General features: G+C 67.8%; 53 protein-coding genes and 1 tRNA gene (1 of these 54 cut by a window edge). 33 read left to right on the top strand and 21 right to left on the bottom strand.

Translation table 11 applies throughout. From position 1 onward, the window contains the following. The 8 genes from ABZV93_RS12225 to ABZV93_RS12190 all read left to right on the top strand — a co-directional run. On the top strand, nucleotides 1-309 hold the 3' end of the coding sequence (locus ABZV93_RS12225; RefSeq protein ID WP_354933875.1) for a hypothetical protein. 453 nt of this gene lie to the left of the window's left edge; 309 of the gene's 762 nt are visible here — the last part of the coding sequence; its start codon lies beyond the left edge, outside the window; it ends in the stop codon at nucleotides 307-309. A 240-nt stretch (nucleotides 310-549) separates the two neighbouring features. Then, on the top strand, nucleotides 550-879 hold the full coding sequence (locus ABZV93_RS12220; RefSeq protein WP_354933873.1) for a DUF2516 family protein: 330 nt from the start codon (nucleotides 550-552) through the stop codon (nucleotides 877-879). Next, nucleotides 876-1,691, top strand: coding sequence for an alpha/beta hydrolase (locus tag ABZV93_RS12215; RefSeq protein WP_354933871.1), 816 nt, complete (start codon nucleotides 876-878; stop codon nucleotides 1,689-1,691). Before ABZV93_RS12220 ends, ABZV93_RS12215 begins: the two co-directional genes overlap by 4 nt. Nucleotides 1,692-1,700: 9 nt before the next feature. After that, nucleotides 1,701-2,459, top strand: a complete 759-nt coding sequence (locus tag ABZV93_RS12210) for an alanyl-tRNA editing protein (RefSeq protein WP_354933869.1) — start codon at nucleotides 1,701-1,703, stop codon at nucleotides 2,457-2,459. An 82-nt stretch (nucleotides 2,460-2,541) separates the two neighbouring features. Beyond that, a complete protein-coding gene (locus ABZV93_RS12205) occupies nucleotides 2,542-3,006 on the top strand; it encodes a DUF6069 family protein (protein ID WP_092650138.1) in 465 nt (154 codons plus the stop codon). After that, nucleotides 3,003-3,548 (top strand): O-acetyl-ADP-ribose deacetylase, encoded by a 546-nt coding sequence (locus ABZV93_RS12200; RefSeq protein WP_354933867.1) that lies wholly within the window; start codon nucleotides 3,003-3,005, stop codon nucleotides 3,546-3,548. The genes ABZV93_RS12205 and ABZV93_RS12200 overlap by 4 nt, the downstream gene beginning before the upstream one ends. A gap of 125 nt (nucleotides 3,549-3,673) precedes the next feature. Continuing rightward, nucleotides 3,674-4,918: a D-inositol-3-phosphate glycosyltransferase gene (gene mshA, locus ABZV93_RS12195; protein WP_354933990.1), complete on the top strand. Its 1,245-nt coding sequence runs from the start codon at nucleotides 3,674-3,676 to the stop codon at nucleotides 4,916-4,918. A 56-nt stretch (nucleotides 4,919-4,974) separates the two neighbouring features. Beyond that, a complete protein-coding gene (locus ABZV93_RS12190; protein WP_354933865.1) occupies nucleotides 4,975-5,466 on the top strand; it encodes a YbjN domain-containing protein in 492 nt (163 codons plus the stop codon). A gap of 31 nt (nucleotides 5,467-5,497) precedes the next feature. Here ABZV93_RS12190 and ABZV93_RS12185 read toward each other — a convergent pair whose 3' ends face one another. Then, nucleotides 5,498-5,947, bottom strand: coding sequence for a PaaI family thioesterase (locus ABZV93_RS12185; protein ID WP_354933863.1), 450 nt, complete (start codon nucleotides 5,945-5,947; stop codon nucleotides 5,498-5,500). Between the two features lie 62 nt (nucleotides 5,948-6,009). Here ABZV93_RS12185 and ABZV93_RS12180 point away from each other — a divergent pair, with 62 nt between their 5' ends. Both ABZV93_RS12180 and ABZV93_RS12175 read left to right on the top strand, forming a co-directional pair. After that, complete coding sequence (locus ABZV93_RS12180) at nucleotides 6,010-6,768, top strand: phosphoglyceromutase (protein WP_354933861.1); 759 nt, start codon at nucleotides 6,010-6,012, stop codon at nucleotides 6,766-6,768. Nucleotides 6,769-7,692: 924 nt separating this feature from the next. Then, entirely contained in the window at nucleotides 7,693-11,394 is a 3,702-nt protein-coding gene (locus tag ABZV93_RS12175) for an ABC transporter ATP-binding protein (protein WP_354933859.1), read from the top strand. 124 nt (nucleotides 11,395-11,518) lie between these two features. Here ABZV93_RS12175 and phoU read toward each other — a convergent pair whose 3' ends face one another. Beyond that, on the bottom strand, nucleotides 11,519-12,172 hold the full coding sequence (gene phoU / locus ABZV93_RS12170) for a phosphate signaling complex protein PhoU (protein ID WP_354933857.1): 654 nt from the start codon (nucleotides 12,170-12,172) through the stop codon (nucleotides 11,519-11,521). Nucleotides 12,173-12,306: 134 nt separating this feature from the next. Between phoU and ABZV93_RS12165 the strand changes: the two genes are divergently transcribed. Both ABZV93_RS12165 and ABZV93_RS12160 read left to right on the top strand, forming a co-directional pair. Next, the gene (locus tag ABZV93_RS12165; RefSeq protein ID WP_354933855.1) at nucleotides 12,307-13,632 is read left to right on the top strand and encodes an ATP-binding protein; all 1,326 of its coding nucleotides are present in this window, start codon (nucleotides 12,307-12,309) and stop codon (nucleotides 13,630-13,632) included. Further along, on the top strand, nucleotides 13,629-14,312 hold the full coding sequence (locus ABZV93_RS12160) for a response regulator transcription factor (protein WP_354933853.1): 684 nt from the start codon (nucleotides 13,629-13,631) through the stop codon (nucleotides 14,310-14,312). Before ABZV93_RS12165 ends, ABZV93_RS12160 begins: the two co-directional genes overlap by 4 nt. Nucleotides 14,313-14,332: 20 nt before the next feature. On the opposite strand, the gene ABZV93_RS12155 is transcribed toward ABZV93_RS12160, so the two are convergent. Continuing rightward, nucleotides 14,333-14,860: a hypothetical protein gene (locus tag ABZV93_RS12155; protein WP_354933851.1), complete on the bottom strand. Its 528-nt coding sequence runs from the start codon at nucleotides 14,858-14,860 to the stop codon at nucleotides 14,333-14,335. A 90-nt stretch (nucleotides 14,861-14,950) separates the two neighbouring features. Continuing rightward, a complete protein-coding gene (locus tag ABZV93_RS12150) occupies nucleotides 14,951-15,835 on the bottom strand; it encodes an AraC family transcriptional regulator (RefSeq protein ID WP_354933849.1) in 885 nt (294 codons plus the stop codon). A gap of 121 nt (nucleotides 15,836-15,956) precedes the next feature. Here ABZV93_RS12150 and ABZV93_RS12145 point away from each other — a divergent pair, with 121 nt between their 5' ends. The 9 genes from ABZV93_RS12145 (at nucleotide 15,957) to ABZV93_RS12105 (ending at nucleotide 25,431) form a co-directional block, all read left to right on the top strand. Beyond that, entirely contained in the window at nucleotides 15,957-16,766 is an 810-nt protein-coding gene (locus tag ABZV93_RS12145) for a phytanoyl-CoA dioxygenase family protein (protein WP_354933847.1), read from the top strand. A gap of 145 nt (nucleotides 16,767-16,911) precedes the next feature. Continuing rightward, a complete protein-coding gene (locus ABZV93_RS12140) occupies nucleotides 16,912-17,397 on the top strand; it encodes a CarD family transcriptional regulator (protein ID WP_092650113.1) in 486 nt (161 codons plus the stop codon). 87 nt (nucleotides 17,398-17,484) lie between these two features. After that, on the top strand, nucleotides 17,485-18,210 hold the full coding sequence (gene ispD / locus ABZV93_RS12135) for a 2-C-methyl-D-erythritol 4-phosphate cytidylyltransferase (RefSeq protein WP_354933845.1): 726 nt from the start codon (nucleotides 17,485-17,487) through the stop codon (nucleotides 18,208-18,210). A 28-nt stretch (nucleotides 18,211-18,238) separates the two neighbouring features. Next, on the top strand, nucleotides 18,239-18,712 hold the full coding sequence (ispF, locus tag ABZV93_RS12130; protein ID WP_354933988.1) for a 2-C-methyl-D-erythritol 2,4-cyclodiphosphate synthase: 474 nt from the start codon (nucleotides 18,239-18,241) through the stop codon (nucleotides 18,710-18,712). 167 nt (nucleotides 18,713-18,879) lie between these two features. Beyond that, the gene (locus ABZV93_RS12125) at nucleotides 18,880-20,520 is read left to right on the top strand and encodes an FAD-binding protein (RefSeq protein ID WP_354933843.1); all 1,641 of its coding nucleotides are present in this window, start codon (nucleotides 18,880-18,882) and stop codon (nucleotides 20,518-20,520) included. Between the two features lie 76 nt (nucleotides 20,521-20,596). After that, complete coding sequence (cysS, locus tag ABZV93_RS12120) at nucleotides 20,597-22,039, top strand: cysteine--tRNA ligase (RefSeq protein ID WP_354933841.1); 1,443 nt, start codon at nucleotides 20,597-20,599, stop codon at nucleotides 22,037-22,039. 95 nt (nucleotides 22,040-22,134) lie between these two features. After that, on the top strand, nucleotides 22,135-23,127 hold the full coding sequence (gene rlmB / locus ABZV93_RS12115) for a 23S rRNA (guanosine(2251)-2'-O)-methyltransferase RlmB (protein WP_354933839.1): 993 nt from the start codon (nucleotides 22,135-22,137) through the stop codon (nucleotides 23,125-23,127). Then, nucleotides 23,124-24,176: a sialidase family protein gene (locus ABZV93_RS12110; RefSeq protein ID WP_354933837.1), complete on the top strand. Its 1,053-nt coding sequence runs from the start codon at nucleotides 23,124-23,126 to the stop codon at nucleotides 24,174-24,176. The genes rlmB and ABZV93_RS12110 overlap by 4 nt, the downstream gene beginning before the upstream one ends. Before the next feature lie 88 nt (nucleotides 24,177-24,264). Continuing rightward, entirely contained in the window at nucleotides 24,265-25,431 is a 1,167-nt protein-coding gene (locus tag ABZV93_RS12105) for an acyl-CoA dehydrogenase family protein (protein WP_354933835.1), read from the top strand. A gap of 267 nt (nucleotides 25,432-25,698) precedes the next feature. Here ABZV93_RS12105 and ABZV93_RS12100 read toward each other — a convergent pair whose 3' ends face one another. Together ABZV93_RS12100 and ugpC are read right to left on the bottom strand one after the other, a co-directional pair. After that, on the bottom strand, nucleotides 25,699-26,985 hold the full coding sequence (locus ABZV93_RS12100) for a DUF4032 domain-containing protein (protein WP_354933833.1): 1,287 nt from the start codon (nucleotides 26,983-26,985) through the stop codon (nucleotides 25,699-25,701). Nucleotides 26,986-27,126: 141 nt separating this feature from the next. Next, the gene (gene ugpC / locus ABZV93_RS12095) at nucleotides 27,127-28,215 is read right to left on the bottom strand and encodes a sn-glycerol-3-phosphate ABC transporter ATP-binding protein UgpC (protein WP_354933831.1); all 1,089 of its coding nucleotides are present in this window, start codon (nucleotides 28,213-28,215) and stop codon (nucleotides 27,127-27,129) included. Between the two features lie 386 nt (nucleotides 28,216-28,601). Here ugpC and ABZV93_RS12090 point away from each other — a divergent pair, with 386 nt between their 5' ends. Then, complete coding sequence (locus ABZV93_RS12090; protein ID WP_354933829.1) at nucleotides 28,602-29,636, top strand: LacI family DNA-binding transcriptional regulator; 1,035 nt, start codon at nucleotides 28,602-28,604, stop codon at nucleotides 29,634-29,636. 93 nt (nucleotides 29,637-29,729) lie between these two features. Then, nucleotides 29,730-29,802: transfer RNA gene (locus ABZV93_RS12085), tRNA-Thr, on the top strand. Between the two features lie 68 nt (nucleotides 29,803-29,870). Here the strand turns inward: ABZV93_RS12085 and ABZV93_RS12080 are convergent. From ABZV93_RS12080 to ABZV93_RS12030, 11 genes are all read right to left on the bottom strand, one after another. Continuing rightward, nucleotides 29,871-30,962: a tyrosine-type recombinase/integrase gene (locus ABZV93_RS12080; protein ID WP_354933827.1), complete on the bottom strand. Its 1,092-nt coding sequence runs from the start codon at nucleotides 30,960-30,962 to the stop codon at nucleotides 29,871-29,873. Between the two features lie 104 nt (nucleotides 30,963-31,066). Continuing rightward, nucleotides 31,067-31,249, bottom strand: a complete 183-nt coding sequence (locus tag ABZV93_RS12075) for a helix-turn-helix domain-containing protein (protein ID WP_354933825.1) — start codon at nucleotides 31,247-31,249, stop codon at nucleotides 31,067-31,069. Nucleotides 31,250-31,287: 38 nt separating this feature from the next. Further along, nucleotides 31,288-33,021 (bottom strand): replication initiator, encoded by a 1,734-nt coding sequence (locus ABZV93_RS12070; protein WP_354933823.1) that lies wholly within the window; start codon nucleotides 33,019-33,021, stop codon nucleotides 31,288-31,290. After that, nucleotides 33,018-33,254 carry a hypothetical protein gene (locus ABZV93_RS12065; protein ID WP_354933821.1) on the bottom strand — a complete coding sequence of 79 codons (237 nt, stop codon included), beginning with the start codon at nucleotides 33,252-33,254 and terminating at the stop codon, nucleotides 33,018-33,020. The genes ABZV93_RS12070 and ABZV93_RS12065 overlap by 4 nt, the downstream gene beginning before the upstream one ends. Continuing rightward, nucleotides 33,251-33,544, bottom strand: a complete 294-nt coding sequence (locus ABZV93_RS12060) for a hypothetical protein (RefSeq protein ID WP_354933819.1) — start codon at nucleotides 33,542-33,544, stop codon at nucleotides 33,251-33,253. The genes ABZV93_RS12065 and ABZV93_RS12060 overlap by 4 nt, the downstream gene beginning before the upstream one ends. Continuing rightward, nucleotides 33,541-34,005, bottom strand: coding sequence for an RRQRL motif-containing zinc-binding protein (locus ABZV93_RS12055; RefSeq protein WP_354933817.1), 465 nt, complete (start codon nucleotides 34,003-34,005; stop codon nucleotides 33,541-33,543). The genes ABZV93_RS12060 and ABZV93_RS12055 overlap by 4 nt, the downstream gene beginning before the upstream one ends. Next, nucleotides 34,002-34,241 carry a hypothetical protein gene (locus tag ABZV93_RS12050; RefSeq protein WP_354933815.1) on the bottom strand — a complete coding sequence of 80 codons (240 nt, stop codon included), beginning with the start codon at nucleotides 34,239-34,241 and terminating at the stop codon, nucleotides 34,002-34,004. Before ABZV93_RS12050 ends, ABZV93_RS12055 begins: the two co-directional genes overlap by 4 nt. Further along, nucleotides 34,238-35,032: a cell division protein FtsK gene (locus ABZV93_RS12045; protein WP_354933813.1), complete on the bottom strand. Its 795-nt coding sequence runs from the start codon at nucleotides 35,030-35,032 to the stop codon at nucleotides 34,238-34,240. The genes ABZV93_RS12050 and ABZV93_RS12045 overlap by 4 nt, the downstream gene beginning before the upstream one ends. A gap of 169 nt (nucleotides 35,033-35,201) precedes the next feature. After that, a complete protein-coding gene (locus ABZV93_RS12040) occupies nucleotides 35,202-36,122 on the bottom strand; it encodes a hypothetical protein (protein ID WP_354933811.1) in 921 nt (306 codons plus the stop codon). Then, nucleotides 36,112-36,660, bottom strand: coding sequence for a hypothetical protein (locus ABZV93_RS12035; protein ID WP_354933809.1), 549 nt, complete (start codon nucleotides 36,658-36,660; stop codon nucleotides 36,112-36,114). The genes ABZV93_RS12040 and ABZV93_RS12035 overlap by 11 nt, the downstream gene beginning before the upstream one ends. 231 nt (nucleotides 36,661-36,891) lie before the next feature. Further along, on the bottom strand, nucleotides 36,892-37,212 hold the full coding sequence (locus ABZV93_RS12030) for a hypothetical protein (protein ID WP_354933987.1): 321 nt from the start codon (nucleotides 37,210-37,212) through the stop codon (nucleotides 36,892-36,894). A gap of 214 nt (nucleotides 37,213-37,426) precedes the next feature. On the opposite strand from ABZV93_RS12030, the gene ABZV93_RS12025 reads away from it, so the two are divergent. From ABZV93_RS12025 to ABZV93_RS12015, 3 genes are all read left to right on the top strand, one after another. Next, a complete protein-coding gene (locus tag ABZV93_RS12025) occupies nucleotides 37,427-37,771 on the top strand; it encodes a GntR family transcriptional regulator (protein ID WP_354933807.1) in 345 nt (114 codons plus the stop codon). 168 nt (nucleotides 37,772-37,939) lie between these two features. Next, entirely contained in the window at nucleotides 37,940-39,109 is a 1,170-nt protein-coding gene (locus ABZV93_RS12020) for a helix-turn-helix domain-containing protein (protein ID WP_354933805.1), read from the top strand. 471 nt (nucleotides 39,110-39,580) lie between these two features. Next, entirely contained in the window at nucleotides 39,581-40,813 is a 1,233-nt protein-coding gene (locus ABZV93_RS12015) for a Shedu anti-phage system protein SduA domain-containing protein (protein ID WP_354933803.1), read from the top strand. A 1,250-nt stretch (nucleotides 40,814-42,063) separates the two neighbouring features. Here ABZV93_RS12015 and ABZV93_RS12010 read toward each other — a convergent pair. Further along, nucleotides 42,064-43,503, bottom strand: coding sequence for an AAA family ATPase (locus tag ABZV93_RS12010; RefSeq protein ID WP_354933801.1), 1,440 nt, complete (start codon nucleotides 43,501-43,503; stop codon nucleotides 42,064-42,066). Between the two features lie 428 nt (nucleotides 43,504-43,931). Here ABZV93_RS12010 and ABZV93_RS12005 point away from each other — a divergent pair, with 428 nt between their 5' ends. From ABZV93_RS12005 to ABZV93_RS11980, 6 genes are all read left to right on the top strand, one after another. Next, a complete protein-coding gene (locus tag ABZV93_RS12005; RefSeq protein ID WP_354933799.1) occupies nucleotides 43,932-45,254 on the top strand; it encodes a site-specific DNA-methyltransferase in 1,323 nt (440 codons plus the stop codon). 289 nt (nucleotides 45,255-45,543) lie between these two features. Then, entirely contained in the window at nucleotides 45,544-46,635 is a 1,092-nt protein-coding gene (locus ABZV93_RS12000) for a DUF262 domain-containing protein (RefSeq protein ID WP_354933797.1), read from the top strand. 13 nt (nucleotides 46,636-46,648) lie between these two features. Next, nucleotides 46,649-47,119, top strand: coding sequence for a HEPN domain-containing protein (locus ABZV93_RS11995; RefSeq protein WP_354933795.1), 471 nt, complete (start codon nucleotides 46,649-46,651; stop codon nucleotides 47,117-47,119). 714 nt (nucleotides 47,120-47,833) lie between these two features. Continuing rightward, complete coding sequence (locus ABZV93_RS11990; protein WP_354933793.1) at nucleotides 47,834-48,379, top strand: hypothetical protein; 546 nt, start codon at nucleotides 47,834-47,836, stop codon at nucleotides 48,377-48,379. Nucleotides 48,380-48,438: 59 nt separating this feature from the next. Next, nucleotides 48,439-48,666, top strand: a complete 228-nt coding sequence (locus tag ABZV93_RS11985; protein ID WP_354933791.1) for a hypothetical protein — start codon at nucleotides 48,439-48,441, stop codon at nucleotides 48,664-48,666. A 380-nt stretch (nucleotides 48,667-49,046) separates the two neighbouring features. Next, a complete protein-coding gene (locus tag ABZV93_RS11980) occupies nucleotides 49,047-49,484 on the top strand; it encodes a hypothetical protein (protein ID WP_354933789.1) in 438 nt (145 codons plus the stop codon). Nucleotides 49,485-49,638: 154 nt separating this feature from the next. Here the strand turns inward: ABZV93_RS11980 and ABZV93_RS11975 are convergent, their stop codons facing one another. The 3 genes from ABZV93_RS11975 to ABZV93_RS11965 all read right to left on the bottom strand — a co-directional run bounded on the left by ABZV93_RS11975 (nucleotide 49,639) and on the right by ABZV93_RS11965 (nucleotide 52,365). Further along, nucleotides 49,639-50,616, bottom strand: a complete 978-nt coding sequence (locus ABZV93_RS11975; protein WP_354933787.1) for a hypothetical protein — start codon at nucleotides 50,614-50,616, stop codon at nucleotides 49,639-49,641. 540 nt (nucleotides 50,617-51,156) lie between these two features. Continuing rightward, entirely contained in the window at nucleotides 51,157-51,702 is a 546-nt protein-coding gene (locus ABZV93_RS11970) for a hypothetical protein (protein ID WP_354933785.1), read from the bottom strand. 63 nt (nucleotides 51,703-51,765) lie between these two features. Further along, nucleotides 51,766-52,365 carry a hypothetical protein gene (locus tag ABZV93_RS11965; RefSeq protein WP_354933783.1) on the bottom strand — a complete coding sequence of 200 codons (600 nt, stop codon included), beginning with the start codon at nucleotides 52,363-52,365 and terminating at the stop codon, nucleotides 51,766-51,768. Between the two features lie 1,052 nt (nucleotides 52,366-53,417). Here ABZV93_RS11965 and ABZV93_RS11960 point away from each other — a divergent pair. Further along, nucleotides 53,418-56,691: Ig-like domain repeat protein (locus tag ABZV93_RS11960; protein ID WP_354933781.1), on the top strand; the 3,274-nt coding region annotated here is incomplete at its 3' end.

Raw genomic sequence — 56,691 nt, 5'->3', positions numbered from 1 at the left:
TCCGCCGGCACCTCGTCGACCGCGAAGAAGACGGCGAAGAAGTCGGCGAGCAAGTCGGCCGGCCGTTCGACCACGACGGCGTCGAAGTCGACGCGGACCGCGAGCAAGTCGACGACCCGCAAGCGGGCCGCGGCGAGCAAGGGCCGCGCCAACTCCTCGGGCTCTGCCGGCAACGGCCGCAAGTCCACCACCAGCGCGTCGAAGACCGCGCCGGCCGGCGCGGCCCGCCCGGCCAGCAGCAACACCACGACGGGGACGACCACGGCCAGCACGTCGTCGGCTCCCACGACCAACAGCACCAGCAGCTGAGCCCACGCGGCTCCGCCTCCCGTCCGGCGGGTCGACGCGGGTGGTGTCTCGGGGCGGACACCACCCGCGGTCACTCAGTACGCCCTCACCGGCCGCTGGTTGTGCCCCGGTTCGGCCTCTCTGACGCCTTTTCGTCCCTCGCCGGGCTTCGCTGTCCGCGGGCACGGGGAGATTCGGCAGGCCGCGGCGCGTGCGACCCGGCGGGCACGGGCCCGTGCCCGCGGCGGATACCCTCGGGGTGTGTACGCACCCACCACGATCGTCGGCTACCTCACGATCGCGCTCTGGCTCATCCTGCTGGTCATGAAGGCGTTCGCCCTCGGTGACGCCGTGATGCGGCCCGCGCAGGCCTTCCCGGCCGTCGACAAGCAGACCAAGCCGCTCTGGCTGATCCTCACCGGGCTCGCCCTGCTGATCCACCTCATCCCGCAGTTCGGGTCGCCGATCGGCCTGCTGAACATCGCCGGCACGATCGCCGCGGCGGTCTACCTCGTCGGTGTCCGCCCGGCCGTGCGCGAAGTCGGTGGCGGCAGGGGTGGACGGGGCGGCGGATCCTCCGGCGGCTGGTGACCGGTGAATCCCGCCCGGCGTACGTCCTGACCGGCTCGGGCAGCCCCACCACCGTCTTCGCGCCCGGGCTCGGCGGCTCCGTCGAACAGACCCGCCCCTTCGGCAGCGGGGTGCGGGGTACCCGGGCGTTCCTCGAGGCCAACGAGAAGTCCGGGCAGCACCTCACGTACGCCGATCTGGCCGGCGACGTACGCCGGATCGCCGACGAGCTCGGCGCGGCCCGCGCGGTCGGGGTGTCTCTCGGAGCAGGCGCGATCCTGCGGCTGCTGGCCACGGCGCCGGACCGGTTCGAACGCGTCGTCCTGCTGCTTCCGGCCGCTCTGGACCGCCCTCGCTCGGCACGGATCGCCACCCGGATGCGGGCGGCGGCCGGCGACGCCGACCGCGGTGACGTCGACGCCGTGGCCGCGGCCCTGCGTGCCCTGCAGCCCGCGTCGGCCCGTGACCGCGCCGATGTCGTGGCCTGGTCCCGGGACCGCGCGCGGGCGCTGGCGGGACCCGCGTTCGCGCGGGTACTGCGAGCATTCGCCGACCAGCAGCCGCTCGCCGACCGCGGCGTACTCACCGGCTGCACGGCCCCGGTCCTGGTGGTCGGCCAGGACGGCGACGAGGCCCATCCCGCCGACGTCGCGCGCGAGACGGCGGCGGCACTTCCGAACGCCGAGTTGGTGGTGTTCCCGCCCGGCGGCCTGCTCTGGGAACACCGGGCGGCGACCCGGGAGCGGATCAGCGCGTTCCTCAACGCCGTCGACGGCTCCGGCGGCGACAGTCCCGGCGGCGACGGACCGGGCGCTGTCGGTGGCCTCGCGTAGCGTGTGCGCATGACCACCGCCGACTTCGACCGCCACGGACGCACGCACCGGCTGGAGCTCACCGACCAGAGTGTGCGGGAGTGGGACGCCACGGTTCTCGACGCCGGTGCCGACGAGGGCATCGTGCTCGACCGGTCGGCGTTCTATCCCGGTGGCGGCGGCCAGCCACCCGACGAGGGCGTGCTGTTGTGGGGCGGCGTGCGCACCCGGATCGTCGGCGTACGCAAGGGCGACGACCTCGCGCTGCTCCCCCACGAGGACGATCCGATCCCGCCGGTGGGCACGTCCGTGCGCGGTGCGCTCGAGGACGCTCGCCGCACCGCGCTGATGCGCACCCACTCCGCCCTCCACCTGCTCGGCGGCGTGGTGTTCCGCGACTTCGGCGCCCTGATCACCGGGTCCAACATGAACCCCCTGGAGGGTCGGCTGGACTTCAACCTGGACACCCTGCCCGAGGGGTTCCGCGACCGGATCACCGAGGCGGCCAACACCGAGGTCGCCGCCGACCGGGCCATCGAGGTACGCGTGCTGCCGCGGGCGGAGGCGTTCGCGCTGCCCGACATCATCCGCACCGCGACCAACCTCGTCCCCGCCGACGTGGAGGTTGTGCGGTTGGTCGACATCACGGGTCTCGACGTGCAGGCCGACGCCGGCACCCACGTGGCGTCGACGCGCAGCATCGGCGAGATCGAGATCGCCAAGGTCGAGAACAAGGGCCGCGGCTTCCGCCGGGTGCGGGTGCGGCTGCGCCCGGAGCAGGCCGGCTGACCGCGGCGTGGTGATCGCCGAGCTGGCCGCTCACCCGTGGCCTGGCAGCATGCCGGGCAATAATGGGCCACGGGGGAACGCCATGACCGAGCATCCGAGGCCTCCGGTGCCCACGGAGGAGCGCCACCTGCCGGAGGTGGACGCGGGGCGGCTGTGGGCCGGCGGCCTGGCCACGGCCCTGGTGGCGGCGTTGATCGTGATCGTCGCCGCCTTCGTCATCCAGGCGTTCGTCACCATTCCGGTCGTACCACCCCTGGGAGCGACACACCTCGGCGACATGGTGACCCTCGCGTACGCCCTGCTGGCCGCCCTGGCCGCGATCGCCGCCACCGGACTGCTGCACGTGCTCCTGGTGGCCACTCCGCGCCCGCTGCTGTTCTTCTCCTGGATCGTGGCGCTCACCACCGTCGTCGCGGTGGTGACGCCGTTCCTGGCGGCCGCGAGCCGCAACAGCCAACTGATCACCGCCGCCATCAACCTGGTGGTCGGCATCGCCATCCTGTCGCTGCTGAACGGCGTCGGGCTCAGTGCTGTGAGGCGCCCGTGAGTCCCCGTGTCGTACTCCTCGAAGGTGACATCACCGCCCAGTCGGTCGATGTGGTGGTGAACGCCGCCAACGCCGCGATGCGCGGTGGCGGTGGAGTCGACGGGGCGATCCACCGGGCCGGCGGGCCGGCCATCCTGGCCGACTGCGTCCGGTTGTTCCCCGACGGCCTCGCCGTCGGCGGCGCCGGCGCGACGACGGCCGGCAACCTCCCCGCCCGCTGGGTGGTGCACGTCGTCGGCCCCAACTGGAACGCCGGCCAGCGCGACCGCGGCCTGCTGGCCGCCTGCTACCGCAACGCGCTCGGCGTGGCGGACGAGCTCGGCGCGGCGACGGTCGCGTTCCCGGCGATCTCGGCGGGCATCTTCGGCTGGCCCCTCGACGACGCGGCGCGGACGGCGATCCAGGTGGTCCGCGCCACCCCCACGCGGGTGGTGGAGGCGAGGTTCGTGCTGTTCACGACCGCGGCGTTCGGTGCGTTCTCCCAGGCGCTGGACGGTGGGCAGGGCGGCGGTCAGACGACCGGTTCGGACACCGGGGAATGACCCGCCGGCAGCCGGAGGTTGCAATGGATCAGGCCGACCGCGCCGTCGGCCGTGACCAGGAGCCGGGTCGTCGGCGGAGGAGGTGCGTCGGGGTGCGCTACGGATCGGTGCCCAGGCGGGTGGCCATGCTGAGCGTGCACACCTCGCCGCTGGACCAGCCGGGCACCGGCGACGCCGGGGGAATGAACGTCTACGTCGTCGAGCTCGCCCGCCGGATGGCGGCGCTGGGCATCGAGGTGGAGATCTTCACCCGGGCGACCAGCAGCGACCAGCCGCCGGTCGTCGAGGCCGAGCCCGGTGTCCGGGTGCGGCACGTGGTCGCCGGTCCGTTCGCGGGCCTGGCCAAGGACGAACTCCCCGCGCAGCTGTGCGCGTTCGCCCGCGGTGTGCTGCGCGCAGAGGCTGCCCACGACCTGGGCTGGTACGACCTGATCCACTCCCACTACTGGCTGTCCGGGCAGGTCGGCGCGCTGGCGAAGGAACGCTGGGGCGTCCCGCTGGTGCACTCCATGCACACCATGGCCAAGGTCAAGAACGCCCAGCTCGCCAAGGGCGACCGGCCCGAGCCGCGGGCCCGGGTGATCGGCGAGGAGCAGGTGGTGGAGGCGGCGGACTGGCTGGTCGCCAACACCGACGAGGAGGCCCGCCAGCTCATCGAGCTGTACGACGCAGACCCTGCAGGTGTGGTCACCGTCAACCCCGGCGTCGACCTGGAGGTCTTCGCCCCCGGCGACACCCGGTCCGCCCGGCGCGAGCTCGGCCTGCCCGACGACGCCGCGGTGCTGATGTTCGCCGGGCGGATCCAGCCGCTGAAGGCGCCGGACGTGCTGGTGCGTGCGGCCGCCGAGCTGCTGCGGACCCGGCCCGACCTGCGGCGCCGCCTGGTGGTCGCGGTCGTGGGCGGTCCGAGCGGATCGGGTACGTCCGCACCGGGCAAGCTCGCCCGGCTGACCCGCGACCTGGGCCTGGGCGACGTGGTGCGGTTCGTGCCGCCGGTCCGGCAGGCGGAGCTGGCACGGTGGTACCGCGCGGCGACCCTGGTGGCCGTTCCGTCGTACAACGAGTCCTTCGGGCTGGTGGCGCTGGAGGCGCAGGCATGCGGCACGCCCGTGGTGGCGGCCGCCACCGGCGGCCTGCTGACCGCGGTGGCCGACGACGTTTCCGGCGTGCTGGTCGGCGGCCACGATCCGCGCCGGTGGGCCCGGGTGCTGGGTGAGCTGCTCGACGACTCCGGCCGGCTCGCCCGGCTCGGCGCGGGCGGCGTACGCCACGCGCAGGGATTCGGTTGGGCGGTCACGGCGGCGCGCATGCTGGACGTCTACTCCGCGGCCCTCGCCCCGCCGGAACGCTCGGTCAGCATGCTCGGCTGATCGGTACCGTCGCGTCGGCGGGATCCCGCCCAGCCCGCCACGGCTACGGTGGGCGGGTGAGTGACGATCCCGCCGCCGTGATCCGGGCCACCCTCGCCGACGTGGGCGTCGACGCCGAGGAGCCGCGCCCCGGCTCCTTCGTGGTGCAGCTGCCCGGCGAACACAAGCTGCGCACCACGTGTGTGCTGAACGTCGGCGAGCAGGCGGTGACCGTGCACGCGTTCGTCGCCCGTCACCCGGACGAGAACCACGAGGGCGTCTACCGCTACCTGCTCGAACGTAACCTGCGGTTGTACGGCGTGGCGTTCGCCGTCGACCACCTGGGCGACATCCACCTCACCGGCAAGGTGGCCTTGACAGCGGTCACGCCGGCGGAGATCGACCGGATTCTCGGCACTGTCCTGGACGCGGCCGACTCCTCGTTCAACCAGTTGCTCGAACTCGGCTTCGCCGGCGCGATCCGCCGCGAGTGGAAATGGCGTACCTCGCGGGGTGAGTCGACAGCCAACCTGGCGGCGTTCCGCCATCTGATTCCAGACGACGAGTAGGCCCGGCGACGCGGGTCCCGGGTGCGGGGTCTCAGCTGCTCGGCCGGTCGATCGTGGCGATCGTTCCCTGGGCAACCGCGCACAGGGTCGACCTGCCGGCCTCGTCGTGGGCCGACACGTCGCAGCGCACCACCGCGAGCCGCCGCCCGCCGCTGACCACTATCGCCTCTGCGGCCAGTCGCTCGCCCTGCGCCGGTCGGAGGTAGTTGATCGAGAACCCGACGGTGGTCACCGCCGGGCCGAGCACCGAGCCACCGGCGAAGGTCATGGCGTTGTCGGCGAGGTAGCTGACCACGCCGCCGTGGGCGTGGCCGTACTGCTGCAGCAGGTGGGGACCGAGCGGAAGGGAGAGCTCGGCCAGGCCCGGCCGGAAGGCGTCCAGCCGGGCCTCCAGCAGCGAGCTGAACACCTGGGCGGCGAGCAGTTCGCGGCCCAATTGGAGGAGCGCCTCGGGGTCTTCGGGGAGTGAGAGAACGGTCACGCCGACCCAGTCAACCGTTCCGGGGTGCGGGCCGCCCAGGAAGCGTCGGTAAAGTCGGGCGCATGAGCGCAGAGCCGTACCGACTTGTCCTCCTCCGCCACGGCGAGAGCGAGTGGAACGCCAAGAACCTCTTCACCGGCTGGGTGGACGTCAACCTGTCCGCGACCGGTGAGGCGGAGGCCCGCCGCGGCGGGGAGCTCCTACGCGAGCGTGCCCTGCTGCCCGACGTCGTGCACACCTCCGTGCTGCGCCGGGCGATCCGCACCGCCGAGATCGCGCTGGACACCTGCGACCGCCACTGGCTCCCGGTCCGCCGCAGCTGGCGGCTCAACGAGCGGCACTATGGCGCGCTGCAGGGCAAGGACAAGAAGCAGACACTGGACCAGTTCGGCGAGGAGCAGTTCATGATCTGGCGGCGGTCGTACAACACGCCGCCCCCGCCGATCGAGGACGCCTCGGAGTTCTCCCAGGCAGGTGACGCCCGCTACGCCGACCTTCCGCCGGAAATCCTGCCCCGCACCGAATGTCTGGCCGACGTGGTCGAGCGGATGCTGCCGTACTGGTACGACGCGATCATCCCCGACCTGCGCCGTGGGTCGACGGTCCTGGTGGCCGCGCACGGCAACTCCATTCGTGCCCTGGTCAAGCACCTGGACGGGATGAGCGACGAGGCCGTCGTGGGGCTGAACATCCCGACCGGCGTACCGCTTCTGTACGAGCTCGACGAGCAGATGCGGCCGAGCAAGGTGGGCGGGGAGTACCTCGACCCGGCCGCGGCCGCCGCCGCGATCGAGGCGGTCAAGAACCAGGGCCGCCGCTGATCACTCGGCTCACACGCACGCCCGCGGACCGGCCGTGAAAAAAGGTACGACAAAGCTGCCGGTCCGACGTAACCGCGGACGGTACCGGGGCGTTGACAGTTCCGGGTGACCCAAGGCGTGGCGAGGTCACGTCGCGTCCATGATGTGGAAAGCGGTCGCGAGTTTCGCACGCCCCGGTTAGCCTTTTGCCATTCGCAGACGACGAAGCCTGCTTCCTTCTCTTCCTGGCCAACCCACAGCAGCAGTTGAGGTGCGTGCGCGCCATGTCAGCGTCACATCGGACGCTTCGCAAGATCCTTCCCTACCGACCCACAGTGCGGCGCTATCACCCGCACGTTCCCGCGTACTTCTTCCCGTCCATTCTCTTGTGACAGGGACCCTCGGCACGGGCGCCTGAGAGCACTCGTGTGGAGAGGGAACGCCGGACCCTGTGGCGAGCTGTAGCCACCTGAGTGGGATCGTTTCCACAACCCGGACCCGCGAGACGAGCTGACGCCTGCCGCGTTGCGGCTGGTGGCCGACCGTCGCGCCTGGCCCTGCCGTGCGCACCCGACTGGTGTGCCGTGGCGTGTCCGGGATGTGCCCTGAGGATCCCGCGCGCGGTCTGTTGCCTGCCATGGAGTCCGCGACTTCCTCTCCCGCACCTGCTCGAGATCGCGATCACCTCGCCGTCGGCGGACGAGGTGCCCGACCATGCCGGCCCTGTTGTGATGTGACTTCCGACGTTCCGCCGTCGGCGGGAAAAGACCAATCGTGTTTTCTCTTGGGTCCCGGGCCGGGGCTCGGACCAGACCTGTCCTGCCCACGCCACGTTCCGGCCGTTCGGCAGCGCTGTCCACCCCCATGCTGACCTCGTCGGTGTCGGTGGCTCGCCAGCCGGTGGTCCCGAAAACCCTTGTCCACAAGGGAGGTACGCCCGGCCCGGTGCAGCCTGATCCTGTCAAGGGCTGGTTGCGGTGGCTGGCGCCCTACCTCGGCCGTCATCGCCGCGCGCTGGTGACATCGCTGGTCGCGGCGACGGCATGGACCGCGGCGCTGGTCAGCGCGCCGCTGCTGCAGAAGATCGTGGTCGACGACGCGATCGTGGCGCGGACCAAGCCGGTGCTTCCCTGGGTGCTCGCCCTGGTCGGTGTCGTCGCACTCCGGGCCTGCGCCAGCGGTCTGTGGCGAGAGACGGGCGGCCGACTGAGCATCCACGTCCAGAACGACATCCGCGACGACCTCTACGCACACCTGCAGCATCTGGACGCCGCCGCGCACGAGCGAATGCAGAGCGGGCAGCTGGTCGCCCGGGTCAACTCCGACCTGGTGCTGATCCAACAGGCCGTCGGTCTGCTGCCGCCGGTGCTCGGCACCGTCCTGCAGGTGACCTTGGCCCTGTGCATCATGGCCACGTTGTCACCTCTGCTGGCGTTGGTGTTGTGCGGCGTTCTCGTGGTGCTGGTGACCGTCACCCGCCGGCTGCACATGCGGGTGTACGCCGCGTCCTGGGACGCCCAGCAACGTGAGGCGGACATGACCACGGTCGCCGAGGAGGCGATCACCGGCGTGCGGGTGGTGAAGGGGTTCGGCCAGGAGCGGGCCGAGCTCGGCCGGTTCGTGGAGTCGCTGACGGTCCTGTTCCGCTCGCGGGTGCGTGCGGTGCGCGAACGCTCGCCGCTGCTCGCCACGCTGCAGGCGTCGCCGCTCGCCGGCCAGGTGCTGGTGCTGCTGTTCGGTGGCTGGCTCGCCCTGAACGGCCACCTGACCGTCGGCACGTTCTTCGCGTTCCTCGCCTACCTGGCCGACCTGAACGGCTCGGCCCGGCTGCTGGCAATGGTGCTCACGCTGCTCCCGCGGGCGCGGTCGGGCACCGAGCGGATCGCCGAGGTGTTCGCCGTCCAGCCCGAGGTGCGCGACGAGGCGGCCCGTCCCGCGGCCGCCGACCCGGCCGAGGCCCGACCCGCGACGGCGCGGCCCGGGACCGACAGGACCGGCGGCAACGCCGAGCGCGGTGCGTTCGTGACCTTCGACGACGTGTCGTTCTCCTACCCCGACGGGCCGGAGGCGCTGGACGGGTTCAGCCTGGACGTCCTGCCCGGTGAGACCGTGGCGATCGTCGGGCCAACCGGGTCCGGCAAGTCCTCGGCACTGCAGCTGGTGTCCCGGCTGCGTGACGTGAGCTCGGGCCGGGTGCTGCTGGACGGTGTGGACGTACGAGAACTTCCGCTGCCGGACCTGCGCCGACGGGTCAGTGTGGTCTTCGACGAGGCGATGCTGCTGTCCGGTTCGATCCGGGACAACATCGCCTACGGCCGCGCGGACGCCACCGACGACGAGGTTGTCGCGATGGCGAAGATCGCCGCCATCCACGACTTCGTGACCAACCTCCCCGAGGGGTACGACACCGAGGTCGGGCAGGAGGGCCTAGGCCTGTCCGGCGGGCAGCGGCAGCGGATCGCGCTGGCCCGGGCGCTGGTGGCCGACGCGGACGTGCTCGTCCTGGACGACGCGACGTCGGCGGTGGACGTGCAGGTCGAGCGGCGCATCCTGGACGCGATGCGCGAGGTCGTCGACGGCCGCACCGTGATCGTCGTGGCCTACCGCGAGTCCACCGTCGCGCTGGCCGACCGGGTGGTCCTCGTGGACGGCGGGCGGGTGGTCGACCAGGGCACCCACGAGGAGTTGCTGGTCCGGTCGGAGCTGTACCAGGCGCTGATGTCGGAGCTGGCAGACACCAAGGGCGCCGAGGACGGTGAAGGCGCCGGCGACGGCGCGCAGGCCGCCTCGGCCGTGACACCCGAGGCGTGGGAGCCGTCGCAGACGGCGGTGAACCCGTTGCGGGCAAGGGTCGGCGACCCGGTGTCGCCGGAGCTGCTGTCCGCGCTGGCCGCGCTGCGTCCGGCCGCCGACGAGACCGCTGTCGACGTCGAGCGGGAGTCGAACCGGCACGAGCGGTTCAGGTTCACCAGGATGCTGCGGCCGCAGCGCTGGGGGATCCTGCTCGGTCTGGCGTTGCTGCTGGTGGACGCGCTGGCGGTGCTGGCCGGCCCGTTGCTGGTGCAGAACGGCCTGGAGCAGGCTCTGGGCAGCCGGTCGCTGGGCATGCTGCTGGTGACCTGTGCGGTGTTCGGGCTGGTGGCGCTGATCGACTGGAGCGACGTCTGGGCCACCACGTTCGTCACCGCGCGTACCACCGAGCGCATCCTGTACGCCTTGCGGATAAGGCTGTTCGCCCATCTGCAGCGGCTCGGCATGGACTACTACGACCGCACCCACGCGGGGCGGATCATGACCCGGCTCACCTCCGACGTCAACGCGGTGGCGGAGCTGATCCAGGCCGGGCTCACCAACGCCCTGGTCGCGATCGTCACGTTCACCGGCATGACGGCGGTGCTGCTGGTGCTCAACCCGACCCTCGCACTGGTGGTCCTGGCGGTCGTCCCGCCGGCGACGGTGGCCACGATCTGGTACCGCCGGGTGGTGGGTCCCGCGTACGAGGAGGCACGCGAGCTCAACTCCGCGCTGAACACCTACCTGCACGAGACCCTCGCGGTGCTGCCGGTCACCCAGGCGTTCCAGCGCGAGCACGCCAACCAGACGTACTTCCGCGGCCTTGCCGACCGGCAGTTCGTCGCCCGGCGGACGAGCAACCGCGCGACCGCGATGTACGTCGCGTTCATCGAACTGCTCGCCGGGCTCACTGTTGCCACCACGCTGCTGGTCGGCTGGCACCTGGTGGAGACGGGGCAGCTGCGGGTCGCCGAGCTGGTGCCGTTCCTGCTCTACCTCGCCCTGGCATTCGCGCCGATCCAGCAGATGGCGACGGTCTTCGACATCTACCAGCGGGCCCGCACCGGCGTCACCCGGATCGCGGCCCTGCTGGCGGAGGAGGTCAGCGTCCCCACGCCGGCCGAACCCACCGACGTCGGCACGCTGCGCGGCGACATCGAGCTGCGCGACGTCACGCTGCAGTACAACGGCACCCGCAAGCCCGCCTTGCGCGAGGCCAACCTGCGGGTCGACGCGGGTGAACGGGTGGCGTTCGTGGGGCAGACAGGTGCCGGGAAGTCCACGATCGCCAAGGTGATAACGAGGTTCTACGACGCCACCGGCGGGCAGGTCGAGATTGACGGTGCGCCGGTGACAGGGTTCGACCCGGAGAAGTTCCGGCAGTCGATCGGTTACGTCCCCCAGGAACCGTTCCTGTTCTCGCGCACGATCCGGGACAACATCGCCTACGGCATCCCGGACGTCACCGACGAGATGGTGGAGCAGGCCGCCCGCGCGGTGGGCGCGCACGACTTCATCGCCGGGCTGGACGGTGGTTACCTGCACGAGGTGCAGGAGCGCGGCCGGTCGTTGTCGGCGGGACAGCGGCAGTTGCTCTGCCTGGCAAGGGCGCTGGTGATGGACCCGCGGATCCTGGTGCTCGACGAGGCAACCTCACATCTGGACCTGCAGAGTGAGCGCCGGGTCGAGCAGGCGATGGCGAAGGTCGCTGCCGGCCGGACGACCATCGTGATCGCGCACCGGCCGCAGACGCTGCGGTGGGTGGACCGGATCGTCACCGTGCACGACGGGCAGGTGGTCGCCGACCAGACCGCCGAGCAGTTCCAGGCCGCCCGGGTCGCCTCGGCGCAGTAGCGAGGGCAACGAAGAAACCGGGGCCGGTGTCGGATTCGACACCGGCCCCGGTCACGTTCGGCGGACGCCCGGACCTGTCAGGACCCTGTCAGGCAACCCGTCAGGCCACCCGTCAGGCCACTCGTCAGGACGAACGGACCGGTACGTCTCCGGTCACGAGGTAGATCACCCGGCGGGCCATGGAGACCGCGTGGTCGGCGATGCGTTCGTAGTAGCGGCCCAGCAGGGCGATGTCGATCGCGGCCTCGACCCCGTGCGACCAGTCCTTGTCCAGCACGATGTGGAACAGCGACCGCCGCAGCCGGTCCATCTGGTCGTCCTCGGCCACCAGGTCGACCGCCTGGGTGACGTCGGAGGACGCCACGGTCTGCGCGACCTTGTGCACCATGCGCTCCGCCACCGAGCCCATCTCGGCGATCGTGTCGTGAAGCTCGGCCGGGATCGCACACTCGGGGTAGCGCATCCGGGCGATCTTGGCGACGTGCTCGGCGAGGTCGCCCATCCGCTCCAGGTCGGCCACCATCCGCAGCGCGGCCACCAGGGCGCGCAGGTCACTGGCAACCGGCTGTTGCAGGGCAAGCTGCTCGAACGTGCGTTCCTCGACCAGTGACTGCAAACGGTCGATCTGGGCATCCGCGGCGATCACCCGCTCTGCCCGCCGGGCGTCGGCCTCCAGCAGGGCGCCAGTCCCCTCCCGGACGGCGACCTCCACCAGGTTGGCCATTTCGACCATGCGGTCGGTCAGATGCTGAAGCTGCTCGTGAAACGCGTCTCGCATAGCGAACACCGTAGGTGATTCAGGTGACGAGGCGGAGTACGCGGCCAAACAACGGGTGAACTCTGGCTGTCGGCTGTGCGGATCACCGCCCCCGACGAGGGCTTTCGCTGGGAACGTCGGCTTACCATCGGGGCGTGGAAGCGACGCTCGCCGCGACCCTCAGCGGCCTGGTCGGCCTCGCCATCGGCGCGGTCGCGGTCCTCGCCTTCCGGTTGAGCGAAGGCGCCCAGACCAGGGCGCCGGACGAGCCGGAGCCGGCCGTACCCCCCGACGTGGCGAAGGTCCTCGCCGTGCTGCGCTCGGCCGCCGTGGTCGTCGGTCCCCACGACGAGGTACGCCAGGCCAGCGCCCCGGCCCGGTCGTTCGGGCTGGTCCGCGGCAGCCGGATCGTGGTCGAGGACCTCCTCGAACTCGTGCGCGAGGTGCGCCGCGACGGTGAGATCCGGCAGTGCGACCTGGAGCTTCCCCGCAGCCGCTTCGGCCAGGACACCCTGTCCGTTTTCGCCCGGGTCGCCCCGCTGGGCAGCCAGCTGATCCTGGTGCTGGTCGAGGACCGCACCAAGGAACGCCGGATCGACACCATCCGGCGTGATTTCGTCGCCAACGTCAGCCACGAGCTGAAGACCCCGATCGGGGCCCTGGTCCTGCTGGCCGAGGCGGTCCAGCACGCCGCGGACGACCCCGAGGCGGTCCAGCGGTTCGCCGGCCGGATGCAGGTCGAGAGCGACCGGCTGACCCGGCTGGTGCAGCAGATCATCGAGCTGTCCCGCGTCCAGGCCGACGACCCGGTGGAGGAGGCCGCGGCGGTCGAGCTGGACCTGGTGGTCGACGGCGCGCTGGACCGGTCCCGGGTGGACGCGCAGACCAAGCAGGTCACGCTGGTCCGGGCCGGGGACACCGGCCTCAGCGTGACCGGAAGCGCCCAGCAGCTGATCATCGCGCTCGGCAACCTGGTCGAGAACGCCGTGACGTACAGCCCCGAGTACACCCGCGTGGTGGTCGACGTACGCCGGCGGCCCGCGGCCACCATGGACGGTTTCGGTCCGGGGTTCGGCCCGATGGTCGAGATCGCGGTCTCCGACCAGGGCGTCGGGATCCCGGAGAAGGAGCTGGAGCGGGTCTTCGAACGCTTCTACCGGGTGGACCGCGCCCGCAGCCGGCAGACCGGCGGCACCGGACTCGGCCTGTCCATCGTCAAGCACGTGGCGGCCAGCCACGGCGGGGCGGTCGACGTGTGGAGCGTGGAGGGGGAGGGCTCGACCTTCACCCTCCTGCTGCCGCTGCGTCCGGACCCCGCGGAGTCCTCCGCGCCCGTCCGCGAGATCGGCTCGGTCCGCCTTCCCGGCCCGGCCGAGCTTCCCGGCCCCGAGCAGCACAACCCCACGACCAGACCCGCAACCAGACCCGCCATGCCGGCGGACGCGAGTGGCGTACGCCGCCCGAAGGAGGCAACCCGGTGACCCGTGTGCTCGTCGTGGAGGACGAGGAAAGCTACAGCGACGCGCTGTCGTACGTGCTCCGCAAGGAGGGGTTCGAGGTCGCGCTGGCGGCCACCGGCACCGTCGCGCTGGAGGAGTTCGAACGCGGCGGCGCCGACATCGTGTTGCTCGACCTCATGTTGCCCGGGCTGTCCGGCACCGAGGTCTGCCGCGAGCTTCGCCGTACATCCAACGTCCCGGTCATCATGGTGACCGCGAAGGACACCGAGATCGACAAGGTGGTGGGCCTGGAGCTGGGTGCCGACGACTACGTCACCAAGCCCTACAGCCCCCGTGAGCTCGTCGCCCGGATCCGTGCGGTGCTGCGCCGCGGCACCGAGCCGACGGGCGAGGTCGTCCAGGCCACGCTGGAGGGCGGGCCGGTCCGGATGGACGTCGAACGCCACGTGGTGTCGGTGAGCGGCGACGACGTTCGCCTGCCGCTGAAGGAGTTCGAGCTGCTGGAGATGTTCCTGCGCAACACCGGCCGGGTGCTGACCCGGGGGCAGCTGATCGACCGGGTGTGGGGCGCGGACTACGTGGGTGACACCAAGACGCTGGACGTGCACGTCAAGCGGCTGCGGGCCAAGATCGAGCCGGACCCCGGAAACCCACGTCACCTGGTGACGGTGCGCGGGCTGGGCTACAAGTTCGAGGGCTAGGCCTCGTCACGCTCCGGTGCTCAGCCGGGGATCGGCTTCGCCGTGCGCTTCGGCGTGGGGCCACCGGGCGGCGGCACGGTGGCCCAGAAGCCCTTGCGGGGCACGACCAGGATGTCGAGGCGTACGCTGCCCGCGCGCCGGAACTCGAACGTCACCGGAACGACCAGGCCGGGCTTCAGGCCTGCGCCGGTCAGTGCGGTGGGTACCGCGGCACCCAGGATGGTGTCAACGCCGAGCACCCGCGTACCGCCGGCCGGCAGCGGCAGCGTGCCCGAGCCCACCATGCCCCGGCCACCAGTCACCCGGACACCGGTCAGGGCGTCGGCTCGGGAGCCGGTGTTGAAGATCACGCCGACCAGTGTGGCCTCGCCCTCGCGCGGCGCGACCGCGACGACGTTGCGAAGCTGCAGGGCGTCGTGGTTGGTCCACACGCCGTCGGCCGGGGTGTAGGGCGTCTGGGAAGCGTCGGAGCCACAGCCTGCGAGAACGGGCAGAGCGATGGCGACCAGGCCGGCGGCAAGGCCGCGGCCGATCCTCGATGACAGCACGGCGTTCCTTCCTCGGTGTCATACCCGGCGCGTGGCACAGCGTATCGGGCCTGCCTGAACTCACTGAAGCCAAGGGCGAGGCCGCGGGTCCTACGGAACGAACGCACGCCGGGCACGCCGCCGGTACTCCCGGGGGGAGAGTTCGTGTGCCCGGTGGAAGCAACGGGTGAAGTACGACTGACTGGCGAAACCGGTCCGGTGGGCGATCGCGGTGACCGTGAGGTCGGTGGTGGCCAGCAGGACCCGGGCGCGTTCGAGCCGCAGTTCGGTGACGAAACGCGTCGGTGACGTCGCGTAGTGGGTGCTCATGGACCGGGCCAGATGGGCACCGCTCACGGCGGCGAGCTCACGAAGCCGAGGTACCCCCGCCCGCAGGTTGTCCTCGGCGCGCATGTCGGCGCAGGCGCGTACCAGCCAGGCCGGGCGGAGCTCGCCCGCGCGCGTACCGGAGCCGGCCCCGTCGGCGTCGGCGTGCGCGTCGAAGGGGCCGAGGGCGAGGATCTGCGACCAGAACCCGATCAGGTCGAGCATCGTCGGCGTGTGGTGGAACGCCGCCAGCGCGCGGTCGAACGCCGCCCGCCCGGCCTCGCCCCGCTCACCGCGCAGCGCCAGCAGCGGAGGATCCGGACGCTGCTCCCACGCCCCGTCCGGATCGGCTCCGGCGAGGGCGACGAACGACCGCCAGGCCGGCGCGGGAAAGGCGACGTTGACGAAGGTCACCCCGGCCGCCGACCGGCCGGCGATCGCGTGCTGGTCGCGGGGGCGGACGAGGACCACGTCGCCTGGCTCCAGGGCCTGGACGCCGGTGCCGACGTGATGGTCGGCGTACCCGTCGACGACGGCCATCAGCTCGTAGAAGTCCGCGTGGCCGTGCCGGTCGGACCCGCCCGAGCGGGGGCCGAGGCGGACCTGGGCGGCGTGGTAGGCCCGCCCCAGGGCATGGGACTGGAACCGCAGCGGCTGCCGGGAGGGCATGTCAGAAAAGTACACATTCCCGCATCGGCAGTGCTATCGCGCGACCGGCATCGGCGCCGAGGATGGACCCAGGGCGCGGACGTGCCTTTCAGGACGAGGACGGACGAAGGGGACGAGTTCGATGAGCGCGGAGGCAAGTGCACAGGCAAGCGCAGTGGCACTGGACGAACGCGAAGCACGCGAACGCTACGACGCCGACGGCTACGTGATCTTCCGCGACGTCATCGACGCCGACCTGATCAAGGAAGTGAACGCCCACGTCGACTGGCTGCAGGCCCGCCACCCCGAGCTGCGGCCCGAGCAGCTGGGACATGTTCTGATGCAGCACGACCCGTTCTGGGTGCGTCTGATCGGGGACGACCGGTTGGTCGACATCGCGCAGATGTTCATCGGACCGGACGTCGCGTTGTTCGCGTCCCACTACATCTGCAAGCCGCCGTTCGCGGGCCAGCCGGTCCTGTGGCACCAGGACGGCGCGTTCTGGCCTTTGGAGCCGATGAAGGTCGTCACGCTGTGGCTGGCGGTCGACCCGTCGACTCCGGAGAACGGATGCGTACGTCTGGTCCCGGGCTCACACAAGTGGGACGTCGCGGGGATGCGGGACAACACCGACGTGGAAAGTGTGCTGGGCAAGGAGATCGCGGTCGACGTGGACGAGGACCAGGCCGTCGACATGGTGCTGCAGCCCGGCGACGTGGAGGTCCACCATCCGCACATCGTGCACGGGAGCAACGCGAACACCTCGCCACGACGCCGATGCGGGCTCACGATCCGCTATATTCCGACCACGACTCGTATCGTCTCCGACGAGTTGCCGTGGCCGAGCGCGTTCCATCTGCGCGGTGCTCCGGGCGTCAATCCGTACCAACCGAAGCCGGTGTACGTCGAGGGGAAACACCTGCCGTTCCGGGGCTGCGAGGCCTGGTCGTAACCGCTCCTTGCAGGCCCTTTCACCTGCCCGAGCATGCCCCGACGCCGGTTGTCAACCCCCCATCCCCGCGCTGACCTGCGGAAACGTCGAGGGTGTCAGGATCGCCCCGTGTTACCCTTGTCACCGAGGAAGGGGTACCTGACATATGACTTTCAAGGTCGGCGAGACAGTGGTGTACCCCCATCATGGGGCTGCCGTCATCGATGACATCGAGACACGCAAGATCAAGGGCGTGGACAAGACCTACCTCGTCCTGCGGATCGTGGCACAAAGCGATCTCGTTGTCCGGGTCCCGGCGGACAACGTCGACCTGGTCGGCGTCCGCGACGTAGTGGGTCAGGAAGGTCTGGAGAAGGTCTTCGAGGTTCTCCGTGCACCACACACGGAGGAGCCGACCAACTGGTCGCGGCGCTACAAGGCCAACCTCGAGAAGCTTGCCTCCGGTGACGTGATCAAGGTGGCGGAGGTCGTCCGCGACCTGTGGCGCCGGGAGCGGGACCGCGGGCTTTCAGCGGGCGAGAAGCGGATGCTGGCGAAGGCCCGGCAGATACTCGTCTCCGAGCTGGCGCTGGCGGAGAACACAAACGAGGACAAAGCGGAAGCCCTCCTCGACGAGGTGCTCGCTTCCTGACGACGTGCGCGAGCCTCGACCCCGGTTGACGCCGGGGTCGAGGCTTCTCCTGCGCCCGCACTACTTCCGTACGACTTCACAGAACTGATGAGAACCGCAGCGATCATTCCGGCCGCCGGCCGCGGCGAACGCCTGGGCCCCGGTGTGCCGAAGGCGCTCCGCGAGCTTGGCGGCGCACCGCTGCTCGTGCACGCGGTCAGGGCGGTGGACCGCGCCCGGTCGGTCGACCTCGTGGTGGTGGCCGCACCCCCCGACGACAGGGCGGGCGTCGAACGCCTGCTGGCCGACTACGAGTGGATCGGCGAGGTACTCGTCGTCGCCGGTGGCCTCGACCGGCAGCAGTCCGTGGCCCGCGCGCTGGCCAGCCTTCCCGAGGACGTGGACGTCGTTCTGGTCCACGACGCGGCCCGGCCCCTCGCGCCACCGGAACTGGTGGACGCGGTGGCCGGGACCATCCGCCGCGGCGCCGCCGCCTGCGTGCCCGTCGTTCCTCTCGCCGACACCGTGAAGGTGGTCGCCGACGATCAGGTGGTCCGCACCCTGGACCGGTCCTCGTTGCGTGCGGTCCAGACTCCGCAGGGGTTCCGGCGGCCTGTGCTGGTGGCCGCGCACGCGGCGGTGGAGCAGGCCCTGGCCGATGGCGGACTACCGGACGTCCCACCGGTCACCGACGACGCCGGCATGGTCGAGCGCCAGGGCGTCCCGGTGGTGGCCGTTCCCGGCTCGGAGGAGGCGTTCAAGGTGACCAGGCCGCTGGACCTGCTGACCGCGGAGGCGCTGCTGACCCGGCGGAGGGCCGCCGGTGCTCGCTGAGCCGCCCACTGAGTCATCCGCCGCGTTCGTGCTTCCCCGCGTGGGTGTGGGCGTCGACGTCCACCCCTTCGCGCCCGGTCGGCCGATGTGGGTCGCCGGTCTGCACTGGCCTCAGGAGGACGTCGGGCTGTCCGGGCACTCCGACGGGGACGTGGCCGCGCACGCCTGCTGCGACGCGATCCTGACCGCCGCGGGGCTCGGCGACCTCGGTGCCCAGATCGGCACGTCGGACCCGGTGTGGGCCGGTGCCTCCGGTGTGGCGCTGCTGACCGAGATGGCCGGCCGGGTCCGAGAGGCGGGGTGGCGGATCGGGAACGTCTCGGTGCAGGTGGTCGGTGTCCGGCCCCGGATGGCCGCACGCCGGGTCGAGGCCGAGCAGGTGCTGGGCGAGGCGTGCGGTGCGCCGGTGAGCGTGGCCGCGAAGACGACCGACGGGCTCGGGTTCACCGGACGCGGCGAGGGGCTGGCGGCGTTCGCCACCGCCCTGCTCGTCCCTGCCTGAAGTCCTGCCCGAGTCCCTGCCTGAGTAGGCGTACCCGCCTGAGTCGTACCCGACCGGCGGACATCAGATCCACTGATCGGTGGATGTGCGGCTTGCTGACGCGTCGTTACGTTCGTGGGGCCGGTGGCACGAACAGCGTGACCGCCTTGCCAGGAACGGATTTCGCGATGACGGACGTGACCAGACGGGGCTTCCTCGGTAGCGCCGCCCTTGCCGGAGTGGCGGGTGCCGGGGTGGTGGGAACGCAGGCGAACGGCGCCGGAGTGGCGCTGGCGGACACCGGGGCTTCGGCCGCGGCCCGCGGTGGCGGTCCGGGCGCCGGCGGTGTCGGTCCGGACGACCCGAGGTATGCCGACCTGATGCTGCGCGGCCAGAACCGCCGGTTCGTCGGGCATCCCGACCGCATCGAGGTGGTGCGTTCCACCGAGGACGTCGTACGTGCGGTCGAGAAGGCGGCCCGGTCCGGCCGTCGGGTCGCGGTGCGCGGCGGCGGGCACTGCTTCGAGAACTTCGTCGACGACCCCGACGTGAAGGTGGTCGTCGACATGTCGGCGCTGTCGGAGGTTACCTGGGACCACCGCCGCGGCGCGTTCGCCGTCGAGGCGGGCGCGACTCTAGAGCAGGTGTACAAGGCGCTGCTGTTCGGCTGGGGCGTCACCGTACCGGGCGGCGGCTGCCTGTCGGTCGGGGTCGGCGGCCACTTCAGCGGCGGCGGGTACGGCCCGCTGTCGCGGCTGCACGGCTCGGTGGTGGACCACCTGTACGGCGTGGAAGTGGTGGTCGTGGACAGGTCCGGGCACGCCCGGCCGGTGGTGGCGACCCGGGATCCGCGCGACCCGCACCGTGACCTGTGGTGGGCGCACACCGGCGGTGGCGGCGGGAACTTCGGCGTGGTCACCCGCTACTTCCTGTGCAGCCACGGAGCGTCCGGCAACGATCCCACCCGGGCGCTGCCCAGGCCGCCGGCCACGCTGCTCAGTGCGTTCGTCGCGTGGGACTGGAAGACCGTCACCGCGGAGTCGTTCGGGCGCACGATGGCGAACTACTTCGCGTGGTACGAGAAGCACGCCGGCGCGGACTCGCCGTACGCCAGTCTCTACAGCCCGTTCCTCATCCCGACCAGTGCGGCCGACGGGTTCCTGCTGTCCACGCAGTTCGACGGGACGCTGCCCGATGCCAAGGCGAAGTTGACAGCGTTCCACGAGGCGATCACGGACGGCGTTTCGCCGAGGCCCTACGTGGGTGAGCCCACGGAGGGCCCGTTCCTCAACACGACGCTCACGCGCTCCATCCAGGAGACCCAACAGCCGGGCCGGGGGAAGTACAAGGCGGCCTACCTGCGCAAGGGGTACACCGCCGAGCAGGTGGCCACGATCCACCGGCACCTCACCGACCCGGACTACCGCAACCCCCAGTCGCTGGCGTTGTTCGTTCCGTACGGCGGCAAGGTCAACACGGTCGCCCCGGCCGCGACCGCCACCGCGCAGCGGAGCTCGATCATGAAGGTGGTCTACGCGTCGTCCTGGACCGACCCGGCGCGCGACGAGCAGGAGGTCGCCTGGGCCCGGAACATCTACCGGGACGTGTACGCCGACACCGGCGGGGTGCCGGTGCCGAACGCCGCCAACGACGGGTCGTACATCAACTATCCCGACCGTGACCTCGCCGACCCGCGGTGGAACACCTCCGGGGTGCCCTGGCACACCCTGTACTACAAGGGGAACTACCCGCGGCTGCAGCGGATCAAGGCCCACTACGATCCGCGCGGCGTGTTCGGCCACGATCTCGGCATCGAGCCGGCCCGCTGACGGGGGAATTCGGGTGATTTGACGGCCCGGATCGCCGGGAGGCGGGCCGCGGGCGGGTCCTCGGTACGCTGAGTCAATGAACTTGCGCCTGTACGACACGCGCGCGCGTGCGATCCGTGACTTCGAGCCGCTGCAGCCCGGCAAGGTCACGATGTACGTCTGTGGCGCCACCGTGCAGAGCCCGCCGCACATCGGGCACGTGCGGTTCGCCGTCAACTTCGACCTGCTCCGCCGCTGGCTGCTGCACCAGGGCAACGAGGTCGTCTACGTCCGCAACGTCACCGACGTCGAGGACAAGGTGATTGCGAAGTCCCAGGCGGAGCAGGTGCCCTGGTGGGAGCTGGCCTACCGCAACGAGCGGGCGTTCTCCGCGGCGTACGACCTGCTCGGCTGCCTCCCGGCGACGCTGGAGCCGCGGGCGACCGGGCACGTCCCGGAGATCGTCGCCCTGATCGCCCGGCTGATCGAGGCCGGCCACGCCTACCCCAGCGGTGGCGACGTGCTGTTCGACGTCCGGTCGTTCGCCGACTACGGTGCCCTGTCCGGCCAGCGGGTCGATGAGGTCCAGTCGGCCGGTGACACCGAGAACGCCGAGGCCAAGCGCGACCCACGCGACTTCGCGTTGTGGAAGCGGGCCAAGCCGGGTGAGCCTAGCTGGCACACGCCGTGGGGCCCGGGCCGGCCGGGCTGGCACATCGAGTGCTCGGCGATGTCGACGAAGTACCTCGGACCCGCGTTCGACATCCACGGCGGCGGGATCGACCTGGTGTTCCCGCACCACGAGAACGAACGCGCCCAGTCGCTGGCGGCCGGCGACCCGTTCGCGCGCTACTGGCTGCACAACGCCTGGGTCACCATGTCCGGGGAGAAGATGAGCAAGTCGCTCGGCAACTCCCTGCTCGTCCGGGAGGTCGTCCGCCGCGACGTCCGTCCGGTCGAGTTGCGGTACTACCTCGCCTCGCCGCACTACCGCTCGATGATCGAGTACTCCGAGGAGGCGATGCACGAGGCGGCCGCCGCCTACCAGCGGCTGGAGGGCTTCGTCGAGCGCGCGGTGGAGTTCGTCGGGGAGATCGGCGCCGCGCCGCTCGCCGAGGATGATGGCGCGGAGGGGTGGACGTCCACCCTGCCGGAGGCGTTCGTCGCGGCGATGGACGACGATCTGGGCGTCCCCCAGGCGCTCGCGGTCGTGCACGCGGCGGTCCGCGACGGCAACACCGCCCTGGCCGCCGACGACAAGGCGACCGTGCGGGCGCGACTCCTCGAGGTCAGGTCGATGCTGTCCGTGCTCGGCCTGGACCCGATGGACCCGCGCTGGCGACGTACGGCCGGCCAGGACGACTCCCTCCGCTCGGTGGCCGACACCCTGGTGCGAGCATTGCTGGTTCAGCGTGAGGAAGCGCGGGCCCGGCGGGACTGGGCGGCGGCCGACGCGGTGCGCGACCAGCTCAGGGAGGCCGGCGTGGAGGTCACCGACACCCCCCACGGCGCCCGGTGGGACGTCGCCGACCGGGGCTGACCTGGGGGTGGGGCTGACCCGGGCGCTGACCGAGGCCGACCCGGGCGACTCGGGCTGACCGGAGCTCTTACGACATCGAGTGGGTGGAGGCTGGCGTGGCCGGCAACAGCAAGCGCCGTGGTGCGATCCGGCAGCGGTCATCGGGCAACCCGACGGCGGGTTCGGGCGGCCGGGTCCGTCGCGGCCTGGAGGGCAAGGGCCCGACGCCGCGGGCGGTGGATCGGCCCTACCACAAGGCGCACAAGCGGATGCAGGCGCAGAAGCGGGCGGCTTCCACCGCGGACGCCCGGCGCGGTGGGTCCGGCCGGGCGGGTACGGGCGGCCGGGCCGGTGACAAGCCGGAGTGGATCGTCGGCCGCAACCCGGTCGTGGAGACCCTGCGCTCCGGCGTACCGGTGAAGACCGTCCAGATCGCCGAGCGGATCGACCGTGACGACCGGGTACGCGAGATCCTCCGGCTGGCCGCCGAGACCGGCGCCCCGCTGCTGGAGGTCACCCGGCTGGAGCTGGACCGGCTCACCAGCGGTGCGGTCCACCAGGGCGTGGCGGTGCAGGTGCCGCCGTATGAGTACGCCGACCCCGATCAGCTGCTCCAGGACGCCATCGACAGCGGTGAGCCGCCGCTGCTGGTGGCCCTGGACGGTGTCACCGACCCGCGCAACCTGGGCGCCGTGGTCCGCTCGGCGGCGGCGTTCGGCGCGCACGGTGTGGTGGTGCCCGAACGCCGGTCGGCCGCGATGACCGCGGCCGCGTGGAAGACCTCGGCCGGTGCGGCGGTGCGGGTTCCGGTGGCCCGGGCGGTCAACCTCAACCGCACGCTGAAGGCGTACCAGAAGGCCGGGCTGCGGATCGTCGGGCTGGCCGCGGAAGGCGAGGGCGACCTCGCCGAGGTCGCCGACCTGGACGGCCCGCTGGTCCTGGTCGCGGGTTCGGAGGGCAAGGGGCTGTCCCGGCTGGTGCGCGAGACCGCCGACGACCTGGCGCGGATCCCGATGCACTCGGGTACGGAGTCGCTGAACGCCGGGGTCGCCGCGGGCATCGCGTTGTACGAGGTGGCCCAGCAGCGCGCCCGGTCCGCCGCGGAATGACCGAGCCCGGGGCGCGGGTCGGCGCGCGGGTCGAGCGGGAGTTCGTGGTCCGCGGCGACCCGCGGTTCGCGGCCTGCCACGCGTCCACGGTGCTGGCCCTGCCGGACGGGCCGCTGGCGGCGTGGTTCGGCGGCAGCCGCGAGGGCGCGGACGACGTGGCGATCTGGCTGTCCCGGCGTACGCCCGACGGGTGGTCCCGCCCCGAACGCGTGGCCGGCGAGGACGGCCTGCCGCACTGGAACCCGGTGCTGTTCGCGCCGCCGGGCACTGACGTTGCCCCCGGGTCCGGCGAGGTGTGGCTGTTCTACAAGGTGGGGCGGCAGATTCCGGCGTGGCGCACCCGGGTGATCGTCTCCGGCGACGGCGGGTGTACCTGGTCAGAACCCCGGGAGCTGGTGCCGGGCGACGAGGGCGGGCGCGGCCCGGTGAAGAACAAGCCGATCGTGCTCGCCGACGGCGGCTGGCTCGCGCCGGCGTCGGTCGAACGCACCGACTCCTGGGACGCGTTCGCCGACCTGTCGTACGACGGTGGACGCAGCTGGCAGCGCGGCGAGTACGTGCCGGTGGACCACGCGACGTTTCCCGGCAAGGGGATCATCCAGCCCACCGTCTGGGAGTCCGCGCCCGGTCAGGTGCACATGCTGGTGCGCAGCAGCAGCGGCTGGGTGTGCCGCAGCGACTCCGCCGACGGCGGCCGGACCTGGAGCCCGGCGGCGCCGACCACCCTGCCGAACAACAACAGCGGGATCGACCTCGCGCCGCTCCCGGACGGCCGGCTGGTGTGCGTGCACAACCCGGCCGGCAGGTCGTGGGGAGCGCGGACGCCGCTCACTGCGGCGATTTCCGCCGACAACGGCCACACCTGGCGGCACTGGGCGACGCTGGAGGACGCCGGGGCAACGGGCGATCCGGGGGAGCCCGGGCCGAACGTGGAGGATCACGAGTTCTCCTACCCGGCCGCGGTCACCGACGGTGCCGGAATCACGGTGACCTACACCTGGCGGCGCCGCGGGATCAGGTCCGCCCGTCTCACTCCGCAAGACGCGTGACAGAGTACGCCCTGAGGCCGTACCAGTAGGAGACCAGCGAGAGTCCGGCCGTACGGACGCCTTCCCCAACGTCGAGGAGGACCCCGCCATGCCGGTCGAACGCCTGCTCCCCACGCCGGAGGCCCACGACCTCCTCGAGCTGACCCGGGAGATCGCCGCGGAGCAGCTCGCGCCGCGGGCCGCGGAGGCGGAGGAGACGAGCAGCTTCCCGCGGGACACGTTCCGGCTGCTCGGGCAGGCTGGTCTGCTGTCGCTGCCCTACGCCGAGGAGTACGGCGGAGGCGGCCAGCCGTCCGAGGTCTACCTGCAGGTGCTGGAAGAACTGGCGTACGCCTGGCTGAGTGTCGGTGTCGGCGCCTCGGTGCAGTCGCTGACCTGCTACCCGCTGGCGACCTTCGGCACCGAGGCCCAGCGCGAGCGGTGGCTGCCGAGCCTGCTGTCCGGTGACCTGCTCGGGGCGTACTGCCTGTCGGAGCCGCAGGCGGGTTCGGACGTCGCCGGGATGACCACCCGGGCCGTGCGTGACGGCGACGGCGCCGAGGAGGATGCCGCCGGCTCGTACGTCGTGAACGGCACGAAGGCCTGGATCACCCACGGCGGCGAGGCCGACTTCTACACGTTGTTCGCCCGTACCTCACCCGACCGCACCCGCGGGATCAGTTGTTTCCTGGTGGATGCGGCCACGCCCGGGTTGTCGTTCGCCGCGCCCGAGCACAAGATGGGGATGACGGCGTCCACGACCCGCCAGGTGCACTGGGACGCCGTACGTGTCGACGTCGACCGGCTGATCGGCGCGGAGGGCGAGGGCCTGCGAATCGCCTTGTCCGCCTTGGATTCCGGTCGGCTCGGGATCGCGGCGTGCGCGGTCGGGCTGGCGCAGGCGGCGCTTGACACCGCGGTGGCGTACGCGAAGGAGCGCTCGCAGTTCGGCCAGCCGGTCATCGGTTTCCAGGGGCTGTCGTTCCTGCTGGCCGACATGGCCGCCGGTGTGCAGAGCGCCCGGGCGACCTACCTGGACGCGGCCCGGCGGCGCGACCGCGGCATGGCGTACTCCACCGAGGCGGCCGTGGCGAAGCTCACCGCCACCGACACGGCGATGAGGGTGACGACGGACGCGGTGCAGGTGCTCGGTGGGTACGGCTACACCCGAGACTTCCCGGCGGAGCGGTACATGCGGGAGGCGAAGGTGCTGCAGATCTTCGAGGGCACCAACCAGATCCAGCGGCTCGTCATCGGCCGGGCACTGTCGGCGTAGCGAAAGTCCGCGTCGGGCGTTCCTACCGCGCAAGCGCCGGTTGGCAGCCGTACTCGGGGACGCCGAACCCGCACACCGACCACATCCACATCAGCTTCAGTTGGCAGGGCGCGCTGCGGCAGACCAGTTGGTGGCGGCAGGGCGGTCCGATGGCCCCGGGCGGAGCGGGGACGCAGCTTCCCCCGGCGGCCGGAGTGCGAACGACTGCAGCCGTTGGCCAACTGTCAACGCCCGCTTGACGTCGGTGTGCCGGCGCGCCGGCCCCGCTCAGGGCTCGACGTCGCGCACCGGCTCCATGTCGGTGAGGGTGTCGTCGGGTACGGCTTCCATGTCGGTCAGGGTGTCGTCGCCGCGCGGCAGCGCCTCGCGTTCGTCCGGGCGGGTCCGCAGAACCGTGTCCACGTAGGAGCGGGCCGACTCCAGCAGCGGCAGCTCCCGGTGGGCGCTCTCGGAGCGGTACCACCGGTGTTCGAGCACCTCGTGGAACACCTCGGCGGGTTCCAGCTTGCCGCGCAGCTCCGATGGCACCGCCTGTACGACGGGCTCGAACACCTCGGTGAGCCACTGGTGCGCGACGATCTCCTCGTCCTCGTACTGCTGCTCGGTCGCGGCCCGGAACGCGTCCAGGTCGTTGAGCAGCCGGCGCGCCTGGTTCTCCTCCACGTCCAGGCCGGTGAGCCGCAGCAGCCGGCGGGAGTGGTGCCCGGCGTCGACGACCTTCGGCTGGATGCGGATGTGCCGGCCGTCGAAGTCGGTGTGGATGTCGAGTTCGGCGACGTCGAAGCCGAGGTCGTTCAGCCGCTGGATGCGCTGCTCCAGGCGGTACATCTCGCCGGTGTCGAACTCCTCCGGCTCGGTCAGCTCCGCCCAGAGCCGCTGGTAGCGCTCGACCACGGTGTCGGCGAGCTCGAGGAGCTCGAGGTCCTCCGACAGGTAGCCGCCGGCCTGCAGGTCCATCAGCTCACCGAAGATGTTGGTGTGCGCGAGGTCCAGGTCGTAGGAGCGCTGGCCGGGGGACAGCTCGTCGTGCAGGTCGCCGGTCTCGGCATCGACGAGGTAGGCCGCGAACGCGCCCGCGTCCCGCCGGAACAACGTGTTGGACAGCGAGCAGTCGCCCCAGAAGAAGCCGGCCAGGTGCAGCCGGACGAGCAGCGCGGCAAGCGCGTCGACCAGGCGTACGACCGTGTCCGGGCGGAGCGTACGGGAGAAGACCGCGCGGTAGGGCAGGGAGAACGACAGGTGCCGGGTGATCAGGATCGGGTCGATCGGCTCGCCCTGGGCATCGACCCGGTCCAGGACGATGCCGACGGAGTCCACGGAGGGGACGTCGAGGCGTTCGAGGTCGCGGAGCAGGCGGTTCTCCCGTACGACGAACCGCTCGGCGGCCTCCTTCAGCGCGTACACCTGACCGCGGTTGCGGATGAACCGCACCACGTGGCGGGAGATACCGCGGGGGAGGGCGACCAGGTGGTGCTGCGGCCACTCCGCGAGCGGGGTGTTCCACGGGAGGGCGAGCAGGCCGGGGTCTGCGGCCATGGAGGCGAACCGAGGCATGGGGACCAGTTAATCCGCTAGGAGGTCCGGGAGACAAAACGACGGGGGCCCGCCGGGTGAAACCGGCGGACCCCCGTGGCCGACCGTGGTCGACCGGTGTCGTTGTCGGTGCGGCGGTGGCCCGCACCGGGTGGCGGCTGCTCAGTCGGTGAGGCGGTCGCCGGTGGAGGCGGAGAAGACGTGGATCCGCTCGGTGTCGGCGGCGAGCTTCACCTTGGCGCCCTTCTCCGGCGGGCGGCGGGCGTCGATGCGAGCGATGATCTCCTTCTGCTCGTCACCGTTGCCGACCAGGCCGTAGAGGTAGGCGTCCGCGCCGAGCTCCTCGACCACGGCCACCTCGACCGGCAGGCCGTTCTCCTCGTTGGAGACGATGCGGAAAGCCTCCGGACGGATGCCGACGGTCGCCGCGGCGTCCTGGCCGAGCTTGCTGCGCACGGCCGGCAGGAGCGGGATGACGTAGCCGCCGACGTCGACGCCGGACTCGGTGACCTTGCCGTCGAGCAGGTTCATCGCCGGAGAGCCGATGAAGCCCGCCACGAAGACGTTGTTCGGCTTGTCGTAGAGGTTCAGCGGGGTGTCGTTCTGCTGCAGGAGGCCGTCCTTGAGGACCGCCACCCGGTCGCCCATCGTCATCGCCTCGGTCTGGTCGTGGGTGACGTAGACCGTGGTGATGCCGAGGCGGCGCTGCAGCGCCGCGATCTGGGTACGGGTCGACACACGCAGCTTGGCGTCCAGGTTGGACAGCGGCTCGTCCATGAGGAAGACCTTCGGCTCCCGGACGATCGCGCGGCCCATCGCGACGCGCTGACGCTGACCACCGGACAGCGCCTTCGGCTTGCGGTCGAGGAACTCCTCCAGGCCCAGCAGCTGCGCGGCCTCGCGGACCTTCTGCAGACGCTGCTCCTTGGACACGCCCTGCATCTTCAGCGCGAAGCCCATGTTCTCCGCGACCGACATGTGTGGGTAGAGCGCGTAGTTCTGGAACACCATCGCGATGTCGCGGTCCTTCGGCGGGAGGTGGGTGACGTCCCGGTCGCCGATGCGGACCGCACCGTCGTTGATCTCCTCCAGCCCCGCGAGCATGCGCAGGGAGGTGGACTTCCCGCATCCGGAGGGGCCGACGAGGACCATGAACTCGCCGTCGGCGATGTCGAGGTCGAGCTTGTCCACCGCGGGCTTGTCGGAGCCGGGGTAGATCCTGGACGCGCTGTCGTACGTGACGGTAGCCATGAAGAAGCTCCATCCCTTCACCGGCAGGAACGTGCCGGACGATCCGAGCAAAGGGTTGCTGGCGTGCCTTTTGTGCGACGCCACGGGCAGGGTCATGGTGACACGGCGCTCACCTGGATGTCACCAGGTGGCGAGCGGTCAGCCCGAAACCGGCCGCTGGCTGCCGTTCCCGGTGTGTGATCGTCAGTACGTTGGGTGAGATCACAAGTGCGACGCGTCGAAAACTTGCGGCTTCTTCCACGGGTTTTCTGCAAGAACGGTCCGATCCGTGCATGCTGATGCTGGCCGGACGGCGTGGGTCGCCGTCTCGCTGCTCGGCGGGAGATCCCCGTCCCGGCCAGACCTGCCGGCGGGTGACCCTCGCCGGACCGACAGACGGAGGGACCATGCACGGAGGGCCTGGCAAGCGGGCGCGTCTGGTCGACCTTGCTGCCCAGGCGGGGGTGAGCGAGGCGACCGTGTCGAGAGTCCTCAACGGCCGGCCCGGGGTGAGCCCGGAGACCACGCGGGCCGTGCTCACCGCGCTGGACGTGCTGGGGTACGAGCGACCTGCCCGGCTGCGGCAGCGCAGCGCGGGTCTGATCGGTCTCGTCGTACCAGAACTGGACAATCCGATCTTTCCGGCGTTCGCCCAGGTGATCGAGACGACCTGCGGCCACCACGGCTACACCCCGGTGCTGTGCACCCAGACGCCCGGCGGGGTCGGCGAGGACGAGTACGTCGAGATGCTCCTCGACCGTGGCGTGTCCGGGATCATCTTCGTCTCCGGCCTGCACTCCGACCTGTCCAGCGACCCCGGGCGCTACCAGAAGCTGACCGGGCGCGGGCTGCCCGTGGTGTTCGTCAACGGGTACGTCGAACAGGTCGACGCGCCGTTCGTGTCCACCGACGACGCGGTGGCGACCGAACTCGCCGTGCAGCACCTCGCCAGCCTCGGACACCGGCGGATGGGGTTCGCGTGCGGGCCGGACCGGTATGTGCCGGTGCAGCGGAAGCTGGCGGCGTTCAGCGCGTCAGTGGGTTCTCCTCCTTCGAAGGCGTCCGGGGTCGTCGGGCTGGTGGAGCAGTCGCTGTTCTCCGTCGAGGGCGGCCACGCCGCTGCCACCCGGCTACTGGCCGAGGGGGTCACCGGGATCGTGTGCGGCTCGGACCTGATGGCGCTCGGCGCGATCCGGGCGGTCCGCCAGCGCGGGCTGGAGGTGCCCCGGGACGTGTCCGTGGTCGGGTTCGACGACTCCCCGCTGATCGCGTTCACCGACCCGCCGCTGACCACCGTGCGCCAACCCGTCCACGCGATGGGGCTGGCGGCCGTGCGCGCGTTGATCGACGAGATCCACGGGCACGGCGCGCCGCACTCGGAGTACCTCTTCCGGCCCGAGCTGGTGGTGCGCGGGTCGACCGGGGCCGCGCGGCCTCGCTGAGGTCTGTGGTGTGTGTGTCTTCGTGCTCGGGTCGGCGTCGGCCGGGCCGCAGGTGGGGCTGGTGGCCCGCGCGGCTAGGCTTGGCGGCGCCCGGCCAGCGTGGCGCAACTGGTAGCGCACCCGACTTGTAATCGGGCGGTTAGGGGTTCAAGTCCCCTCGCTGGCTCAAAACCGCAGGTCAGAACGGGTGCAGCGTAGGCGCCCTTCATCGCACTCCCACTTTACTCCCAGAATTCAGCTTGGCCGGTCGTCTTGAACAAGCCGCTCGAGCACGTCCTTGGCGCCGGTTCGGACTAGACCACGACCCATGTAGCGGTCCTGAGTCATCGACACTCGCTTGTGGCCGAGCTGGTCCGCGGCCGCCCGGGCGGACAGCCCTGCCGCATCCATGAGACTGCCGACAGTCTTCCGGAACACGTGCGAGCTCACCCAGTCGTAGCCGGCCGCGTCGAACACTGCCCGGAGGTCTGACTGGGTGTTCGACGGATCCCGCAGACCACCCATCGGGGCAGTGAAGACGGGCTCCACCTCGCGGATCGTGATCTCGCCATCCTGGAGGACCTTGGCCTTGGTCACCCAGCTGTCGCGGCGCTCGCGGCGTGCCCTCAGCATGTCCACGGCCCACGACGGCAGCTCCAGGGTCCGTTCGCTCCCGCGCCGCTTCGGCCGCAGTTTCAGGATCAATCCCTGGCCCTTCAGCCGAATGACGGTGCCGCGCAGTCTGACCGTGCCGACGCCGAAGTCGAGGGCATCCCAGGTGATCGCGGACGTCTCGCCGATGCGGAAGCCGGTGGCCAACATCATGTCGGTGAAGTCAGGCAGGTCCCAGGCGACAGCCTTCTCACTAGCCACGATCTTCGCTCGCAGATCACGGGCCTCGTCAACGGTCAGTGACCGGGCAGCCTTCTCGTCGGACTCGATACGGGCGATGTCGCGGGCTGGGTTGGCCACCATTGCATCGTGTCTAACGGCCAGTCCGAACATGCCGGACAGGATCGACCTGGCCATCCGTGCTGTAGCTGCGCCGTGCTTCGCGCGGATGACCTTCACTGTCTGGTCGACCCTCGACACGCTGACCTCCTGGAGCCGGAGGCCACCCATCGCAGGGAGGATCCGGTTGTCCAGGCTGTAGCGGTACTGCTCCATCGTCGTGGGAGACCTGTCCAGGTCGCGCACCTCGGCGAACCAGAGTTCGGCAAGTTCACCAATCTTCGACTCGCCAGTCAGGGTCGCGTCATCGAACGGCCGCACGCGATCCCGTACTGCCTCAGCTAGCCGGACCTTGGCCTTCGCCTTCGTTGACGCCCGACGCTCGATGTCGCGCACCTGCCCGTCGTAGTCGCGGACCTGGCATCTGGCACGCCATCCGTTCGACGTCGCGTAGACACGTACCTGCCCCGCCGTACCCACCGGCAGCCGAGGACGAGCCATCACGCCACAGCCTTCTGCTCCTCGACCCAGGCGTAAACGTCGGCCGGGTCATAGCGCAGGTGCTTGCCGATCCGTGCGGCCTTCGGGCCGGTGCCGAGGTAGCGCCACCGGTACAGCGTGTCGACCGGCACACCCAGGTACTCCGACACCTGGCTCGGTGTCCACAGTCGCTCGTGACTCATGATTGCTTCCCTTCCCTGCAATGCAGTCCGATGTGGCGTCAACCTGATGTTGCGATCTCCAGTCGTCCGGTCTGGCGTCGTTCGCGGGCCATGGCGGCGGCGGTGTTGGCGAGCATGGCGTCGCCGGTGGTGTGCCAGCCCGAGCCGGCGTAGACAAGTTCGCCGATGACCTCCAGGACCTCGTTCTCCTCGAGGTGGTCGGCTGTCTCGTGGTGGGCTCGGCGGTAGTCGATGCGGGCTTGGCGGAGGCGTTTGAAGGTGGTGGAGTAGCGGCGGGATTTGGAGAAGAAGTGGCCTCCGTAGCCGAGCATGTGCGCCCACCTGCGCAGGGTGTAGTACCAGCTGTTGCGCCACTCGTCCGCGGGTTGTCGGCCTTTCTGGCTGAGGCGCCAGCAGGCTTCGATGATGCGTCCGGGGTGGGTGTCGTTGGCGTAGAAGTCGACCGTCTCGTCGGTGATTTTGCGGGAGGTGTGTCCGGTCGCTTCGGTGGCTTTGGTGGCGTACTTGGCCAGGTAGCCCGCGACGGCCGGGCCGGACAGCAGCCGCCGGCGCCCGTGCTTGTCGGTCTGCTCAGCGGCGTTGTCGAGCTCATCGACGACCCGTTCGCCGGTCAGCTGGTCCTCCCCGCGCAGGCGGACAGGGCGGACGTCGACCTGTTCACCCCACGCAAGGGGCCATCCCTGGGGCTTGTCGACGAGCAGGCGTCCGCGGCGGCCGTGGACGACCAGGGGCGGGGTGCGCCAGGTCGTGTCGGCAACAGCGTGTTCGAGCATCCACTTCAGGAGGAACACCGTCGCCCACTCCGGTGGTGCTACCACCTGGTCTGGGTCGAGGGGGTGGATGCCGTCGAAGCGGGCGAGGATGTGGAAGTGGACCAGGCCGCGGCGCTGGAACTCCGCGACCTTCCCGAAAGAGATCCGCACCGGCACCTTCGAGGTGACCTTGCCCGTGTGCGGGTTCACGACCCGTTCGGTCAGGCCGTGGCGGCGGGCCCACTTGCCGAGTTCGCGGTTGGCTTTCATGGTGGTGCGTCGCCACAGTTCGCCGACCAGGCCGTTCCAGACGGCGTGGTGGTCGTAGTCGTAGCAGTCCGGGCACAGTGGCCGGCCGAGCCGCTCGTCACCCTCGGAGTGCCTGATCATGCAGCGCATGTCGATCCCGTGCGGGCAGATGTCGGGGGTTCTGCGGGCCCGGCAGGGTGCGGGCTGTCCCTTCTTGTTGGTGCGGGTGGTGTGGACGATCCCGAAGCCGGGGGCGGTGACGGTGGCGAACACGGCCGGATGCCCGGACACAGTCTCGGGAACGCCTTTGCCGCCGCGCATCCCGGCGAGGACGAGCTGGTAGGCGTCGGCCCGGTAGATCTCCGAACATGACGGGCACACCGAAGCTCTGCGGTTCCCGCAGGCCTTGTAGATCACCCCGTCCGGGATGTCAGCCGTCGAACGCTCCGGCCCGTCCGAGACGACCTCGCCGGTGGTGGTGTTGACGGTCGCGGTTCGGAACTTCCCGGCCAGCCGGATCGGGTTGGTGCAGCCTGCGGCGGAGTGGATGTGAGACAGCCACCGGCCGTAGTCATCTCGGGTGGCCCGGCGCATCGCCGAATGCCTGGCGAAGCGGTCCTGGTCGTCGACGAGCTCGGCCTGCCCCGCGAGCCACTGGTCATAGTCGGCCAGCCGCGGCATGGCCGGGTTCTTGGTGGTGTTCTCGGCAGCGGCCACCGCCCCCGGCACCGGAGTGGTACCGGGGGTGATGGTCGTCGTCGAGTCGGTCACCCGCGCCGTCCAGCGCTGTTCCGCCTGTCGGCGAGCTGGGTGATTTTCCGGTCTTCGGGTCGAGTCCCCTCCCTGGCGGCGCAGGCCGGGCAGAGGGCGTTGTCGCCGTCGACGGCCCAGCCGAAGTCGGCGAGGTCTTCGCGGTCGCAGGGCAGTTCGTTGTGGCTGGTTTCGAACTCGGCGTCGCAGGAGTCACACGCCGCGCCCCACACCTGGTACGAACGCACGCTCATGGCCTGCCATCTCCTCTCTTCGTCGTGGTGTGGGTGGGGTCTGTGTCGTTGGCGAACTCCTCCAGAGCGGCAAGGACCTCCAGGGCCTTGTCGACCTCGGCCGCCATGAGCTCGGGCGTGGGTGCGGCCTTGGCGGAGGTGAGGATGAAGTGCACGGCGCCGAGGGTGTAGGCGTTACTGCCGTGGATGTCGCGGCGGTAGCCGCGCTGGATCAGCCGGGCCTTGACCCGCTGCGCGTAGGACAGTTCTCGACCGCCGTCGGTGGCCGCGCTGTTGTCGCCGGTGTTCATGCCGCTGCCCTCCTGCCCGTGACGGCCTGGTGGGCCTGGTGGCAGTCGACGCAGCAGCCCAGCGACGTCGGGATCGTGTAGCCGGCGTCGACCCCGCAGTCGGGACAGACCCGCCGTGCGGCCAGTGCCTTCTCGATCGCGTGCAGCTGCGCCAGCGACGGGATGCGCTTCGGCTTCGCGTGCTCGATTCGGTAGAGGTAGGCGACGGCGGGTTTGCCGCGCCGTATCCACAGGATCTGCGCCGCGATCGGCTGGCCGCCCGGACGGAGCTCGAGCGCGAGCAGCTGCCGCCTCGTCGCGAGCCCGTCAGGTGCCATTCGCCACGGATAGGTGGGGGTGCCGCCGTGGCTGGCACCGGTCGGGTCGTAGAAGCGGGAGTCGAGGCGTCGACGTCGACGAGCACCAGGACGTCGACGAGCCCGCCGGCGCCCGGAGTTGCGGGGACCGTTGTAGGAGGTCATGGCCGCTCCTCCTCGGCCCGGCGGTAGTCGTAGCCGTGGCGGACCATCCATTCGCCGACCTTCCGGTCGGTGCGATGAACCGCCTGCATCTGCTCGGGCGACGGGATGCCGTCGTCGACGAAGGCGTAGGCCATGTCCCACTTCGCCTGCGCGTGTGCGTCGATCAGCCGCTGAAGCTCGGCCAGTTGCTCGTGAGGGACCTGGGTGGGCGCTGCGGCTTCGGACTGGCGCGTCATGCCACACCCCCGAATTGGCCGCCGCGGATGGACAGGGAGCGTGCGACGAGGGTGTCGATCTCGTCATCGGTCAGGTAGACGGAGCGGAACCGGAACGGCCGGCCTTCTTCGGCGAGGCAGTAGCCGACGCCGGGCCGGTTGGGTGGGATCTTGGAGGCGTCGAAGCCTTGGGCGGCCCAGTCGGTGCCCAGGATGATGTCGCTCGATGCTTCGGTGGCGCAGCGGAACGCGACCCGGTAGGAGAACACGTCCCGCACCCGGGTGGGCACGATGTCCGCCGAAGGCCTCTGGGTGGCGGCGACGACGACGATCCCGGCGGCGGGGCCTCGTTGTACGAGGTCCATCAGCAGGGACAGGAACCGCTCCTGGGATTCCTTGGTGCCGTAGACGGAGGTGAAGACCGAGAGTTCGTCGATCCAGACGGTGATCAGGTCCATGCCGTCGCCCTTGACGACCTTCCTGCGCCGCCGTTCGGTCAGCCACTCATACCGGCGGTCCATCTCGGCCTGGAGGACGGACAGGACGTGGTTGGCGAGGTGGGCGTCGGGGCCGACGAAGAAGTCGGCGATCTCCTTCCACAGGATCAGTTCGACGATCTTGCCGTCGATGAGGATGATGCGGGCGTCGGTGCACTGGGACATGTGGCCGACCCCGTTGGACATGAACCCGGACTTCCCCGACCTCGACAGCCCCCCGGCGAGGAGGCTGCGGGAGGCGAGTTCGACGCGCAGGGGGCGGCCGTACTCGTCGATGCCGAAGTGCACCTTGTCGTAGGCCGACAGCCCCGACACCGACGCGCCACCGCGGCGGAGTCGACGACGCAGCAGCCGCCGCGACGGCGACGACGCAAGCTCGTCGGCGGGCGGGTAGGTGGGGAGAACCTGGGTTGGTTCGTTGTGGGCGGATGGGGGGTTGTCCCCGGCCCGTGGGCCGGGGACAACCGTTCCGCCGATGTGGCGGCTAGACATAATCGGACACGTCCTCACCGGAGGCCGACAACACCGGAGCCGGCCGATCTGGCGCAGGTGCCGGGGTCTCCTTCTTGGTCGTGGTTCGTTTCCTGGTGGTCTCCTTCGCAGCGGCGAACCCCGACGTGCTCGTGTTGTCGGTCACCTGGCCGTTGGCCTTGCCGCCGGCGCCGCTCCTGGCGCCCTGACGGCTCTGGATCACTTGGGTGTCGTTCTCGTCGACGTCGTGGTTGTTGAGGGGTAGGCCGATGCCGACGGCCCACTCAGAAGCCCGCACACCAGCCGCTTGGTCGGCGGTGGGGATGTTGGCGGGGATGAGGGCTTGTTCGGTGCCCTTGGGGATGAGGCCGGACTCGACCGGGGTCTTGGAGTCGAGTGGGTCCCGGCGGGTGATGTCGATCCGGATCAGATGCGTCCACCGCCGGTGGACGGTGACTTGGCCAGAGCGGGCGTAGCAGGTGGAGCCGAGGGACCGGATGCGTTCCTCGACGTCTTCCACGCAGATCCCGCCGACCAGGACCATCCAGGCCCGCTCCCCTACCCTGGTGGGGTAGACGAACAGCAGCCACGGCAACCGGCCGGACCGGTTACGCAAGCCGTTCTCGGCCATGAAGGTGCGCAGCCGGTGCCGGGTCACGTCGACCCAGAACACCGCGATCAGCACCCTGCCCGAGTACGGCACCACCAGCGCCACAGCGACGGGTGCGACGATCACTGATCCTGCTGCCCAGGCGGGCAGGTCCATCCGGACCAGATACACGAACACCGTCGCCGTGCCGCCGGCCAACCCGAGTTCGGGCAGCCACCGCCAGAACGCGAGCAGCAGCTGCGCGCCCCAGCGTTGGTGGATGCGGGGTTTGACGTTCTCTACCGCACGCGCTCGGTTACTGCGGCCTCCTCGGTTACGCGGCATCGTCGCCACCCCCGGGGGTCGTGGGGGTGGTTGCTCTGGCGATGTCGTCGAGGGCGGCTTGGGCCTTGTAGAAGGTCTTGTGGACCTGGCCCGTCTTGAACGCGTTCTGCCCGAAGATCGCGCACACCACTTCGGCGGCACGGTCCCGTTCGCCGGCGATCGTCGCCGTCATCGCGGTCGCGTCTGCGAACACTGCTTCGCCTTGGCGGCAGTCCATGTCCGCATCGAACTCGCGGGCATCGTTGAGAACCTGCTCCTGCACCCTCAGTTCCGCGGCCATCCAGTCGACCGCCTGGCGCAGGTGCTCATACACCGCCATCAGCCGGTAACCACGCAGCAGCATCTGCCGCAACGCCCAGCCCAAACCGGCGATGTCATCGATGTCATCCAGATCCGATTCCGGCTCCTCGGCCGGACCGTCGGTTGGGTTTGTGAATTCGTGATCAGCGCCGTCGGGCGCGTCAGCCGGCTTGTCCTGAGGGGTCATCGGGTCCCGGTACGGGTCCTCAGGCGACTGGTTGTGGGTAGCATCAGACATGCCACAGCCCTCCTAGTCAGGGTGTTGTGGAAGGCAGAGAGCCGGGAGGTCTGCAAACCAAGTCCCGGCTCTCCGCCGTCTTTGGGAGCGGCCTCTTCGGGGGCCGCTCTTCTACTTGTTGTGATCCGCGCCGCTCAGCGGCGCCACCTGCCCACGATTGGCAGGCTGCTCAATGTGTTTGCACTCGGGACTTCGAAGGTGTCTCGGCGTTCGCAGCTGTGACCTGGGGGTTCAGGCCGCCTTGACCGCCTGCTTGGTCTCCAGCGCCTTCGCGCGGAAGGCGACACCGTTCCGGCCGCCCGTCGCCCACGGGATGGCTTCCAGCTCGACCGGGGTAACGGTCTGCCCCACGGCCACCTTCGGCGGTTGCCCCGCCACAGTGATCGTGATGATGTCCGCCCCGGACTCAGGTTCGAGCGCCATCACCTGCACGACGAACAACAGCTCGCCGGTCCTCCGATCAGCCTTGTGCCGACCATCCTGATCAGTCTTCGGCTCCGCCGCCTTCGTCACCGTGAACGTGTGAACCGAGGTGTCGACGATCAACTTCATGAGTGCACTCCCTTGACCGGGATCGATGGAAACGAGGCACCACGCCTCACCACACGCAACCGTGTGGCTCCGCACACGCGCCCGGCTCAGACGGGCCGACCGGTCAAACTCCCGGTGACGCATCAAACACCTTCGGGCACACTAGGGCGCCCATTGGTGCCCGTCAACAAAACACGCTTAGGTGCACATAGGTGCGCGTAGATAGACTCCCGCCATGGCCCTCAGCCCGGACGACGTGCGTCCGCTGCATGTCCAGATCGCCGATGACCTGCGCAGGCAGATCAGCGCCGGTCGGTACCGCGTTGGTGACAAGCTGCCTTCGCTGAGGGCACTGGCTGAGACGTACAACGTCGCAGAGCCGACGGTGCACAGTGCGATCCGCGACCTCCAAAGAGCCGGCATCCTCGTCTCGACCAGCGGGCGCGGAACCTTCGTCCAAGCCGTGCCCGATGCCGAAGCGCCGAGCGGCACCGCCCAGCCCGAGGTCGAAGCCCTGCGGACACGCGTCGACGAGCTCGACAGACGCTTGACGGCTATCGAGGAACGCCTGCACGGTTAATGGAGTTATGGCGATTCGCCCGGTCCACTCCATCTGCTCGTTCTCACCCGACATGCGTCAAGGTTGCAGATCGCTCATGGTCGGCCGCCACGGGTTACCGTTGCCTCTCGGCTATAGGAAACCCGGGCAACAGGGCAACACCGGGTCGACCACACCGAGGATGTGACGATGACGAGCTTCGGGAAGATGCTTCGCAACCTGCGAACCACGCAGGGCCTGTCGCTGGCGCACCTAGCGCTACAGGTGCACTACAGCAAGGGGTACCTGTCGAACGTCGAGCGGGGGAAGAAGCCGCCGACCGAGGACTTGGCCCGCAGCTGCGACCAGGCTCTCAACGCACGCGGTGAGCTCATCGCAGCCGCGCACTTGGACGTTGTTGCCAGCACCGACACCACTCCCTGGCAGACCGCCGAACTCATCCGGCGTATTCAGGCGTCCGACACAACTCCGGGAACCCTCGAAGGGCTCCACGCCACGGTCGCCGACCTGTGCTGCCAGTACCCGTACCAGGACGCCAGCGACCTTCGCGCCGAGGCACTCCGGTGGCTTGACCAGGTGTGCCGACTCCTTCGCAGGCCCGTCGGCCTGCATGACCACACTGAGCTCTTGGTCGCCGCCGGCTGGCTCGCGCTGCTGATCGGCTGCCTGGAGTACGACCTCGGTATGCGCACCGCGGCTGAGGCCACCCGTACCGCGGCCCGGCAGCTCGGCGACGAGGCTGGGCACAGCGAGATCATCGCCTGGACGTATGAGATGAGCGCGTGGTTCGCACTCACGCAGGGCCGGTATGCGGATGTCGTCGGCGCCGCACAGGCGGGCCAGGCGGTCGACCGCGCACACGGCGTGCATGTCCAGCTCATCGCCCAGGAGGCCAAAGCTCGGGCGCGGATCCGAGACAATCTCAACCTCGCCCGCGACCTCGAGCGCGGGCACCAGGTCCTCAACCGGCTACCTACTCCCGGACGCGTCGACAACCACTTCGTCGTTGACCCGTCCAAGTGGAACTACTACGCCATGGACGCCTTCCGCCTCGCTGGCGACGACGAACACGCCGAAGAGCACGCCCGCATCGTCATCGCCGCCAACACCACACCGGACGGCATCGTCCGCGCACCAATGAGAATCGCAGAGTCCAAGCTCACCCTGGCCACCATCGCCAGCCGACGCGGCGACCTCGAGGAAGCCTTCCAACTCGGCATGGAAGCCCTCCAGGGGCCGCGGAAGTCGCTGCCTTCACTCGTCATGGTCGCCGGCGAACTCGACTCAGAACTCCACCGACGCTTCCCGAGCGAAGGCCAGACTGCAGACTTCCACGAAGCACTCAGCGCACTCCGTTAGCGAGGCAGGACTTTTTCAACGGATTCTTTCGCAGCCCGGCCACCTACCCTTCCCACGACGGTCTGGGGTGACGAGCCGGCAACGGGTGTGCACGGAATCAGTGGGTATAACCGCGCATCGGCAACACCGCAGACTTGATACCCGCTATGGACTGCGGTCGCCTTCAGCCCGTCTGCTCGCCGTCCACGAGCGAGGGCCACGCCATGGCCTGCCCAACGCAAGTGGACCCCGCTCGACGACGAGGCGATGCGGGAACGACCGCGCGAGTGCGTCGCACCACCAGTGCGGCGGAGAAACGCTAAGCACAAGCTAAAGCTGAGGTGCCTGGCCTGCCGCGACCCTGGTGAGCGACCGGTTTCGGGCCGCAGCCATCGGACCAAGACATGCCACCACCAGCCTTCCTCAACTGGCTCAGACAACCACAAGAGCTGCGATCATGTACACGAACCCGAGTATCGCTGGAGGAGAATGATGCTTGACGAGCCCTGGCGCACGGCGGTAAGCAGCTTACAGGCACTGATATCCGGACCCTCGCAGCAACAACTCGACCTTGCGGGCAAGTTAGGGATTCCAATGGGCATGAATACGCCTGAACCAGTCGCCCGGGTCCGGCTCGCCCGCGCAGTGCGCGAGCCTCTCAAGCTAAACCGTCCACCGCAGCCTTCGGAGAACTCCATAACTTGGCTAAGAGAACTTGAAGCCGCACTCGACGTCGTACCAGTCGAGCTGGACGAACTCCAGGACCAGGCAGATGTCAGCGCATGGATTCAAGTCCGGTATGCGGCGCGCACAATTCGCCACCTAGAAACGCTCCAACCGGGGATAGGCGACATTCTCTCTGTCGAGTCGCCGTCAAAGGCTTTCCAAGGGGAGGTGTCGAGCATCGGATCAGACGGGCAAATATACTTCCGTGGCGGAATAGGGAGGCGAGCATGGCCCCATCAGGTTAGTGTATTAGCCCGAGTCGGTGATGCCGACTACCGTAGCATGCAATACATTGTTGCGCAGCAAGTAACAATGCTTCGGCAGGAGATCGATACGGGATACGCGCGGCTTCCCGAGCTCGCAGAGTTCCGGGTGGACGAGACGCCGAATCCCGCTAGCCTGGCGGCCTTGGAAGAGGCAGTACATTCAGCGGTAGACGAAAAACCCATCCAAAAGGTGCTCGAAGATCACCCCGAGCTCCTTGCTCACCTGATTCTGGGGAACCACGCGAGCTTTGTGATTCCCCAGAAGAAACTTGGAGCCGAACATGTGCCGGACTTTCTTGTCGCTGGTGTGACCTCGGCTGGATTCAAGTGGTTGCTAGTGGAGTTAGAGAGCCCGACCGCTCCGTTGACCGTGAAGGATGGCCAAGGTGAAAAACGACTGCGTAAAGGGATTCATCAGATCACTACATGGAGAGACTGGCTGACGGAGAACCTGAACTACGCGAAGAAGCCGAAGAAAGAACAAGGCTTGGGGCTACCCGGGATCAGGGCGAACTCAGACGGTCTGGTCATTATTTCTCGGGAGGACGGAACGCCACGCGGCAATTTTGTCCGGAATCTCGCAAGAGAGAGTGACCGAATCGAAATTCGGACATATGACTGGTTGATACGTGCTGCGAGAGATAGAATGCATGGCGTCAGTAAATACGATGGGGACGCCTTAAATAGTCGAGGAAGTGTACTGTCATTCGAGGATCTTGCTGAAACTCTGTAGGGTAGGAGGAAGCATCTCAATCCAATCAGGCGGCATCATGGCGCCGCTGCATGGCTATTGCTCGATGAGCAACGCGACGAGGGAGGCGATATGTTGAATGCTGCAGGCCCCAATGACAGTTCGTCCCCCTGGCCAATCCAGTTCAACCTCGCTTCGGTTAATGACCACCTCTTCAGGTCCGACGACATAGGACCAAGCCGCTTCGCCTAAGCCAGAACGAGCCTCGATCGCATAGCTCGCAGCTTGCAGATACCCATCTCGGCCGACATAGCTTCCCGAAGAACTCCACTTGCACTCAAGCATTAGGGACCGCTTCCCCGGTAGGCTAAGTAAAATATCTGAGCCAAGGCTCCCGTGCTGGTTGCGAATGATCCCTGACGTAGCTTTCCGGTAAGGCGAAGCGTAGCTGTAGTAATTAGCGGCGCCCCCTGACTCGAACCAGAGATCCCAGCAGTCTTGATCGACGATAATCTGAAACTGAGGCCCGCCTACTTGGCGAGCATTAATCGGCGCTCGCCACAATATTCGACCACCTAACGCGCGAACGCACGCTAGTACCTCACCTAAGACCGAAAGGTGAAACAGTCGCCACTCAAGGTCAGGGTCTGGCTCTATTAAGTCGAAAGCTAAGAACTCAAGGTCGGACTCAGCCCGTACGAGCTCTTCGGCAACTCTAGCTAACCTTGACCATGGCGTTCCCGATCCAGCCAGGTCTCGTAAGTCAAGCCGATCCGGGCGTACCGTGTCGTCCGGCGTAAGCTCCTCAGCCACGACCTGTGACAGCGCAAGTTGGGGACGTTCGATACGACTAATGAGTGCAGGTGCGAACGGTCGGACCTCACGCACCAACCGTTCGAGGGCATGAGCAGTCCAGACCAACGCCCTAACCGCAGTCTCATCCTGTGTACGAGACCGTGGATGTGCGACGAACCGCTGTGGAGGCCAACCAAATCGGCGTGCCGTCATGGGCCAGTTGACCGGACGCGACGGACGTCCGAGCACTTCGCGGCGGGAAGTGCTACTGACCGGAAGATGATCGCGCCAAGTCCTACCGTCTGTAGGAAAGAGTGCTAAGTCTGGCGCCACCCGATCGAGCAGTACCCGTGCCGACCGTCGCTCCATGTCTTGCCTCGACCATTGAACGTCCATGTCCAACTCTGTGACGGCGGCGAGAGCTTCGAAGACCTGACCGTCACTACTCCATCCGCGTAGAAGCTCCTCTAGGCCATGACGGGGGAGTATCGGCCGGACTAGCTCAGGACGTCCCTCTGCGCCTTGACCCATATCCACTGCCCTCTCGAAAGCGCGCCCTCATCGTTTACGATTATTTCACCCAAGGCCTCAAACAGTCTGTCGTCGTAGCCGGCGAGGTACCTACCTGCACCAAGAATGTAGGCTTCAGCTAACAAGTCACCGAGTAGCTCGGACCTATCACCAGCAGGGTCTTCCAAGTCTACGTCAACAGCACTTGGCGACACCGGTCCGCTGCCCTCGCTGTAGTCAGCTGTGGCGAAGCCGGCGAGCACGTACCGAGCGATTCCGAGGAAGAGTGCAGGCCCGAGAACAGTTGCTTCCTCGGCCAAGTGAGCTGTGTATAGGCTCACAACAGCTGCCACCGCATCCGCACTAAAATGCGGGTAGGTTCGCTCAAGAAGCTGCGAGAACTGACCGGGCTTAACTGCCGGTACGGGGATAGTCACGAAGCGGCGAGATAAAGCCTGTCCGAAGCGGAAGACTCGTTGAGCATCTTGAGGATTGTATGTGCCGAGGAGCCGCCAGTCCCGGCCAGCTAGATAACGCGCGACGTTGGCAGTCTCAGTAGGGCTGGTTCTAATCGAATTACGATCGGACGACCATCCAATGTGGATAGGATGACCTCCGTGTGCGTGGGAACGGCCGATCTCAACTTCCTGCTTCGACAGCCAGGTCAGAAGTGGACCCATTATTTTGTCCATGTCGCCCCGATTGGCTTCATCTAGGATGAGCCACCGATTTTCAGATATTGCATCAAGCAGGGCACCTGGTGACCACTTAAGCGCACCTCCCTCGTCGGGAGCTAAACCACCGATAAGTTCGAAAGAGGTCCAACTCTCATCTGGGGTTCGCCACATTGCATTCGGGACGCGACCTCTATCGAAGCCGTAGCGCTCGGGGTCGGCTTCAACCTCGGCTAGCGCCCATCGCAATAACATTCCTTTGCCAGTTCCCGGCGGCCCAACGAGCAGCACTGATGAATAGGACGTCAAGGCAAGCCTTAACATTCGCTCAACGCGACTGTCCACTATCACTGATAAAGTATCACTCTCCGCGGATGCTAAGTTCATCTGTGACGTGTCAGGTGAAGGGACGCTCGTAGCGGGCGCCTGAACTACGACAGCTTCTTCGGGCCGCAGAGCCTCATCGATCGTCTCAAACGACCATTCGGTCTGGGTGAGCAAGGGCGCGCCTATCGGGCTGTCCGAAGTGATCGCAGTCAAGGCGGAGTCGTCGAGGCCCAAGCTGACTAGGAGGAGGGCCTCTGCATCTGGCCAGTCGGCGCCTACATCGAATTGATGATCACGGAGAATTAATACCGCCAATGACTGCCTCGACGGCCGCGCCTGCGCTGGCAGCATTGCGCCCAGGAGAGTCGCAGCGTCCTCACGCAGCCCCCTACGTAGGTCACCGTCGACGAACAATGTCTGGGACATACGCGTACCCGCACGCGAGTTGTTGTTCCAAACGGTCTTCCGTCCCGTGTCCCTTAGAGTTCTCCAGTCGTACTTAAATGGAGCCAATCTGCCCAACGGGTGTTCCGGAAGGATGCCAAAGATGGCGGGAACCGCACGTCCTACCGAGCTGAAAGTAGGTAAGGAATTGTGTTCGTGTGCCTTGATCCAACGGGCAGTAAGAAATGCCTCATATGCGGCCGCCCACTGAGTCTGGTACTCCAGCCCGTGGAAGTCGGCCAGGGCGGCGTTCATAGCTTCAGCACTGAGTCGCATTCAGGTGCCCCCTAGCAGTGTCCAGGACACATCACGCTACGCCATCATGTCCAAACTCACGCTAGAGGCATCCTGAAGCTCGGTCCCGGCGGGTTGCCGTCGCCATGTCGGCGCCGGCCAGTAGAGTCCGCGGCATGAACGAGCCCGCCGTACCGCTGAGTAGACCGCTGCGGAGAGCGGTGCGACAGCCCGCCACGCCAGAGCTGCCCAACATCTACCCGAGGACAGCCGTCGCTCGGCTCGATCGGGACGCGTATGCCGGACGGCTCGAGAGCTTCCCAGTCACCCGTGTAGCACCGGTTGTCGGCATGGCTGAGTCCTTCATCAAGCGCGTGCTTGGCAACAAGAAGCTGCTCGCCGTTGACGATGTGTTAGAACTGCTCGACCAGGATGCGTTCGCAGAGACCTTCGTGCCTCGTAGTCGCGTGCTGGAGTATCTCCTCTCCACAACTGATGATGTCGCCCATCGTGACACCGACATCATCGAAAGTGACGAGACGTGGCGTCTGGTTCACGGAGACTTTCTGCAGGTCGTCGAATCAATACCCAAGTCCACTGTGCAGTGTGTTGTCACTTCGACGCCCTACTGGGGAATGCGTATCTACAAAGAAGCGCAGCTCGTACGTTGGGCTGATGGAGATGAGTGCGCCTTCGGGCATGAGCAGACTCCAGAGGCGTTCATTAGACACACTGTCGAGATCCTCTATCGACTGCGCCCGGTTCTGACTGATTCGGCTTCGGTGTGGTGGAACCTGATGGACACATTTATGACGCGGACACAGATTCGGGGGAACGCGTATGAGGCTTTGCAGGCCATGGACGGGCGGAATCGGAAGAGTTGGGCCGATCACGAGCATCACCGGTATAGCGCTGGCCACTCCTACATAAAGGACGGCGAGCAATGCGGGATTCCTGCATTAGTGGCGGAACGTGCAAGCCGAATCGGCTACTACGCCAAGAGCATAATCACTTGGGCTAAGATCAACAGTCTCCCCGAGCCACAGAATTCCCGTGTCAGTCGCAACCTTGAGTATGTCCTACACTTGTCTACGCGACGAGCGCCAAAGTTTGATAAATCTAGCTATCGCCGTTTGAGTGCCAACATTGGTGGACGAAATGCCCTATACGAGGGAGATAAACTTTCCGACGTGTGGGTAATCCCGGTATCGTCCGGCGGGGACGGTCACGGCGCCCAGTTCCCGTTGGCACTTCCTGGAAGGTGTATCGCAATTTCGACGGGCCCTAACGATCTCGTACTCGATCCTTTTATCGGGTCGGGAAATACTGCCGTCGCTGCGTTAACGTTGGGCCGTAAAGTGTTAGGTGTGGATGTCTCGCGCGAGTACCTGACGGTAGCTGAGTCAAAGATTCGGCAATTAGAAGACCGGTTGCCGCTCGAGATCGCCCCTAGCGCCCCAACTGAAGAGTTGCAAAAGCTTCAGAGAATGTCGAGCTAATCCGTGCCGCTGGGTTGTGATGCCGTCCCGGCCAATTCGCAGTCTCGGGCCCGACATCACTCGCCCCTACGGATAGGTCCCCGAACGGCACCCCAGAATCCGACACCCGGTCAGCCCCTCGGGGGGCTGGCGGGGCCTCCCGGCCTGGCGGTCGGCTACCAGCCTGGGGCGAGGTGTAGTCCGACTCGAGCTGTCGACCTGGTGCCGACGGGTAGACTTCCGGGGTTTCGCTTACAACCAACAGCGTGATGTGTCATGATCACCAGGGTGATCCACTGTGGGAGGGGATATGGACGGCGCCGAACGGGACCCTGCAGAAGAAGTCATCGTTGATGATATACAAACCGTAGATGAAGACGAAGAGACGCTTCCGTTTCAGTATTCCATTACCGCATATGGCGCGGACTACCCGGTGGACGGGCTTGTTAAACGGCTGCAATCTGGATCGATATACACGCCGCCATTTCAGCGTGGCTTTGTTTGGACTCCCAGACAGGGTTCACGGTTCATCGAGTCTCTGCTGTTAGGCTTACCGGTGCCAGGTATCTTTCTCTCCCGGGAGGAGGATGGCGGTAGCCGACTGCTTATCATTGACGGCCAACAGCGACTTCTTACTCTGCAGTATTTCTACCAAGGCGTATATGGCGGTACTGGTCGAGAATTCAAGTTACTTGGCGTCCAGGACAGGTACTCAGGACTGACTTACCGCAATCTGGAAGATAGTGATCGAATCCGACTGGATGACTCCATCGTTCACGCCACCATCGTTAGACAAGATGTACCTACTAATGATAGTAGTTCTATCTACCATGTCTTCGAGAGGCTGAACACAGGAGGTACTCCGCTTTCGCCTCAGGAGATACGTGCTTGTGTCTATCACGGCAAGCTCAACACTCTCCTGCGTGAGCTGAACAATCTAAAGGAATGGCGGAGTATCTTCGGGCCACCGAACAACCGGATGCGGGATCAAGAGTTGATTCTCCGATTCCTTGCCTTTCGGTTTGCAAGGAAGTCGTATCAAGAACCGCTTAAGGGCTTCCTCAATGCTTTCATGGGGGCGCATAGCGACTTGAGCGATGATCTGGCGGAGCGGTTCGCTAAGGCCTTTAAGGACGCCGTAGGGTTCGCCTATGAGGCGCTCGGTCCTCAAGCCTTCAAGCCTGTTCGAGCTTTAAATGCGTCGGTGTTTGAGTCGGTCATGGTTGGGATCTCTGAGCGTATAGAGTCTGATCCATCACTCGATACAAGTCGGATCCTTGATGCGTACGGTAGCCTATTAGGAGATCCGAGCTTCAGGAATGCTACTGAGAGGGCGACGGCCAGCCGGGAGGCGGTAGCGACCCGGTTTAGCCTAGCTCACGAAGCGTTTGCTGACGTTTGAGCCGGGGTGCCGAATGCCGCCGCTACCTATAGAAGTAGTCTCCTATAAGTCGCGCCTTGAACGCGCAATCAAACTTGCAGAGCCGATCGATGACGCCGAACTACAGGCGCATTTGGCCCGACATATCTGTGTGCTCTGCTCGGGATTCCTAGAGGTTGCCGTCGTCAGCGTGCTGAGTCAGTATGTCTCGAACAAATCTGCACCGCAGGTGGCTACCTATGTAAAAGCCAGTTTGAGTCAGTTTCAGAATCCGAAGATGTCGAAGATCCTTGAACTGGTCGGCAAGTTCGACTCCGACTGGAGACGGGATCTTACGGTGTTGTTCGAAGGTGAACTCAAAGATTCGGTCGACAGCATCGTAGCAAATCGTCATGCGATCGCTCACGGGCGGCAAACTACAGTCACTCTGCAGAATCTAAAGAGCTATTACCGGAACGCATCAACTGTTATCGACTACCTAGCCTCGCACTGCGAGGTCAACTGAGCCCGGGGTAGCCCCGCGTCAAGCGCGCTGAGAGGGCGCCGCGAGCTGACATGTCTTGCTACGTCCATGGATCCGGCTGTAGCTCCAGCCGGATCCGCCGGGAGGTCCACCGCGGATGTTGCTGCACCACGGACGCTCCCTTCGCATGGCGGCGAGCTCGACCTCGCAACCCCTTGCCAGGCTGAGGCGGAGGCGAGGCCGGCCGAATGGACCGATCTACTGGCCGGTCGATCTGCCCAGCCAGATGCCGAGCCTGCCTGCGATGTCCATGGCCTGACCGAGTACAACCCGTAGCTGTCGATCCGGTGATGACTTTCCCTACGTCTTCAAGGGCGGCCTCACGGCCGCCGCGCGCCCGCCTGACGGCGCCGGCTCTCCCTCCGCGCCTTCGGCGCCCGGTCGGCCAGCGCGGCTGGGCGCGACAAGAGGGCCGCCAGAACACTGGCGACCCTCATCACGTCCCGCTTCGCGGGACCAGACTCCATGTTGGCTGGTGCCGGGCCGGCGGCTTTAGCCACCTCGCTTGGTCCGGGACCCGAAGACCGGGGGCCCGCGGTGGGCGGTTACGGGCAGGCAGCCAAGCTGCCCACCGCGCCGGACGAGGCTACGGGCCCCCGGCCTCCCGGACCAAGCCAGGACACCGGCCAAACCCGCCGGCCCTCCGAGCTGCGGATTCCGCTTCCGGGAGCGCCAGGGCGATGCCATGATCACGCCATGGACCAGCCCCGCCGGCGCGTACCCCACTCCGTCTGGATCGCCCTTGCCGTCGCCACCGCGGTCAGTGGCTGGTTCCTGTTGCTCGGCGGAGACGTGGTGAGGACCAGCCGCGAGCCAGATGAATCGAGTCGCGAGTACGTTGCAGACCAGCGCGACCAGGCGGAAGGGGTACCCATGGTTCTGCCGGTAACCCTCCCATCCGGGTACGACTCCGCGAGCGACTACGGCTACATCGATCTCAACGCGCACGACGAGCCCGGCGAGCCCGACGACACCCCAGCGCATGTCGACGCCCGCGAAGTGAGGTTCATGCCCACCGAAGGTGTCCAGGCGCGGGGAGGACTCCCAGCTGTCCAGCTCTGCGTCGAGTACGCCGGTCCGAAGCCGGAGGTGGCGTGCCACGCCAGTCCACACGCCATCAAGCGACGCCACGGACGGGCCATCGTCACCTTCTACGCCGCCAGTACCGGCGGCCAGGACCTGTCCGGCTGGAAGTCTGTCGAACTCACCACCGACCTCGACAAGGTGACCTGGTTGCACTGAGCAGGCTGGGCCGTACCAAGGAAGGACGATGTGCAGCGATGAGTAGGACACCACGAGCAGTGCTGATCCTCGGCACGATCGCCGCGGCCGCAGTTGCCGGGATCGTCGAGCTCGCGTTTCTCGGCAATCCGCTTGCCGGCGTGGTCCTGCTCGTCTTTGCCGTCCTGGCACTCTTGGTTGCCCTGTTCGGCGCAATCCGCGAGCCTGGCGAGGCGCCCGGCGAGTCAGTTCGGACGACCAGCGGAAGGATGGAGTGGGAGGCGCCGCAACGCGACGAGAGCCGCTGAGCGAGGCGAGCGCCCCACTTAACTCCCACTTTTGGACGCCCGTCGATCCCGATCGACGGCAGACGACGCACACCGCCAGGGCGACGATCCGCCAAGCAGCATTGACGATTGTCAGATATCGCAAGTTAAGACAACCTCCCGAGCCCAAATCGGGCGGTTAGGGGTTCAAGTCCCCTCGCTGGCTCTCAACGTAAGCCCAGGTCAGGAGCTCTTTCTGACCGGGGCTTCATCTTGCTCGGCGCGACGTCTGTCAATGGCGGCTTTCAATGGACGCGCTCACCGCATGGTTGCGAAGACGCGCGGTAGGCGACGTGAACGTGGCTACGTACGCTGGCGGGGCAACTCGTTCCAGGTGCTCGTCTACTCCGGTGTGGACCCCGTTGACCGGTAAGGACAGCTACCTCACCGAGTCGACGAAGGACGAGCGTCAGGTTGAGAAGATACGGACGCGGTTGCTCGTCCAAGTTGACCAGCAGCGCCAGGCGACGACCAAGGCGTCGCTCGCGTACGTCCTCGACTCCTGGCTGGACGTGCACGAGGCCGAACGCACGACGCTTGCTGGCTACCGCCGGGCTGCGGAGACGCGCATCAAGCCGGCGTTGGGCCGAGTGTCAATCGCGAAGCTCACACCGCGCGTCCTGGAGCAGTTCTACGCCGAGCTGCGCCGGTGCAGGAACCGCTGCGATGGCCGGCCCTACGTCGAGCACCGAACCACCGAGCCGCATGACTGCGACGAGGACGACGGGTCAACGCGCCGGCGGTGTCAGCCGCACCAGTCCCGCCCATATGCGGCGGCGACGATCTGTCCGCGACTTTAGCCTCTCCGAGTGGCCTAATGTTGTCCATCTTGTAAACCAGATCTGCGTACGCATGGGCGAGCTCATTCCAGGTCGGATCGAGCCTCGCCGCTTTTCCTTCAAGGTCTTCGGTACGAGAGTTCCGGGCGGGATTCTTATCCTGGTCATTGTCGCATCAAGGATGAACGACAAGACTCAATTCGAGGGCGAGAGACGGGCACAGGATACGTCTACCTGACCCGGTGAAAAAATAGTTCACCGACCCGTTCATTATTAAGTGTTCGGTCAATATCCCAACTTGGAAAATTGCCAACCGATTACTCGGCACAACGATGTCATGACAAGCTAGATGCTTAACCAGATCGAGTTCGACGTTTTCGATATCTTCGTGGGTACCACCCAAGAGCACTGGCAACGCGTGTGCAACCCTATAAAAGATGTATTCGTCGTACCCGGTAATGGCGGTCGACGCCAAATAGACGCGATGGTGGGCCCTCAGGGCCAGATCTACGTTGGAGTCGACTAATGACCAGTCCGTCGGCCAGGCTATTGCCTCGCAATGACCACGGAGAGAGAGGTCCGCGCTTGCACGCTTAATGACTACCGGATTCGCAGAGTCATTCTGCCACGCGAAGAGAAAATTCAAGCTCGCGGTTTTGAAGTGAGGAGCAGGGAGCTCCCAGTTCGCTTCACGAACATCCTGGCGTAGCCAGGTCGCCCAACTGCCCCAACGCTCAATATGTGAGTCAATCAAAGAACTCGAAGGCGTGGAGTAAATTGCCACGGGCGCATCGATCACTACAGGAAAGGTCACCAACGGCCTACCGGCTATTAGCTCGTAGACGGCCTTCCTATTATCGATCCACTCCCGATCACTCCTGGTCGGCTCGACGGCTCCTGACTCCACAGTTGGTGCCCGCCGTTCGAGAACCGACGCAACCTCGTCCCTGTACTCACGAGACAGCGCCTGGAGCCTGCCCAGGAATCCCGCGTCCGCATCGGCGAACTCCGACCGAAGCCGCTCGTAGTGTGTGCGGCGAAGCGCCGAAAGCTCGGCATGCCGAGCTTGCCCGTCGGCCGGAGGTTCCGACTCGCCGCTTTCCACGATCGCAGAGATAGCGGAATCAAGCTGAGCCTTCGAAATCCCCGTCATCCGAGCCTCCCACCGAACGCCACCTTGGCCTGATACGCCGGCAAGCACTGGCCTGCATTTTACCGCCGGCCGGCGAGGTTGCATGGCAAACCAGACGACACGGTGCGCCCCGTCATCCGGCGCCGTGCATCACACCAGCAGCCGACCACGCCTGACAACGCAATCAGCGCCAATCCCGACCTCCCTCAATTGCGACGCCCGCCGAACGCCGCCGAAGCAAGCTGGCCGAACACGACCAGTGTCAAGCATCAGGTCGCACACGAATGTCAAGCATCAGGTGGCACGGGGCAAACCCGCTGAGTCTGCTCGGTGATGAGTTTCCCTACGTCTTCAAGGGCGGCCTCACGGCCGCCGCGCGCCCGCCAGGCGGCGCCGGCCCTCCCTCCGCGCCCGGTCGGCCGGCGCGGCTGGGCGCGACAACAGGGCCGCCAGAACACTGGCGACCCGCTGGCGTGAGGTGCCATCCGTTGGCGGTGGCGTTTGAGATCGGCATCCGTGTGGGCCTGGGTTCGCTGTTCCCAGGCCCACACCGAACCGCAGTTACAGCGCGCCGAGAAGCTGATTGAGCAGTCGGGCGATGTTGGTGATGATGGAGTTCACGCCAGTTGGACCGTCCAGCAGGCCGGCCACTGCGCAGAGCAGGTTGCCAAGCAAGTTGCCGGGGCCCTGCTGTGCGGTGATGTTCAGGTGCACGGTGTCCAGATGTACCTGGAGACCCAGCAGGTCGAGATCCAGCGGGCCCAGTACCAGGTCGAGGATCTGGCAGCTTCCCGTGCTCTGCGCCACGTTGACGGGAAGCGAGATCTGTTGGGTGCCACTGGTCACGTTCCCGGCGGCGTCGGTGACGGTGCCGGTAAAGGTTCCAATGGCCGTCAACTGACCGTTCTGGTTCGCGAATCGCTGGACGTCGAACGTGCCGTTGACAGCGCCGGTGCCGTTGGCCAGCGCACCGGTCACGGGTACGGGAGCCGGGTCGAGCGCCTGCCGCGGTGCGGCGCTGGCGGTGCCCGCAGCGCCCAACCCCAGGAACAGCAGGGTGGTGAGCGCGACAGCAAGCGCCGTCAGCCTGCTCTTGAATCTTGTCACGTCTGCTCCTTCAGCCTGTGCCTGCATGAATGGGAGAGGCTTACCCCGTAAGTGAGACGAAATTCATAGTGATTTGCTGTCGGACAGGCGTGCAGCAGATTGGAGAGCGTCCAGTGCGACCACAGGCATCTGGCGGTGGTCGCTAGCAGCCTGCTGACCTGCGCAAACACCCCCACCGGCCATCGGCCCGCCGTGAGGCCGGCGAGGAGCCGCTGCGGGCGGGCGGAGCCTCCGACCGACCGACATGAACATGGGCGCAGTCGCGCCCGCCGCCTTACTGGTACTTGTTCCTTGTCTTGGGAGCGACGAGCGACCCGGGCTGTCGTGGGTTTCCTCGGCCGAGGAGCTGGCCGTGAACCGTTGTTTGGATTTTCCGCCGTTGCACTTCGGGCAGAGGCGGTGGTACGGGCCGGTGGTGAAGAAGCCCTTGCCTTTGCAGACGCGACAGGTGGCGTACGGGAACAGCAGCACCCAGCCGAACCAGGCGACGGGTAGTGCTGCGATAGCTACGACCTGGGCTAGGCCGTCGGTGTGGGTGACGGCCGCGACGACGACGGCGACGACGACGGCGTAGAGGACCAGCATCTTGAGGACGTCCCGGAACAGGTACAGCACCACCGCGGCGCCCACGACGCACAGTGCAACGACCTGATCGTGTGTCATGGCTCCCCTCCTTGCCCCGGGGGCACCGCCTGCAGTCGGCTCCCGGCTGACCGCCACGGGCACGCCTCGTCGTGGTGCCAGCGCGAGCCGTGGACGGTAGCAGCACCGGCTAGGCTCCGGCGGGTCATCGGCTACGGCCTGGACCACGGATCCACGCCTGCCATGGCCTGCTCCGTAACAGACCTGAGTATGAGACATACGCCCGTGTTGTAACAGCGGACCGGCCGAGTCCCTCAGAGGTCGCGGCGCGGATATGAGGTCGCCGGGATTCTGATCCTCCCGCGCCTCTACGTCGGCGCGGGCACGGTTTTGGCGGAGAACGGGAGAGGAGATGCGTTGGCACCGGTAGGTGCACACGACACTCCCGGGGCCTTCGGCTGAGCACTACACGCTGAGTGTGCAGACAGGGTCTGCAGTAGGCGTAGCTCCCGTCCGACCGGGACAGCCCCAGAATGGCGTGCTTCCAGCGTGAGCCTGGTGGAGGTACGCGCAACTTCGCCGTTGCCTGGCCGATGCGTACAGCGTCGGCGTAGTCGGGGCCCCACGTCCTCGTGAGCTGAGGTCAAGGACGAGTTCGGACAAGTTGTCGAAGAAGTGCCGGAAGTGCCGGCCTGGTATGCAGCGAAACGCGCCCCGAGATCGGGCGTACGACGCCGACCGCGGTACGTGCCGGCGCAGCGTCATGCAATCGCTCCAGGTCGGTGAGCCGTCTCGGTGTGCGGTGCCTCACGTGGCGGCGAGATAAATACCTGGCCTCGACGACCTACTTGGTCTCTCGCTGGGGGAGTCCAGGAATTCCGGGCCACAGTACAGGTTCTTGAGTTTCATACACCTCCTCGGATATGCGCCACTCTGTGCCGTAAGTGTGGTGCTACACGGGATGTCGCCGCCGAAGTCATGAACGACCACGCCAGCCGGACGCAGAAGCGATGGCCGAGTGCCCACCAGTCGTCGCTGTCATGTCTTGGAACAACGCACATGGATCGCCAAGCTCTGCCCCATCCGACGACAAACGCTGTCGCTGGGAATGAATGGAGCCGCCTGGACCGGGGATGGGTCAAGCCGCATGGGAATGTCGTCGTCCTTGCTCGCAGGATGCGCGACGGAGTTGTGTCGGCACGAGATCAAAGGCAGCTCAGATGGCCCTCCGCTCATTTCTTTCTCACCTGCTCTCCGCGTCCGGGCGACTTGCCGGACCTCCCAGAGGCAGGCGCGGCCGGGTCGGGACGTTAGGGTCCATGGCTGCGGCGCTCTTCATGTTCTGCCCCGGGTTCGCGCCGACGGCCCCGGGCGTACCGGACGTCAGTGTTGGCGCCAGCGGCAGGTTGGCCTCCGGCTTCGAGGCTGGTTCCGAGGCCGGCTCCAACGACCAGGCGCGCGCGGTGGCGTCGCCCAACGGACCGGAGACGTCCCAGATCGCCCTACGGGCCTCCAGTCACCAGGAGGGGGCGCGTCAGGATGCACTGCGGCATGAAGCAACTGGGACGGGGCTGCCGGAGGGGGCCGAGGGGCCGGTGTCTCGGAGCATCGGCCGTGGTGACCAGACCTATTGGGCGGTCAGGTCAGGGGATGGAGTTGTGCTGCACAACCCCGCTCAGCGTCTACGTGCCCAGTTCGACCGGCACGGCGTCGTGGTCCGCTCGGGCAAGGGGTCGCTGGGACTGCGCCTGACCGGGTACGGCAGCGACGGTCACATGCGTGCGGTTAAGGCGATCTCTCCCAAGGCGACAGCAAACCGGGTCGTCTACCAACGTGGCGGCATCAAGGAGTGGTACGACAACGGACCCTTGGGCCTCGAGCAGGGATTCACCATCGCCGACCGCCCCGCAAAGAGCGCCGCCGGTGGGCTGACACTGGCGATAGCGCTGACAGGCAATATGCACAGATCGCTTTCGCCCGCGCACAATTCGGTGGACCTCTCGCGGCCGGGGGTGTCGCTGGCCTACCGGGGCCTTGCCGTGAACGATGCGCGCGGCCGGCGGCTGCCTGCCCACCTCGACCTGCGCGGCGATCGCCTGCAGGTGCGGATCGACGACCGCCGGGCCAAGTACCCAGTGAGCGTCGACCCCTTCGTCCAGCAGGCCAAGCTGACCGCCTCAGACAGCGGCAGCGTGAGCGAGGCTCTCGGCGAGTCGGTGGCGGTGTCCGCCGACGGCAACACGGTCGTGGCCGGCGCGCCCCGTACAAGGGTGGGCACCAAGGATCTGCAGGGGGCGGCGTACGTGTTCGTCAAGCCCCAGACTGGGTGGGCCAACGCGGTCGAGACAGCCAAGCTGACCGCCTCCGACGGCGTTGGCGGCGAGCAGCTCGGTCTCTCCGTGGGAGTGTCCGCCGACGGCAACACGGTCGTGGCCGGCGCCCCCATAGCCACGGTGGGCGGCCAGTCCAGCCGCGGGGCGGCGTACGTGTTCGTCAAGCCCCAGACCGGCTGGGCCAGTACGGTACAGACGGCCAAGCTGACCACCACCGTCGGCGCCGTCGACGACCAGCTCGGCACCTCGGTGGGGATATCCGCCGACGGCAACACCGTCGTGGCCGGCGCCCCCATAGCGCGGGCGGTGTACGTCTTCCTCAAGCCCCAGACCGGCTGGGCCAACGAGGCCGAGGCCGCCAAGCTGACCGCCGCGTCGGCCCGTGAGCTCGGCTTCTCGGTGGCGGTGTCCGCCGACGGCAACACAGCCGTGGGCGGTGCGCCGGCCACCTCCGACACCACGTCGCCGGGATCGGCGTTCGTGTTCGTCAAGCCCCAAACCGGCTGGGCCAGTACGACAACACCGACGGCCAAGCTCACCCCCTCAGACAGCGCCGCCGCCGACAGGTTCGGCTGGTCGGTTGCGATCTCCGGCGACGCCAACACGGTGGCCGGCGGAGCTCCCTTCGCAAGGGTGGGCGACCAGCCGCAACAGGGGGCGGCGTATGTGTTCGCCAAGCCACAGACCGGCTGGGCCGACGAGCACGAGGAGACCAAGCTGACCGCCTCGGACGGCGTCGCCGACGACCAGCTCGGCTACTCGACAGCAGTGACCGGCGACGGCAGCACGGTCGTGGCCGGCGCGCCCCACCGCCTTCTGAACGCCATCCCCGGGGCGGCGTATGTCTTCGTCAACGGGACCCAGACCAAGCTGACCGCCTCGGACGGCCGCAACGGCGACGTCTTCGGCTGGTCGGTGGCGATCACCGCCGACGGCAACACGCTCGTGGCCGGCGCGCCGGCCGAGTCCGTCGGTCCACACGGGGCCGCCTACGTGTTCGGCGCTGGGGAGGCAGGGCACTCCACCTCCACCGATGTGAGTTGTACGCCGAGTTCGGTGGCGGTGGGCCAGGCGACGACGTGTACGGCGACGGTCACCGACACCGCCGCCGCCGGCCAGACGACACCGGCCGGAACAGTCTCTGTCACCTCAAGTGGCGCAGGCACCCTCGGCGGTAACCCGTGCACCCTCAGCGAGACCAACCCGGGCGAGGCCAGCTGCCAGGTGACCTACACCCCGTCGGGCGCCTCGGCGCGTACGGACACGATCACCGCCAACTACAGTGGCGACTCGACACACGCGACCAGCAGCGGCACCACGACCGTGAGCGTCACCACGACCGGGTTGCACTCCACCTCCACCGATGTGAGTTGTACGCCGAGTTCGGTGGCGGTGGGCCAGGCGACGACGTGTACGGCGACGGTCACCGACACCGCCGCCGCCGGCCAGACGACACCGGCCGGAACAGTCTCTGTCACCTCAAGTGGCGCAGGCACCCTCGGCGGTAACCCGTGCACCCTCAGCGAGACCAACCCGGGCGAGGCCAGCTGCCAGGTGACCTACACCCCGTCGGGCGCCTCGGCGCGTACGGACACGATCACCGCCAACTACAGTGGCGACTCGACACACGCGACCAGCAGCGGCACCACGACCGTGAGCGTCACCCCTGGCGGACTTCTCGCCCTCGCCTGGGGCGCTGGCGGTGCCGGCCAACTGGGCAACGGTGGCAATAGCAACGTCGACAGCCCGGTGGCGGTGGACCTGCCAGCAGGGGTGCGCCTGGTCAAGATCGCCGCAGGTGAGAGCCACAGCCTCGCCCTGACCACCACCGGAGAGGTTCTGGCCTGGGGCGCCAATGCAGACGGCCAGCTGGGAGACGGCACAAATGCCGCACGAAACCGACCAGTCCTCGTCAAACTGCCCGCCAACACGATCATCACCGACATCGCCGCGGGCGGCAACCACAGCCTCGCTCTGACCACCAACGGCGACGTCTTGGCGTGGGGCGACAACGCCGATGGTCAGCTCGGCAACGGCAGCAACGAGGACAGCAACGTCCCGGTCGAGGTCGACA

Origin of the sequence: Actinopolymorpha sp. NPDC004070 (assembly GCF_040610475.1) — a bacterium.
Classification (GTDB): domain Bacteria; phylum Actinomycetota; class Actinomycetes; order Propionibacteriales; family Actinopolymorphaceae; genus Actinopolymorpha.
This window is presented reverse-complemented; position numbering and strand designations above follow the sequence as displayed.

What these genes read in the sequence shown, in the direction of transcription:
- ABZV93_RS12210 (WP_354933869.1), top strand. Translation starts at nt 1,701, where the DNA reads ATGACCACCGCCGACTTCGACCGCCACGGACGCACGCACCGGCTGGAG.
- ABZV93_RS12205 (WP_092650138.1), top strand. Translation starts at nt 2,542, where the DNA reads ATGACCGAGCATCCGAGGCCTCCGGTGCCCACGGAGGAGCGCCACCTG.
- mshA (WP_354933990.1), top strand. Translation starts at nt 3,674, where the DNA reads ATGCTGAGCGTGCACACCTCGCCGCTGGACCAGCCGGGCACCGGCGAC.
- ABZV93_RS12180 (WP_354933861.1), top strand. Translation starts at nt 6,010, where the DNA reads ATGAGCGCAGAGCCGTACCGACTTGTCCTCCTCCGCCACGGCGAGAGC.
- phoU (WP_354933857.1), bottom strand. Translation starts at nt 12,172, where the DNA reads ATGCGAGACGCGTTTCACGAGCAGCTTCAGCATCTGACCGACCGCATG.
- ABZV93_RS12150 (WP_354933849.1), bottom strand. Translation starts at nt 15,835, where the DNA reads ATGCCCTCCCGGCAGCCGCTGCGGTTCCAGTCCCATGCCCTGGGGCGG.
- ABZV93_RS12145 (WP_354933847.1), top strand. Translation starts at nt 15,957, where the DNA reads ATGAGCGCGGAGGCAAGTGCACAGGCAAGCGCAGTGGCACTGGACGAA.
- ABZV93_RS12140 (WP_092650113.1), top strand. Translation starts at nt 16,912, where the DNA reads ATGACTTTCAAGGTCGGCGAGACAGTGGTGTACCCCCATCATGGGGCT.
- ispD (WP_354933845.1), top strand. Translation starts at nt 17,485, where the DNA reads ATGAGAACCGCAGCGATCATTCCGGCCGCCGGCCGCGGCGAACGCCTG.
- ABZV93_RS12125 (WP_354933843.1), top strand. Translation starts at nt 18,880, where the DNA reads ATGACGGACGTGACCAGACGGGGCTTCCTCGGTAGCGCCGCCCTTGCC.
- cysS (WP_354933841.1), top strand. Translation starts at nt 20,597, where the DNA reads ATGAACTTGCGCCTGTACGACACGCGCGCGCGTGCGATCCGTGACTTC.
- ABZV93_RS12110 (WP_354933837.1), top strand. Translation starts at nt 23,124, where the DNA reads ATGACCGAGCCCGGGGCGCGGGTCGGCGCGCGGGTCGAGCGGGAGTTC.
- ABZV93_RS12105 (WP_354933835.1), top strand. Translation starts at nt 24,265, where the DNA reads ATGCCGGTCGAACGCCTGCTCCCCACGCCGGAGGCCCACGACCTCCTC.
- ABZV93_RS12100 (WP_354933833.1), bottom strand. Translation starts at nt 26,985, where the DNA reads ATGCCTCGGTTCGCCTCCATGGCCGCAGACCCCGGCCTGCTCGCCCTC.
- ugpC (WP_354933831.1), bottom strand. Translation starts at nt 28,215, where the DNA reads ATGGCTACCGTCACGTACGACAGCGCGTCCAGGATCTACCCCGGCTCC.
- ABZV93_RS12090 (WP_354933829.1), top strand. Translation starts at nt 28,602, where the DNA reads ATGCACGGAGGGCCTGGCAAGCGGGCGCGTCTGGTCGACCTTGCTGCC.
- ABZV93_RS12075 (WP_354933825.1), bottom strand. Translation starts at nt 31,249, where the DNA reads ATGAGTCACGAGCGACTGTGGACACCGAGCCAGGTGTCGGAGTACCTG.
- ABZV93_RS12065 (WP_354933821.1), bottom strand. Translation starts at nt 33,254, where the DNA reads ATGAGCGTGCGTTCGTACCAGGTGTGGGGCGCGGCGTGTGACTCCTGC.
- ABZV93_RS12060 (WP_354933819.1), bottom strand. Translation starts at nt 33,544, where the DNA reads ATGAACACCGGCGACAACAGCGCGGCCACCGACGGCGGTCGAGAACTG.
- ABZV93_RS12055 (WP_354933817.1), bottom strand. Translation starts at nt 34,005, where the DNA reads ATGACCTCCTACAACGGTCCCCGCAACTCCGGGCGCCGGCGGGCTCGT.
- ABZV93_RS12050 (WP_354933815.1), bottom strand. Translation starts at nt 34,241, where the DNA reads ATGACGCGCCAGTCCGAAGCCGCAGCGCCCACCCAGGTCCCTCACGAG.
- ABZV93_RS12040 (WP_354933811.1), bottom strand. Translation starts at nt 36,122, where the DNA reads ATGCCGCGTAACCGAGGAGGCCGCAGTAACCGAGCGCGTGCGGTAGAG.
- ABZV93_RS12035 (WP_354933809.1), bottom strand. Translation starts at nt 36,660, where the DNA reads ATGTCTGATGCTACCCACAACCAGTCGCCTGAGGACCCGTACCGGGAC.
- ABZV93_RS12030 (WP_354933987.1), bottom strand. Translation starts at nt 37,212, where the DNA reads ATGAAGTTGATCGTCGACACCTCGGTTCACACGTTCACGGTGACGAAG.
- ABZV93_RS12025 (WP_354933807.1), top strand. Translation starts at nt 37,427, where the DNA reads ATGGCCCTCAGCCCGGACGACGTGCGTCCGCTGCATGTCCAGATCGCC.
- ABZV93_RS12020 (WP_354933805.1), top strand. Translation starts at nt 37,940, where the DNA reads ATGACGAGCTTCGGGAAGATGCTTCGCAACCTGCGAACCACGCAGGGC.
- ABZV93_RS12015 (WP_354933803.1), top strand. Translation starts at nt 39,581, where the DNA reads ATGCTTGACGAGCCCTGGCGCACGGCGGTAAGCAGCTTACAGGCACTG.
- ABZV93_RS12010 (WP_354933801.1), bottom strand. Translation starts at nt 43,503, where the DNA reads ATGTCCCAGACATTGTTCGTCGACGGTGACCTACGTAGGGGGCTGCGT.
- ABZV93_RS12005 (WP_354933799.1), top strand. Translation starts at nt 43,932, where the DNA reads ATGAACGAGCCCGCCGTACCGCTGAGTAGACCGCTGCGGAGAGCGGTG.
- ABZV93_RS12000 (WP_354933797.1), top strand. Translation starts at nt 45,544, where the DNA reads ATGGACGGCGCCGAACGGGACCCTGCAGAAGAAGTCATCGTTGATGAT.
- ABZV93_RS11995 (WP_354933795.1), top strand. Translation starts at nt 46,649, where the DNA reads ATGCCGCCGCTACCTATAGAAGTAGTCTCCTATAAGTCGCGCCTTGAA.
- ABZV93_RS11990 (WP_354933793.1), top strand. Translation starts at nt 47,834, where the DNA reads ATGGACCAGCCCCGCCGGCGCGTACCCCACTCCGTCTGGATCGCCCTT.
- ABZV93_RS11975 (WP_354933787.1), bottom strand. Translation starts at nt 50,616, where the DNA reads ATGACGGGGATTTCGAAGGCTCAGCTTGATTCCGCTATCTCTGCGATC.
- ABZV93_RS11965 (WP_354933783.1), bottom strand. Translation starts at nt 52,365, where the DNA reads ATGACACACGATCAGGTCGTTGCACTGTGCGTCGTGGGCGCCGCGGTG.